This is a genomic window from Bacillus sp. Xin1, assembly GCF_013314535.1.
In the GTDB taxonomy this organism is placed as follows: domain Bacteria; phylum Bacillota; class Bacilli; order Bacillales; family Bacillaceae_G; genus Bacillus_A.
Window position 1 is genome coordinate 1 of sequence record NZ_JABUAE010000028.1, and the last position, 57,671, is coordinate 57,671.

Genomic DNA, 57,671 nt, shown 5'->3' on the forward strand with positions numbered 1-57,671 from the left:
AAAAAAAGACATCATCTTTCAATATGAAAGATGATGTCTTTTTTATTGTTATAAAACATATATAATGTTGAAACGGTTATGTATATTTTAAAAATACATACACTTTTCAATTCATCAGTTAGGAAGTGATTGGTGATGAGCAATCCGTGGATTAGTATTAAAGTGGCGGATGAACTTTTTTCTAAACATAAAAAAACTTTAAAGAGCAAGAAAAAACATAAATTGATTGAAGAAAATGTGAAAGAGGATCTAACGATAAAAGAGCATATGGAAGCAGACAAATTAATTGAAGAGGGGATGAAAGAGGAAAAATTATCTGAAGAGCATAAGGAAGTAAATAAATCTCCAAATGAATTAAAAATAGGAAGTGCAGGACGTTCCATAACCGTGAAAAAAACGTTTTCTACTGATGCTGAAGTATCTAATTTTTTAAATCTACCTACTATTACTACCAATCCGTGGATTAGTAATAAAATGGAGGATAAACTTTTTACTAAACACAAAAAAACTCTAAAGAAAAAGGAAGCAGATAAATCGATTGAAGAGAGCGTAGAAGAGGAGAAATCAGCGGAAAGGGGTAAGGAAGCAGATAAATCGATTGAAGAGAGCGTAGAAGAGGAGAAATCAGCGGAAAGGGGTAAGGAAGCAGATAAATCGATTGAAGAGAGCGTAGAAGGGGAGAAATCAGCGGAAGGAGACAAGGAAGCAGATGAACCGATTGAACAGAGCGTAGAAGAGGAGAAATCGGCGGAAGAGAAAAAGGAAGCGGATAACTCTGCCTCTGAATTGAAAAATGGAAGTGCAGCACGTTCTATAATTGTAAAAACCCCATTTTCTACTGTTGCTGAAGTATCTGATTTTTTAAACCTACCTATTTTAAGTAGTAAAGATGAAGAAGTATTTATATTTCAAAATGAAACGGAGAAAATGCTTAATGAATTAGAGGCAAAGATGTTAGCTACAGTACATCATTATCATGAAGAGCCATATTGTTATTTCATTTCTTCAAAGCTTTTTGAAAATAGGGTGCTTTTAGAAGTTATAAACTTGGAAGATATAAGCGATTTTGGGGATAGTTATATAAAACAATCATTTTGGACTCCTATGCACAACATGGTATCAAAAGAGAAAAAAGATAGCATATCTAATAATTATATAACGACGAGACTGCCGATAGAAATAGGAAAGTATAAAACTGAGATTGGTTTGAAAGAAAAAGTGATATTTCAAGAAAAAGTCACAGGAATTAAAGGGATTTCGCAGGAGGTTATTTTGACGGATAGTAAACTTTTTTCACCAGAAGCTAAAAATGTAAAGCAGAATCCTGTAACAGTTGAAAAAGGCATTTTACTTGTGGATGGTTATATTTTGCAGCGTATTGAGTATATCGTAGCATGCTCAAATGAGAAAAGTATGTCTCAAAAAAAAGTGTATCAGTTAATGCAAAACATGATCTTAGAGTTAGTCGTTCAAATATTACAAGAACAAGAAGTACAAATAGAAATTATATAGTCACTATTGCCATAGTGGATATGAAACATTTTTCTTGACTTTTTATATACAGGCAAGGAAAATGATGAAAAAGGAAGGAGGGGTGATAATGGAAGAGTACGTATTGGATCTTTATAATGTATTATATACAACAGGGTGGCAAGATATTGTTTCATTTCTTGGGATTTTATTTTGTTTAAAAATTGTAATTGTATACATGGAAGAGCAAGGTATGTTCTATTCCTTCTCATCTCTGTCCGATTTAGAGCGGGAACCGTTGCTCAGCTATGCCAATAATAAACGGATGGAACTTCCGTTTATTACATTCTTTATGATTCGGTTTATAACAGCAATTGTGAAGAGAAAGGAAGCGGAAGAAGGAGATTGCGATCTGACTTGTAATGCAGCGTATTGTTTATAAGCTAAATACAAGGAGGAGAATAATATGTGGTTTCGATTTCTTATGATCGGTTTCTTTTCACTAACAGCAATCTCATTAATGGGCTATCAAGTATCAGAGATTTATCAAGCGTATAGTGACATGTTTTTTAACAAAAATTAAACGAATTGCTATTTAAATAATAAAGCGATAAAATCCTTCTTAAGAAGTACGATTAAGAAGGATTTTTTCTTTGTTTAACTTGACGGTGTCAAAGTATTGTCACATTTGCACTGTGAATAATATGTTAAAATAGTGAGGTTAACTATACATATGTAGAAGAGGAAAAGGGAGTGAACAATTTGACGGATCGATTAAATAATCAGAAGAGCTATGCTCCTATTGTGATAACGCTTTCTGTGATCGTCAATGCGATTATTTTATTTTTGTTTTTTGGACCTGTTGGGTACAAGGGAGAAGTACATTTTGATGTAACAATATTGCCGATGTTAAATGCAATTTTTAACAGTTTTACATTTGTTTTTTTATTGGCAGCATTATTTTCTATTATTAAAAAGAATGTAAAGATGCACCGAGGTTTTATCCTTGCGGCATTTACAACAACATTGCTATTTTGTGTTTCCTATTTAACGTATCATTACTTGGCACCAGCGACGCATTTCGGTGGAGAAGGGGTAATTAAATATGTGTACTTCATTATTTTAATTACGCATATTTTCCTTGCAGCAATTATTGTACCACTTGCATTATTCGCACTTGTATATGGTTTTACAAATCAATTGACTCGTCACCGTAAGATTGTACGTTGGACGATGCCAATTTGGTTATATGTAAGCCTTTCAGGTGTTATCGTTTATTTAATGATTTCGCCGTATTATCAATAAAATGATCCTAGCCTTTTTGGCTAGGATTTTTTTGTTAAGGCAAATATTTTTGTGAAATGAAAAAAATATGTTATACAAAAGTATAGTAACTTTTATAGTGGAAGGATGGATAGGGAATTATGCAAAATTTTGTGTTTCGTAATCCGACAAAGCTTATTTTTGGCCAAGGACAATTAGAGCAATTAAAGACGGAGATCCCCCAGTATGGTAAAAAGGTTCTTCTCGTATATGGTGGGGGGAGTATTAAACGAAATGGTATATATGATAATGTAATCGCTATCTTAAAAGAAATTGATGCAGAAATTTTTGAGTTAACAGGTGTTGAGCCAAACCCGCGTTTATCTACTGTAAACAAGGGGATTCAAATCTGCAAAGAAAACGATATTCAATTTATTTTAGCTGTCGGTGGTGGAAGTGTTATCGATTGTACGAAAGCAATTGCTGCCGGTAGTAAATACGATGGTGATGTATGGGATATTGTGACAAAGAAAGCATTTGCAAATGAAGCTTTACCATTTGGTACAGTACTAACTCTTGCAGCAACAGGTTCTGAGATGAATGCAGGTTCTGTTATTACAAATTGGGAAACGAATGAAAAGTATGGATGGGGTAGTCCTGTTACTTTCCCACAGTTTTCTATTTTAGATCCGACTCATACAGCTTCTGTTCCGCGAAACCAAACGATCTACGGTATGGTTGATATTATGTCGCATGTGTTAGAACAATACTTTCATCAAGGTATAAATACAGAACTACAAGACCGTTACTGTGAATCTATTTTAAAAACGGTAATTGAAACAGCTCCAAAACTTTTAAATGATTTAGAAAGCTATGAGCATCGAGAAACGATTTTATATTGCGGGACAATGGCGCTAAATGGTATTTTAGCAATGGGCGTCCGCGGTGATTGGGCAACGCATAATATTGAGCACGCTGTTTCAGCTGTGTATGATATTCCGCACGGTGGTGGCTTAGCGATTTTATTCCCGAATTGGATGAAGCATGTTTTAGATGAACGTGTAGACCGCTTTAAACAATTTGCGGTGCGTGTATTTCATGTAGAAACAGATGGAAAAACGGATAAGGAAATTGCCTTAGAAGGTATTAAAGCTTTGAGAGACTTTTGGACATCTATTGAAGCGCCATCCCGTTTAGCTGACTATGAAATTGGAGAAGAGAAAATTGGTGTAATGGCTGAAAAAGCGATGGTATATGGTGAATTCGGTCATTTTAAGAAATTAAATAAAGAAGATGTAATAGCGATTTATAGAGCCTCATTATAAAGAATAAAAGTAATTTAAAAAGCCTTCTTGATATGTATCAAGAAGGCTTTTTGAGTGTTATTGAATGTTTTGTGGTTATATTTGAATGAATTTGGATGTTTTTGATTGATTTTTGGATTCTGTTTCATTATACTGTAATCAAAGAAGAGGTGAGTGATATGTTAACTCCTGAACGTCATCAGCTAATTTTACAGCTTGTGAAAGAGAGAAAAGTAGTAAAATTACAACAATTAACAGAAGAAACTGGAAGTTCAGAATCAACGATCCGTCGTGATTTAGCGCAATTAGAAAAAGAGCGTTTATTAAAAAGAGTACATGGCGGTGCTGCTATATTAACTGGAAAAGGTGAAGAGCCTACAATGGTTGAAAAATCAGCCAAAAACATTCAAGTGAAAAAGAAAATCGCTAAACATGCTGCGTCTTTTGTGGAAAAAGGTGATTGCGTTTATTTAGATGCAGGAAGTACAACATTTGAAATGATTCCGTATTTAATAGAGAGAGAAGTTACCGTTGTGACAAATGGGCTTATGCATATTGAATCGCTAGTCGAAAATAATATTCGTGCTTATTTACTTGGCGGGATGATGAAGAGTCGAACAAAAGCATTAATTGGTGCAATGGCACAAGAAAGCATGCAGCAGTACCGATTTGATAAGTGTTTCTTAGGGGCGAATGGTGTGCATGAACAGCTAGGATATACAACACCTGACCCGGAAGAAGCGTTGCTGAAAAAAATGGCGTTAACACTAGCAAATGAAGGCTATTTTTTAATAGATGAAAGCAAATTTTCTGAAGTTGCATTTGCGAAAATTGCAGGTATTGAAGAAGCGACAATTATTACAAATGTATTAGAAGAAGAGCAAGAAGAATATAAACGAAAAACAAATGTAATTGAGGTTGATAAACGATGATTTATACAGTTACTTTAAATCCATCGATTGATTATGTGGTTCAAGCAGAGAATTTTACGATTGGAACTGTCAATCGAGCGAAAGAAGATATGAAATTTCCAGGTGGGAAAGGGATTAATGTATCCCGTGTGCTTCATCGACTTGGAAGAGAGAATACAGCACTTGGTTTTATAGGTGGATTTACAGGTGGATTTATTGAAGATATTTTGAAGGGTGAAGGTGTTAAGACCGATTTTGTTCATGTAGATGGAGACTCGCGTATTAACGTAAAAATAAAAGGACATGAAGAAACAGAACTGAACGGGAAAGGACCGGTTATTACAGATGAACAAATGAGGCAGTTGCTGAAAAAAATGGAGAAGATGCAAGCTGGTGATTATCTTGTATTAGCCGGTAGTATTCCTGCATCGATTCCAAAAACATTTTATGAAACAATGGCTAATTTTGGAGCAGAACGTCATATTCAGGTCATTGTTGATGCGAGTGGAAGTGCACTTCAGCATGTAATTCAAAATAAACCATTTTTAATAAAACCGAATCATCATGAATTTGGAGAATTATTTGCAGAAAAGCTTTCTACAGTAGAAGAAATGGTTCCATATGGCAGAAAGTTAATTGAACAAGGTGTGCAGAATGTAATTGTTTCTATGGCAGGAGATGGAGCTTTGCTATTTACTAATGAAGGAGTATACGAGGCAACTGTGCCAAACGGAACGGTTATCAACTCTGTTGGAGCGGGAGATTCTCTTGTTGCAGGTTTTGTAGGGATATATGAAAAAACAAAAGATGTTGAAGAAGCATTTCGTTATGGGGTAGCAACAGGAAGCGCGACAGCTTTTTCGGCTGATTTATGTACGAAAGATAAAGTAGAGGAATTATTATCGCAAGTAATGATTACAAAGCGGTAGGGGGAACAGAATATGAAAATTACAGAGCTTTTAAAAAGAGATACAGTTATCATGGATTTGACAGCTTCAGCAAAAGAAGCTGTCATCGATGAATTAGTAGAGAAATTAGAAAAGGCAGGAAGGTTAAATAACCAAGCGGAATTTAAAGAGGCTATTTTAAAGCGTGAAATGCAGAGTACAACTGGAATTGGCGAAGGAATTGCTATTCCACATGCAAAAACAAAAGCGGTTAAACAACCAGCTATTTGTTTTGGTCGTAGTGTAAGCGGTGTCAACTATGAATCGCTTGATGGGCAACCAGCTCATTTATTCTTTATGATTGCGGCGAGTGAAGGGGCGAACAATACGCACTTAGAAACGCTATCTCGCTTATCTACTCTATTAATGGAGGAAGGGTTTCGTAAACAACTGTTAGAAGCAACAAATGAAGAGGAGCTTCTTCGTTTGTTTGATGAAAAAGAAAATGAAAACGAGCAAACAGATGAACTTAGTGAAGTAACAAAACCTGAAGGAAATGAACCATATGTATTAGCAGTAACGGCTTGTCCGACTGGTATCGCTCACACATATATGGCGGCGGATAGTTTGAAGGCTAAAGCCGCAGAGTTAGGAATTACGATTAAGGTGGAAACAAACGGATCTACTGGTGTGAAAAATGGTTTAACGAAAGAGGATATCGAGCGTGCAACAGCTATTATCGTTGCGGCAGATAAGCAAGTAGAAATGAATCGTTTCTCTGGAAAACACGTGATTCAAGTACCTGTTGCAGATGGTATCCGAAAGTCAGAACAACTTATTCAGCGTGCTGTAGATCGAGATGCTCCCATTTTTAAAGGTGTAAAAGAAAGTGAAAAAGCAGAGGGAGCAGAGAAAGAAAAAGGATTTGGTATATATAAGCATTTAATGAATGGTGTTAGTAACATGCTACCTTTCGTTGTCGGTGGAGGTATTTTAATTGCGCTGGCCTTTTTCTTCGGTGGAATTGATACGAAAGGTCCGATTGCAGAAACGTTAATGTCAATTGGAGGTAAAGGAGCATTTCAATTCCTTGTTCCGATATTAGCTGGATTTATTGCAAGTTCTATTGCGGATCGACCAGGATTTATGCCTGGTATTGTCGGTGGATTTTTAGCGGCGCAAGCAAATGCTGGATTTTTAGGTGGATTAATTGCTGGTTTCTTAGCTGGTTATATTGTACTTGGTTTAAAGAAAGTGTTGGCAAGTTTACCAGCGCAATTAGAAGGGATTAAACCCGTTTTATTATATCCAGTACTAGGTTTGTTACTTACAGGTGTATTAATGTTGAAAGTTGTAAACCCTCCTGTTGTCGCTTTAAATGAGGCGTTAACGAGTTGGTTAAATGGTTTAGGCGGTGCAAATGCTATATTATTAGGGCTTATTTTAGGTGGCATGATGGCAGTTGATATGGGTGGCCCTATTAATAAAGCAGCATTTACATTTGGGATTGCTGCAATTGAGGCTGGAAACTTTGGTGTGCATTCAGCTGTTATGGCTGGTGGAATGGTACCACCACTTGCGATTGCTTTTGCAACTACATTTTTCAAATCAAAATTTACAGAAGCAGAGCGTAAATCAGGTATTACAAACTATATTATGGGAGCGTCATTTATTACAGAAGGAGCAATCCCATTTGCAGCAGCTGATCCAATCCGTGTAATTGTAAGTTGTGTTATCGGTTCGAGTCTTGCTGGTGCGTTATCAATGTTGTTTGGAATTACATTGCCAGCCCCGCACGGTGGAATATTTGTTATATTATTAGTGAATAAACCAATTTTATATATTCTTTCTATATTAATAGGTTCTGTAGTATCAGCTCTTATGTTAGGTGTATGGAAAAAGAAAAATTCATAAAAACTAAAAATGACAGCTGCCATACTAGGTAGATGTCATTTTTGGTTTTTAGCATACGTTATGTATGTGGTTTATTACATAAAATAACATAACGTAATGAAGAATTGTAATGTTTTGCTGTTTTTTTGTAACAAGATGGTAATACTGTTACTTTTATTGCAAAAAAAACATATGTATTTGAAAGGGGAAAATGATAAAAGCTCTTAAAAATACGTATAGAACACTATTTTCTTTTATTCTACTTTATATTACAAAGCATTAATGGTTGATTACGAATCGTTTGTAATTGTGTGTTTTTCCTAATTTCGAAAAAAACTGTTGCTATAATGAGGACACGAAAACAAAGCGAATGGAGGCTATTCATGAAAAAATTAATTGGTATAGCAGCAGCAGCGGTTTTTGGTCTTGGGATTTTCACTACTTCTGCACAAGCAGAAACTGTTGTAACAACAGAGGTATTAAATGTACGCGAGAACCCAACTACTGAATCAAAAATTGTAGGGAAATTATTAAATGGTCATAAATTAGAGGTTACAAATACAGAAAACGGATGGTCACAAATCAAATTAAATGGTAAAGACGTATTCGTAAGTGCAGAATTTACAAAAAACATCTATTATGTAACAGCAAACGTATTAAACGTACGTGCTGAAGCGAACACAAACTCAGAAATTCTTGGTACGCTTAAGAAAGACGATATGATTGAAACAACAAGCCAAGTACAAAATGAGTGGTTGCAATTCGAATATAACGGGAAAACGGCTTACGTTCATCTTCCTTATTTAACAGGTACAGCACCTATTATTGAAAAACAAGAAACGCCTGCACCTGCCAAAGCTGAAGCACCTGCCAAAGCAGAGGCAAAAGCTCCAGCGGCACAAGAAAAACCAGCTGCTAAGCCAGCTACTCAAGTAAAAGCGGCAGAAACAAATGCTCCTTCTGGTGGTCGTGAACTAACAGTTGTAGCGACAGCATATACAGCTCATCCGAGCGAAAATGGTACATATGGCGGTCGAGTATTAACTGCAATGGGTCACGACCTAACAGCAAATCCAAACATGAAGATGATTGCTGTTGACCCGAAAGTGATTCCATTAGGATCAAAAGTATGGGTAGAAGGATATGGAGAAGCAATCGCTGGTGACACTGGCGGTGCAATTAAAGGTAACCGTATCGACGTTCTAGTTGGCACTGACGCAGTTGCTAACAAATGGGGGCGTAAAACTGTTAAAGTGAAAGTTTTAAAATAATGTTATTGTTGCTAAAAAAATAAATCCAGTTTACAAACGTTGAGTGCTGGTTTTTCAGGCTGTTAGGAATTTCCTAACAGCCGTTTTTGTGATTTTAAAATGGATATACAGTTCGTCCTGTAATAATCTTATAAGCACTACAGAATTGAGTTTGTGCATATTGTTTAGTTGATTCGTCTAAAGTTTGGTAATTTAATAATGTATGAAAGGAACGTAGTAAGCAGTTTAAAGCGAAATATAATTCTTCTTGTGAGCAGTTCTTTTCTTTTACTGCTGTTGCTAAAATGAGTTCTTCTGTTAATGTTGAAAAATTAATAGCGGCTTGTCCGATTTTCATTATATCCTCTCCGATCTTATTTTTTATCATATATATGTCTCGTTGGACAAACTATGTCAATTTTATTTTACTGTTTGTGGGTGGCAAGGAACGCACCTCAAGATTCAGAGAGAGGCGTGAAATATAAAACTCTATAAAATGTTGATTATAGTTAGGAATGATAATCGGTGAGGGAAGGAAGATGTTCCTATTGATTATGGGATTGTCGTTTTTATTTTTGAATTTCATTTACCGTATTGAAAGAACTTGCATTATGACTATCAAAATTGGTAAGATTGGATATAATGATCAGATGGATAAGATTACATAAAGAGAGTTGAAGTATATGGGAGAACTGCAACGTGAAAAAGTTGCTGTCATCATCGGGCCGACTGCGGTAGGAAAGACGAAATTAAGCATTGATCTTGCGAAAGCTTTAAATGGTGAAATCATTAGCGGAGACTCGATGCAAATTTATCGTACGATGGATATCGGGACAGCTAAGGTAACAAAAGAAGAAACGGAAGGGATTCCGCATTACATGATCGATATTAAAAATCCGGAAGATTCATTTTCTGTGGCGGAATTTCAAGAGCTTGTTCGAGGACATATTCGAGAGATTACAGAACGTGGAAAATTACCGATTATTGTTGGGGGTACCGGCCTTTATATACAAGCAGTTTTATATGACTATCAGTTTACAGATAAAGCTGGAGACTCTGTATATCGAGAGAAATTGGAAAAACTAGCGACAGAACATGGTGTAGAATGTGTACATAAGAAACTGCAAGGGGTTGATCCAGAAAGTGCGAATCGAATACATGCAAATAATGTAAGACGTGTTATCCGTGCTTTGGAAATTTTTCATACGACAGGTCAGAAAATGAGTGATCAACTTGAAGGACAGGAAAATGAGTTGCTATATGATGTTTCATTAATTGGCTTGACGATGGATCGTGAAATGTTATATGATCGCATCAACTTGCGTGTCGATCTTATGGTCGAACAAGGTTTGTTGCAAGAGGTAAAGGCCTTGTATGAAAGTGGTGTTCGGGACTGTCAATCGATCCAAGCAATTGGTTATAAAGAATTATATAGTTATTTTGAAGGTCGTGTTTCGCTGGAAGAAGCGATAGCTCAATTGAAAACAAATTCACGACGCTATGCAAAACGTCAATTAACATGGTTCCGTAATAAAATGGATGTCGCGTGGTTTGATGTGACCGAAGGTGAAAAAACAGCAGAAATTTTGCGGTACATAGAAGGAAAGCTATAATTAAAGTCGAATAATAAGTAAGTAGAGAAAAAGAGGAGGATTCGACATGAAGCAATCAATCAATATTCAAGATCAGTTTTTAAATCAACTCCGTAAAGAAAATACGTTTGTGACGCTGTACTTATTAAATGGTTTCCAGCTTCGTGGATTGATTAAAGGTTTTGATAACTTTACAGTTTTATTGGAAACAGAAGGTAAGCAACAGCTTATTTATAAACATGCTATTTCTACATTTGTTCCACAAAAAAATGTTTCAATTGAACTAGAGTAACAAGGAAATGTACACAATAAAAAAGAGCGAGGGATTCGCTCTTTTTTATTTATGTGCTTTTAAACATCCTCTAATGAATACGGAATATAGTGAGTCTAACAGTGGTATCACCTGTAGCGGGAATAGTGATTGTATTAGTAGTAGATTGAATAGCAATTGTAGTTCGTGCTTTTAAAGTTTCGATGCTTGAAAATGTAATTGAGCTCCCAATTGCGTTTGCTGAAAAGTTATCTGAAGGTATATTGCCATTAATGGAAATACCAAAGCCAAAGGGAGCTGATCCTGAAAATATTGTTGAAGCTGAAAAGTCAATGATATAAACACCATCTTCAAGGATTGTGATTGTATCTGTTGCATTGAAATGCATGTTATTTATGCTTGATGTAAGGTTAAACTGTATGTTTTGATTAGGTTCTATAACTTGTGGAAGTGTACTTTTTAGTACAGCTGTAGTTACCGGAAAGCTAAACCCCTGAAGTCCTCGCTCGCCTTGAGGTCCTCGCTCGCCCTGAGGTCCTTGTTCACCTTGAGGTCCTTGTTCGCCTTGAGGTCCTTGTTCGCCTTGAGGTCCTTGTTCGCCTTGAGGTCCACGTTCGCCTTGAGGTCCTCGCTCGCCCTGAGGTCCTTGTTCACCTTGAGGTCCTTGTTCGCCTTGAGGTCCTTGTTCGCCTTGAGGTCCTTGTTCACCTTGAAGCCCTTGTTCTCCCTGAGGTCCTTGTTCGCCTTGAGGTCCTTGTTCACCTTGAAGCCCTTGTTCTCCCTGAGGTCCACGTTCGCCTTGAGGTCCTTGTTCACCTTGAAGCCCTTGTTCTCCCTGAGGTCCACGTTCACCTTGAGGTCCTTGTTCACCTTGAAGCCCTTGTTCGCCTTGAAGCCCTTGCTCGCCTCGAGGTCCTTGTTCGCCTTGAGGTCCACGCTCGCCCTGAGGTCCTTGTTCGCCTTGAGGTCCACGCTCGCCCTGAGGTCCTTGTTCGCCTTGAGGTCCACGCTCGCCTTGAGGTCCTTGTTCGCCTTGAGGTCCACGTTCGCCTTGAAGCCCTTGTTCTCCCTGAGGTCCTTGCTCACCTTGAGGTCCTTGCTCACCTTGAGGTCCTTGTTCACCTTGAAGCCCTTGTTCTCCCTGAGGTCCTTGCTCACCTTGAGGTCCACGTTCACCTTGAAGCCCTTGTTCGCCTTGAAGCCCTTGCTCGCCTCGAGGTCCTTGTTCACCTTGAAGCCCTTGTTCTCCCTGAGGTCCTTGTTCGCCTTGAGGTCCTTGTTCGCCTTGAAGCCCTTGTTCGCCTTGAGGTCCTTGCTCCCCCTGAGGTCCTTGTTCGCCCTGAGGTCCACGTTTGCCTTGGGGTCCTTGCTCGCCTCGAGGTCCTTGTTCACCTTGAAGCCCTTGTTCGCCCTGAGGTCCTTGTTCGCCCTGAGGTCCACGTTCGCCTTGAGGTCCTTGTTCACCCTGGGGTCCTTGCTCCCCCTGAGAGCCACGTTCGCCTTGAGGTCCTTGTTCGCCTTGAGGTCCTTGTTCGCCTTGAGGTCCTTGTTCGCCTTGAGGTCCTTGTTCACCTTGAGGCCCTTGCCCACCCTGAGGTCCTTGTTCGCCTTGAGGTCCTTGTTCGCCTTGAGGTCCTTGCTCCCCCTGAGGTCCTTGTTCGCCTTGAGGTCCTTGCTCCCCCTGAGAGCCACGTTCGCCTTGGGGTCCTTGCTCCCCCTGAGGTCCAGTTTCGCCTTGAGGTCCTTGTTCGCCTTGAGGTCCTTGTTCGCCTTGAGGTCCTTGCTCCCCCTGAGGTCCAGTTTCGCCTTGAGGTCCTTGTTCGCCTTGAGGTCCTTGTTCGCCTTGAGGTCCTTGTTCGCCTTGAGGTCCTTGTTCGCCTTGGGGTCCTTGTTCGCCTTGAGGTCCTTGTTCGCCTTGAGGCCCTTGCTCCCCCTGAGAGCCACGTTCGCCTTGAGGTCCACGCTCTCCCAGAGGTCCACGCTCGCCTTGAGGCCCAATCATTCCAACTGGTGCAATTTGTAGTAAGGTAATTTGTAATTTCTTTATTTGTTCGATGATTTTTTGGGACACCTGATGATTAAGTCTAAATAACTTAGTGATGTACAGTGAAAAGTTGAGTAAGTTTTGTAATTCAATATAAGTTGCATTTGCTACAAAAGGTTCATTATCTAAAATCGTAATTGAATTTTCGACAATTGCAATGCCAGTTTCTCGTTGTGTAAGTGATAAGTTTAAACGTTCCAGTAATCCTTTTATTATTTCTAATAGGTTAGTGAGTTCTTTTTTATTAGAATGTGTTGGATTAGAAAATACAGTCGGAATAATATCGGTTAGATCGCTTAAGGTATCAGAAAAAAGATTCACGTATAATTCAGGGATAGGGGTATAATGAACAGCTGGAATACGGCGAGGTTGTGTTGGGAAATAAGGTTTTGAAGTCTTTTTCGAATTATCGTTAGAGTGAGACATTAAAATGCTCCTTTCTAATGGAGATAGTTAAAAACCTACCATAGTAGATGCAAGTTAAATGTAAAAAGGAATAGGGAAACGGGCTGTTTATATAAAAATAGTAAAAACGCCTATTTAGGAGGCGTTTTCTTTTTGTTTTGCATATTGATAATACCTTTTCAAGGAAATTTTTGATTTAAAACCAACACGTTTTATAATTTCTTGTTCTGGGATGTGTTGTTCAATTAATCGTAAAATAAAGGTATTTCGAAAATGTTGACTGGAAATTCCTTTTCGTAAATTTGCTCTAGCTACCTCAAGGCGAATCATTTTTTGGACTGCTATTTCTGTTAGTGCTTTTGGAGCATCATTTTCGTACACCCACCGATATGTATTACGATTGAAATCGAATGCTACAAACAATGGGTCATCACTATGGTATTTGGGGCGAACTGGCTCAGGAATTGTTTTATAATAATTATATAGTTGTTTTTTGTCTTCGTCAGTTAATTGAATGGTTCTTTCAACCCCTGCTACTGCTGGAATGGAAATTGTATTCGTTTCAAAATGAACGTGATGCATATTTAATGATACAAGTTCTTGTAGGGATAAGCCGTAATCGATGAGTAAATTAACAATAGAGATATTACGATCCATTAGTAATGGACGGACAGGGCGTTGTTTCTCTGATAATCCCTCTAATGAGGTTAGAGTATGTTTTAAGCGTTTTTCATCATCTTTTGAAATGAAGTCCTCATCACGTAACGCACGATTAGGCTGGATGATGAGTTCCATGTCTTTTAATGGGTTTGGGAGATTTAAAAACTGGTATAGTCTATTTAAGACAATAAATACACGGTGCATTGTTTTTTCAGAGTAATGTCGTTTCTTTTTTAAGTCGGAAAAATAATCTTCGTAGTCTTTTGTACAAAGTGTATCCCATATATTACTAGAGGAAAGTTTTTTGTTTTTTTCTAACCAATGCCCGAAATCTTCAATGTCATAGACATAACGTTTGATTGTTGAAGGTTTTCGGCCTTGATTTAATAAAAAAGAAGAAAAAGCTTGTATTGTATCATGAAGTTCCCGTGTTTCCATATTCCCACCACCCTGTTTTTTCTTATATTATAGCAAATTTTTCTGAAAATAGTTATTTGTAGGGGAAGTGGAAATATTAATAATATTATTTGGTTAGTTGATAAAAAGAGGTGATTGGATGGAACAATCGATGCGAAAGAAAAATAATAATCAAATTAATATCGTGTTAAATCACCGAAAAAAAGTTTCAGTACCTGCTTCAGAAAACAAATCCGTAATTTCACAGGAAACGTCTACGAAGCATGAGATGCTACAGCGAATCGAAGAGGAAATGGGTAAACTTGTTGGAATGGAAGATATAAAAAAAATAATAAAAGAAATTTATGCATGGATTTATGTGAATAAGAAAAGACAAGAAATTGGTTTGAAATCAGAAAAGCAAGTGCTTCATATGTTATTTAAGGGAAATCCGGGAACAGGAAAAACAACTGTTGCAAGAATGATCGGGAAATTATTATTTGAAATGAACATTTTATCAAAAGGGCATTTGGTCGAGGCGGAACGCGCGGATCTCGTGGGAGAATATATTGGGCATACAGCACAAAAAACAAGAGATTTAATAAAAAAAGCTATGGGTGGAATATTGTTTATTGATGAGGCATATTCCCTAGCGCGTGGTGGAGAGAAAGACTTTGGAAAAGAAGCGATTGATACGCTTGTCAAACATATGGAAGATAAGCAACATGGGTTTGTTTTGATTTTAGCTGGATATTCAAGAGAGATGAATCATTTCCTTTCTTTAAATCCAGGTTTACAATCGCGCTTCCCGTTTATTATTGAGTTTGCGGATTATACAGTGAATCAGTTGCTCGAAATTGGAAAGAGAATGTATGACGAGCGAGAATATCAGTTATCAAAAGAGGCGGAGTGGAAATTCCGGGATCATTTACATGCGGTGAAGTATTCGTCACAAATTGCATCGTTTAGTAATGGGCGTTATGTCCGGAATATTGTTGAGAAATCCATTCGAACACAAGCGATGCGCTTATTGCAAGAGGATGCATACGATAAGTATGATTTAATTGGGATATCAAGTGGTGATTTAACGCTAGAAGAAGAGACGCACAGTTCATAAACTGTGCGTTTAATTTGTGTGGAAAAATGCATCATGCTTTATTTTGTATTTTTTGTTTTTGCTCGTTGCTCTAATTTGCTTTTTGGACTTGTATCAGCTACATCTGATGCAAGTCCTTGTGGATTAACGCTACTACTTTGTCCGCGATTGCGGTTATTATTTCCTTTTGCCATTTCTTATCACCTCTATTCTTCTTTAGCTTTTTGTTGATATGCCCTATGATATCGCTCCATCTTTTTACTTTTTTCATGGGCAGATTTTGGGTCGAAATGAATTTGATTGACTGAGCTTTTTTGAGCTCCTTTGTTTACGTGGTTGGTCATTATGTTCACCTCTCTTTAAAATTTAGTATGGACACTATGGGCGGAAAAACACGTTAGAAAAGAAAAAACCCTTTACGATCTGTAAAGGGATGAAGTTACTATTTATGAATGGAACGCTCTTTACTATCTAAGCGTCTGTGTGGCAAATGCCATCTGTAATGAATAGAAATCATACGGAAGCAAACAATCAAAATGAATAAAGTATATAAAGCCCAATCGCTAACAACGATTTTGGCACCGATTAAAAATCCTGCTAAAATCGTCCAAAATGCATATACTTCTGCACGAAGGACGAGAGGTTTTCGACGTGCTAATAAATCGCGAATGATACCGCCGCCAATCCCTGTTAAAACGGATGCGACAATTGTAGCGCTAATAGGTAAATTGAGTTTTTGTGCGTAAAGAGCTCCTTGTATCGCGAATGCTGATAAGCCGATAGCATCCGTGATGTTTTCCCACCGTTTCCAATGTGTAATGAGTTTATTTGGAAATAGAAAGATAATCGTCATTGATAAGAGTGCGATTTGAAATAACATGTCCTGTTGCCAAAACGCGACGATTGGATAACCGATTAATAAGTTACGAAGGGCACCTCCCCCAAATGCAGTTGCCATTCCTAAAATATATACCCCGAAAATATCGTAATCTTCTTCCATTGCGACAATAGCTCCGCTGAGTGCGAAGGCAATTGTACCAATGATGCTAAAAATCTCCCATGCCATGAATTTTCTCCCCCGCTAACTAGATGAAATATGCTTCCTCTGTTATTATATTAGAAGGTTTAAATTTCGAAAAGGATGAGTGAACATATTTGATGGAAGAAAAAGAAAAAGTCATATTAGTTGGCTGTCAATTGCCGCAAGATGATGATGAACGGTTTATGCATTCCATGAAAGAGCTTGCGTCGCTTGCGAAGACAGCTCGTGCGGAAGTTTTGGTATCTACAACGCAAAAACGACCGAAATTTCATCCTGCTACATACATAGGTAAGGGGAAATTAGAAGAACTTGCAGCGCTGACGGAAGAACTAGAACCGGCCGTTATTATATTTAATAATGAGTTAACGCCTAGTCAAATTCGTAATTTATCTTCTGTATTAGATGCAAGGGTGATTGATCGAACACAACTGATATTGGATATTTTTGCTCAGCGTGCAAAATCAAGAGAAGGTAAGCTTCAGGTGGAATTAGCTCAACTGCAATACACAATGCCGCGTCTTATGGGACAGGGACTAGCGCTATCACGTCTTGGAGGTGGGATTGGTACGAGAGGTCCTGGTGAAACAAAGTTAGAAACGGATCGTCGTCATATTCGTTCTCGTATTGATGAAATTAAGAAACAGCTAGCGGGTGTTGTGGAGCACCGGAAAAGGTATCGTCAGCGCCGTAAGGGTAATCAAGTATTTCAAGTTGCATTAATTGGTTATACAAATGCTGGGAAATCGACGTTGTTTAACAGACTAACAGAAGCGGATACGTTTGAAGAAAATTTACTGTTTGCAACGTTAGACCCAACGACAAGAAAGATGCAATTGCCATGCGGATATACTGTATTGCTAACTGATACGGTAGGGTTTATTCAAGATTTGCCAACATCATTGGTTGCAGCGTTTCGTTCTACGCTAGAAGAAGCGGGGGAAGCGGATGTGATTTTGCACGTCGTTGATTCTGCAGATCCGAATTATGTAGGGCATGAACAGACTGTGAAACAATTACTACAAGACCTTAAAATCGATCATATTCCAATTATTACGGTTTACAATAAAAAAGATCAATTACATCAGAATTTTATTCCGTTTCCAAATAGTGATTTTCTTATGACAAGTGCTTTTGAGGAAGTAGATTTATTACACTTGAAAGAATCAGTAGAAATGAAGATGATGGAAGAGATGGAATCGTATAGGGTTATGATTCCTCCAAACGAAGGTAGATTACTAACGCTTTTAAAAACAGAAACGGTGTTAACCGGGATGGAATTCAAAGAAAATGAGTTTTTGTATGAATGTACAGGTTATATATTTGCTCACTCACCATTAAATGGACAATTAAAGAGATTTTTAGTGTAAAAAGGAGAAGAGAATAAAAATGTTTGATCGTTTGAAAAATGGAGATAGAATCGCTCCTATTGTAAAAGAAGTAGAAGAACAAATTACAGGTGTACATAAACGCATTGATGCAGTAATTGAAAGTAATCAATTTCGCGTATTAGAAAGTTTTCGTGAGCATAAAATTAGTGATTCACACTTTATCCCAACGACAGGGTATGGTTATGATGATATCGGTCGTGACACATTAGAAAAGGTGTATGCTGATGTATTTGGAGCAGAGGCAGGACTTGTTCGTCCGCAAATTATTTCGGGTACACATGCGATTTCAACAGCTTTATTTGGTATTTTACGACCTGATGACGAGTTGTTATATATAACAGGGAAACCGTATGACACGTTAGAAGAGATTGTCGGTGTGCGTGGTAAAGGTGTTGGTTCTTTTAAAGAATATAACATTGGTTATAACGCTGTACCGTTAACAGCAGAAGGGCGAGTTGACTTTAAAGCTGTAGAAGCGGCAATTCATGAAAATACGAAAATGATTGGCATTCAGCGTTCGAAAGGGTATGCAACACGTCCGTCATTTACCATTTCAGAGATTAAAGAGATGATCTCGTTTGTTAAAGAAATCAAACCGGATGTTGTTGTATTTGTAGACAACTGTTATGGTGAATTTGTGGAAGAGTTAGAACCGTGTCATGTTGGAGCGGATTTAATGGCGGGATCTCTCATTAAAAACCCGGGTGGTGGAATTGTAAAAACAGGTGGTTATATTGTTGGGAAAGAACAATATGTAGAAGCTTGTGCGTATCGTTTAACTTCTCCCGGGATTGGAGCGGAAGCTGGGGCATCATTGTACAGCTTGCAAGAAATGTATCAAGGTTTCTTCTTGGCGCCTCATGTTGCTGGTCAAGCGTTAAAAGGAGCCGTTTTTACAGCTGCATTTTTAGAGAAATTAGGCATGAATACATCACCAACTTGGGATGCTGCACGAACAGATTTAATTCAGTCTGTTCAATTTGATGACAAAGAGCGTATGGTTGCGTTTTGTCAAGCGATTCAATATGCGTCTCCGATCAATTCACACTTTACACCGTATCCAAACTATATGCCGGGTTATGAAGATGATGTCATCATGGCTGCGGGTACTTTTATTCAAGGTGCAAGTATTGAGCTAACAGCAGATGGTCCGATTCGTCCGCCATATGTTGCTTATGTACAAGGTGGATTAACGTATTCTCATGTGAAGATTGCGATTTGTTCCGCAATTGATGCATTAATTGAAAAAAATCTATTAACAATTTCGTAAGGGAAAGCTGTCGATTTCGACAGCTTTTTTTGCATAGAAGAATGTATTTGTGCCATTTTAAAAAAGAATGAAAAAATTTATAAAAAAATCATGTAAGAAAAGCTGACATCTGTTGACATCAAACATAACATGGTATAAAATGAGAAACAGTTAAGGCGAAGGAGGAACTGAAACAATGAAAGAAGATAGACGTTCTGCCCCGCTGTTTCCAATTGGTATTGTAATGGATTTAACACAGCTATCTGCTCGTCAAATTCGCTATTATGAAGAGCACAATTTAATCTTCCCAACCCGTACAAAGGGAAATCGTAGATTGTTTTCATTTAATGATGTAGATAAGTTGTTAGAAATTAAAGATTTGTTAGATCAAGGCTTAAATATGGCTGGCATTAAACAAGTATTGCAAATGAAAGAAAATCAAACAGAAGCAGTGAAAGTAAAAGAAGAAACAAAAGAAATTTCAAAATCCGAGCTTCGTAAAATTCTTCGTGATGAACTGCAACATACAGGCAGATTTAATCGAACTTCATTACGACAAGGTGATATTTCAAGGTTTTTTCACTAGGGATAACTGATTCTGAAGGTGTTTAGAGGGACTAAGGAGGAAATTATAATGGCAAAGTACACAAAAGAAGATATTTTCCGTTTAGCGAAAGAAGAGAATGTAAAGTATATCCGTTTACAATTTACGGATCTTTTAGGGATTATTAAAAATGTAGAGATTCCAGTTAGTCAATTAACAAAAGCTCTAGATAACAAAATGATGTTTGATGGATCTTCAATTGAAGGGTTTGTTCGTATTGAAGAGTCTGATATGTACCTATATCCAGACTTAGATACTTGGGTAGTATTCCCTTGGACTGCTGAAAAAGGTAAAGTAGCTCGTTTAATTTGCGATATCTACAATGCTGATGGCACTCCGTTTGAAGGTGACCCACGTAATAACTTAAAACGTATGTTAAAAGAAATGGAAGCGCTAGGATTTAATGAATTCAACCTTGGACCAGAGCCAGAGTTCTTCTTATTCAAAGTTGATGAAAAAGGAAATCCAACATTAGAACTAAACGATAACGGTGGATACTTCGACCTTGCGCCGATGGATCTAGGGGAAAACTGTCGTCGTGATATCGTTCTTGAACTTGAAGAGATGGGCTTTGAAATTGAAGCATCTCACCATGAAGTTGCACCAGGACAGCACGAAATTGATTTCAAATATGCAAATGCACTTCGTTCATGTGATGATATTCAAACATTTAAGCTTGTTGTTAAAACAATTGCTCGTAAACACGGCTTACATGCAACGTTTATGCCAAAACCATTATTTGGAGTGAACGGTTCTGGTATGCACTGTAACTTATCATTATTTAAAAATGGAGAAAACGTATTCTACGATCAAAATGGTGAGTTACAACTAAGTGACGATGCTCGCCACTTCATCGCGGGTATCCTAAAACATGCGCCGGCATTTACAGCTGTAGCTAACCCAACTGTAAACTCTTATAAACGTTTAGTACCTGGATACGAAGCGCCTTGTTACGTAGCATGGTCTGCACAAAACCGTAGTCCGTTAGTGCGTATTCCAGCATCTCGCGGTATCAGTACACGTGTAGAAGTACGTAGTGTTGACCCGGCTGCGAACCCATATTTAGTAATGGCAACATTATTAGCAGCAGGTCTTGACGGAATTAAAAATAAATTAACTCCGCCAGCTGCAGTGGATCGTAACATCTATGTAATGACTAAAGAAGAGCGTGAAGAAGCAGGTATTGTTGACTTACCAGCAACATTGGCGCAAGCATTAGTTACACTACAATCTGATGAAGTTGTATGTGGCGCATTAGGCGAACATTTACTTGAGCACTTCATTGAAGCGAAAGAAATTGAGTGGGATATGTTCCGCACGCAAGTTCACCAATGGGAACGCGATCAATATATGAGTCTTTATTAAGAATTTGAGGCCTGGATACTACGGTATCGGGTCTTTTTTTTATGTGGGCACTTTGTTAAAGGGTGTTTATTTTATAAACTGCCCGGTAATTACCCGAAAGATGCCCGATTATAGAAATCACCTTACTCAATTAAATGAACGTATCAAATTCATTAGATTTGGGCGGAGAGGATGCTTTTTTCATGAGTTTTTCCCATAATTGTACGGACTTTCTCCATTCCGATGTAGAAGGATTTTTTTGATAAATAACATTTTCATAACTAAGAGTGAGTTTTTGCATATCAGTCGAATTGTAAAGGTTATCTACATGAATTGCATATTCCCTCAATGTTTGACTCTCATTACGAGGGATTCCGGTTCTTTCCAGTTGTTTTAAAAGTGCATCGTAGGCTTTAAAATAAATAACATCTCCTTTTCGGTATTTATAGAAGGGGATGATAAAAAACGCGAACCACTTTATTCTAGTAGTAAAGAGGATATAACCAATTATGCTCATTGATATGATACAGAGGAATAGGTATCCCCATGAAACACCTCGTTTGGAATCGATAATCTTTTTGTTAGATGAAACTTCTGTATCCTCTATTAAATTTTTTTGTTTTGTTTCTTCGTTTCGTTGTGGAATTTGTTCATTGTTAGGTATCGTTGCATTATTTTGTGAAGTCGAAGCTGAAGTAGAAGTATCGTGTGTAAAGTTATACGGGTTGCTGAATCCCTTTGTTGGTTCGAATGGAACCCATCCGTATCCCGGGAAGTATACTTCCAACCAAGAATGTGCATTCTTATTCGTAATTGTGTAAATGTTTTCATATCCTGAATTTGTTGATTTGTTTTCGAGAGTGCCTCCTGTATAACCTTTTATCCAGCGTGCAGGAATCCCGATAGAGCGAAGTAAAACAATCATAGACGTTGAAAAATTATTACAGTATCCACTTTTTGTCTCAAAAATAAACTGATCGACATAATCTTGATTTTTTTCAGGAGTTTTAACATGTTCTGTTTCGTATATAAAAGAGGTATCCGCGAAATAATTTTCGATTGCCAATACTTGATCATATTGATTGGTTTTATCTTTCGTAAGATGTATCGCTAAGTCTTTTATCCTTTTTGGTAATGAGCTAGGTAGCTGTGTATATTTTGCTATGAAATAAGGGTTTGCTTCTAAAGCCTTAGCTGCTTTTACAGCTTTTAAGTTTTCAATAGAAAAATGAGGAGTTTCATAAGTCACCTTATATTTATTTAAGGTAGTGGAAGAACTATCTTTTATCAAATCGATTTTTTCCGAAAAGGGGTCTGCGTTGAAGGATACATTGGAAGTAGCCGCTACCGATACTAACCCTGCGGGATAAATAAGATAAGGGAAATCTTTTTGCGTAGTAATAATCGCTTCGGCAGTTTCTGTTTTTGTATACCTCTCATACCAATTCACTACGTTGTTTTTATACTTAAAAGAAACTTTTGGGGGAGTTTCGGAAATTTCCCAACCCTTTCCGGTATAAAAGTCCTTTGTTTCCACTCTCCAATATTGACTGTTTTGCACTTGTGCAGTGAAAATGATTGTGTCGTCCCACTTAAAAGAGCCGCCTAAATGAGAGTCGTCCATATCGTAACCGGATGTGCTGATTTCTGTCACTCTATTCGCTGAAGGTGAATCCAATTTTAAGAAAGTATCAATATTAGACCATTGAGGTCCCAGTTTAGGAGCGAAATATCCAACGGTTATCGTAAGCATAATAGATAAAGCAATCGGTACGAGTAACTTTGGGACAAATTTAGTCTGCTTTTGCAAGTTCTCAGATTTTTTTATGTGTTCGGCATGGAGAAGGCTGAGCATGAAAAAGCCAGTTATAATTGTACGAATGATTGCGCTACTCATGTCATATAAGTCAGATATATCAAAAATCGTGATATAAATAATGGTTAATATAAGGAATAAGAGTCCGCGTTGTTGACGAATAATCCAATACAGGATGAGAAAGCAAAAAAACCAAAGCACGAGAAAGAATAAGAAGGTCTGAAAAGCCTTAGAAAGATTCCACCAGTTCGCTTGAAAGAGTAGAGTGATATTATGAATAAAATCAGACGAGAATTCTATCAACCAGGTAGGGTTAATAAAAGCTCCTTTATAATCCACCCAATGAAGCATAAATAAGATGACTACAATCTTTATAGAAATTTGGAATCGTACTTGAAAAAAAGAGAGAGCGAAGCAAATTCCTATAAATCCTATAAAGAAATTTAGTCTTACCATGTCTGTAACCTTTACAAGTGGTTGTAACCATTCTAATAAAATGAGAAAACCAAATACGTGCATTAGGAAACTGCTAATATTGCGTTTATTATTTGAAGGTAATGTTGTCATTCGTTCACCTCAAAAATACATTTGCGTAATGATTTTCATAAACCGCTTTCACAAATATTTTTCGTTTTCTTAGTGTTTCGATTATGTGTAGTTCTCGATTTGAGAATTGATGTGCTTTTTCTTTGATGACAAATATCATCAGCCTGCTGTTTTTTATTGCTATACTTTCAGCAATTTCTTGAATATCGGGAGAAAGATTACTTGTTATAAGTATGAATGTTACTGGTTGATAGATTTTCTTTAATTCTACTTCTACAGTTTGAGAGAGCGAGAACGTACTGTCTGCTTTTACTTTTGCTAAGTGACAGAAAATTTGTTGTACTTGTGTCTCTCCATGAGATAAAGGGAGAACGGTTTGTTCTTTTTCAGTGGATACGAATGATGCTTGTGAATCCTGTTTTAAAATAGACCTCACGAGAGAAGCTGTAAATGTAACGACTAATTCGAATAGGGGAGATTGAGTTCTGTCCATAAAAATTACAGTATCATGACCTCGTTGTTGTTCAAACTCTTTCGTCATAATATTATTTTTTCGAGCAGTTGCCTTCCAATTGATCCATGAAAAGCGGTCACCGGGTTTGTAGTCTCTGACACTAGCGGAGACTGTTGCATCTCTTGTTACATTCACATTTGAGGAGAGTGCTCCTTGTTCGAAATAGTTTTCCACTTGTCTATAGGCTATATCTACATATTGAGGATAGACTAAAAAACTCTCGGGAACTGAAAAGGTTATCTCTTTTTCGATTATTCCGAATACATCACCAGTTTTTACACGCACGCTCGAAAAGGTGTGTTCTCCTCTAGGAATTGCGTCGATTATATATTCGTATGAAATATTTCGTTTGAACCCTGGAAATAATATCACTTTTGCATTTTTTGATTGTTTACGATTATTGAATTCCATGGGGAGTACCTCTTCTATAATTAAATACAGTAAGGGAAAGGGGATTTTCCGCTTTATTGTAATAGTGCCTAAGAATTGCTGTCCGGCCGTGTACTCCTTTTGATTTGTTATGCGTCTTACCTCAGCGTTCCAAAGGGCACAAAAGGGCAACAATAATGAATAAAGACCGAAAGGAATAAAGCTGTAAAATAGAAACCAACTTACGAATTCCCCTTGTAACATGGTATATATAAATGTTGAAGCAATGAATAAAACAATCAACGATAGCTTTCCGACGTTATGAACTGTTCGTAACAGCTGTTTCATCAGAAGTTTTTTTTCTTTTGAGCCGGAACTGGAGTCCGGGCGAGAATTTTTGTAATGACGCTTTCTGGTGTTACCCCTTCAAATTTCGCTTCTATTTTTAAAATAAGTCTATGGGACAAAACATAGGGAGCTAAAAACTTAACATCATCTGGAATGACATAATCCCTGCCATTTATGAGCGCATATGCCTGCGAAGTTTTCATCAAAGCAATGGAACCACGCGGACTAGCACCTAGCTGAACAGAGTTATAAGAGCGGGTTTGATTAACGAGTTTTACGATGTAGTGCTTGATGGCTTTGGACGTATATATTTCCCGTACGTTTTGTTGTAAGTGTAGTAATTCTTCTATTGTAATAGCGGCTTGTAAATGAGAAATAGGTTTTGTTTTTTCAGTCCGATTTAAAACTTCAAACTCTTCTTCGGGTGTGGGGTAGCCCATTTTTAGTTTTAGTAAGAAACGGTCAAGCTGAGCTTCAGGTAAAGGATAAGTTCCTTCATGCTCAATTGGATTCTGTGTAGCTATTACAAAAAATGGTTTCGGTAAAGGTCGTGTTATACCATCTACTGTTATATTGCTTTCTTCCATACTTTCAAGCAAGGCTGATTGCGTTTTGGGTGATGTACGGTTAATTTCATCAGCTAGTATGATATTTCCCATAATAGGTCCTGCCATAAATTTAAATTGTAATTCTTTTGGATTATAAATAGAAACACCTGTTACATCTGATGGCAGTAAATCAGGAGTGAATTGAATCCGTTTGAAATCTGCATCGATGGATTTAGCGAGGGCTTGTACCATCATCGTTTTCCCAACACCCGGAACATCTTCTAATAGTACATGACCTTCAGTTAAGAGAGCTGCCAAGGTAAGGGTGATTTCCTTATGTTTTCCGACCATCACTTTTTTAATATTATCAATTATTTTTTCTACAACTGGATGTAAAGAATCGAGTTGTGTCATCGTACTCCTCCCAAATTCATTTTTCTAGTTCATTCAATCTATTGTAAAAATTATGTTTCGTATAAAATAAAGTTTGCTTGACTCGGTTGGTATTGTTAAGGAGTTTCTTTCTATTATTATTTTATATAATTTCTATTTCATTTAAGGAAATCCTACTCGACGTTTTTTTATATTTTGTTTTGGCTCTAGTCGTATGTGCATGAAATTTGTTTCCAGTGTGCAAATATTTTACTAGAAACATAGATTAATAATATTCTAGTGACTTTGGAATTTAACAACTAATTGACAAGTTTAATAAAATTATACTTATTCCAACGTATTATTCAGAAGTATTTTAGGTTTTGGGGTTGAATGTTTCATTTGTAAAATAGGGACAAGCAATTGTATAAGCTGTCCCTAAGAAAAATCGTTGTGAGTAGTGTTTGTATTAGAATTTATTATTTAATGTTCTATTAAATTGGATAAAGGAATTTCCTGTTCATTTTGCGGCTCGCTAAGGGGATAAATTCTAGCTGTTTCATTATTTTCATCCACATTTTGAATATAAATTGGAACTCCATTATAGGTTACATTAGCCATAATCGGTGAAGCTGCAATCTCTTGTGCCCGTTGTTTGTTCATTACGATGACCTCCTTTTGACTTATAGCAGTAATAATGTTTACTTTAAACTACTTAATTATTCTTAATACTCAATAGTAAGCAAATAGGTATTAATTTTGATTTCAACATATAAGTTTATAAATCCTATATTTAGGGACAAGGAGTGAGTAGAATGAACAGGGTAGGGAAAGCTGATTTTGTTTCAGGGTTTGTACCTAATCATAATCATGGATCAGTTGATTATACATCTGTCGATGCGGGCCATGTACATCAATGCTTAGACGTAACCTCTCCACCAATTCAAACGCAGGATGGGCATATACACTATACAGAAGGATATGTAGTATTTGAAGATGGACATACTCATTATTATAAGGCATACTCAGGACCAGCTATTCCGGTTGGAGATGGAATGCATGTTCATTATTACGATTTTTATACAACAGAAGATAATGGACATAAGCATTGTATAAGAGGAGTAGATCAGCCTGCTCCAGGTAATAAATAGATAAAGGAAAGTTAACGTGTCAGCAGAATGTAAGCTTTTTCATTCTATATACTATTTTTAAAAACATTATATACAGAATTCGAGATGTTATTTTTTGTTATAGTAAATATTATTAATTCATATACATAATATAGTATGAATGCTTTTAAGGGCATTAGGGGGGATTTTAATGACTAACGGGCAACAACAACCTATTCCTGGTCACTTTGTCATGGATACACAGCGGGCTATGTTGCTTCCGCCGGAATTGAAAGCTGCACCTTCTGAATCGTTAACAGAACAATTATTTATTGAAAGGTCCTTAACAGAAAATCGATTTTGGTTACGAATTATGAAGGAGCATGCGCTTTTTCTTGCTGACGGGTTTAATCGGAAAGATAAAAATCTAATTCAGCAAGCAGATCAGTTTTTTCAACTTTTTGATCGACATTTACAAAAAGCATTCTCTATTCCTCAAACTGTTCAAGCAGTTAGGCAATTAAATGAAGAAAGTATTCAGCTAGTTTATGCATTTCGTAATTATAAAAGAAACCTTTTAATTTTAATTATTAATTGTAAGGTAAGTGGTTTCAATTTTCCGTTATTAGTAGATCATATTGCACGAGAAGCGGAATATTTTATAAGAACACTTCAGAAATTTAATGAAGGAAAAATGGATCCAATTCAAGATGCGATAATTAGTGAAAATGTATTTTGGCTCAGAATTATGATGGAGCACTCTCGTTTTATTGCCTCGTTGCTTGACCAATCTGAAAGAAATTTAGTTCATACTGCTTCAAAATTTGGTGATGATTTTGAAGTTCTTCTTGGTCAAGCGAGAGATGTTGAATCTATGCTATATCAGAAACAACCAACATATCCGATTATTGGAAAAATGAATAAAGATAGTGAAAATGCTACAGTTGAATTGAGGAATTTCAAAAAAGCTGGATTAGAGCTTATCCAAACATGTCAAATTAAAAGTGTAATTAATCCGTTATTAGCTGACCATGTTGTAAGAGAAGCTGAGCATTTCTTATTTATGATTCATGTGTTGGAAGAAAGGTTGAAGCAAAAACAGGTGCAACAGTCGATGGGATAAGTGCTTTATTGCTATGAACAATATAGGGTGGAAAATGTATTGATCAGAGACTTCCTCTTAATAACATTAAATTTTTGTTATGAGAATACTAATATTTTAGCAAAAAAACGGTAAATCCCTAATGTGGGACGTATCGTTTTTTTTGTTAAATTTTTCTTTGTCTTGGTAGTCAAATTTCATCCATTTTAAATTATGAGAAACTATTATCTTTCTTTTCTATATGGGAATGATAGGATAAAAAGGATGGTGAAATATATGGCAATTGATCGCATTTGTACAATTGGACCAGCTAGTAACAATAAAGATGATTTGACAGAATTAATAAACAGAGCTTTATATTTGATGTGGAAATAAATTGTTATACGGACACTGTAGATCCTGATCGACAAATTATTCAATTTACAAGTGAAACATTAAAAAATAATGTTCCAGAATCTGCATATCTGGGTGAAGAACTAGGAACGTGCATGGCGATTATTCGAAAAGGTATGGATGGCAGTTATACATCTGCTGTTGTAGCGTTAGGGCATAATAATCCATAAAATAATTCATTTTACACGATTTTCCTTATGTAAAAATAAGAGGAGATCGTGTTTTTTATTATTAACGCAAATAATGATGGTGGTCATACAAAATTCCCATAAAATATCCAACAGTACCTTGCAATAAATAATAGTAAATGGTATATTATGGATGGTGTTAGTACCTTGCATTGAATAGTACTAATTGGAAAGGAGGATTATCTTTGAACGTCCAGTTTAAAAAAGGTGTGCTAGAACTATGTGTACTGGCACTTGTCAAACGAAAAGATTGCTACGGTTATGAGCTTGTTCAGCAAATCTCCAATAAATTTTTAATCTCAGAAGGGTCAGTATACCCGTTGTTACGTCGTTTAACAAAAGAGGGTTACTTTCAAACATATTTAAAAGAATCAACAGAAGGACCACCGCGTAAATATTATCAATTAACAAATCAAGGAGAAGAGCAACTCCATTTACTTGTAACGGAGTGGCGTGATTTTGCTAAAGGAGTACAAGAAATTATTGAAGAGGTGTAATGAGATGAATAAAGAACAGTTTCTTCGAGAATTATCGGGACATCTTAGAAAGCTACCAGAAGAAGAGAGAAAAGATATTTTATACGATTATGGGGAACATTTCCAGTTTGGATTAGAGGAAGGGAAGACAGAAGCAGAAATTATACAGGGGCTTGGGTCACCAAAAGCTATTGCAAAGGAGATGTTGGCACTATATCGTTTTGATGAGATGAAAAAAGATCCGTCTGCTTCGAATATAACAAGAGCAGTGATGGCAGCGATTGGTCTTAGTTTATTAAACTTTATTATTGTGTTAGGTCCTCTAGTTGCAATCGTGAGTTTTATATTTTCCCTTTGGGTTGGAGGCGTGGTCTCAGTTGTGGCGCCGCTGCTAGTAGTGATTAAGATATTAACGGGTACATTCTTATGGCTTGATATATTTGTTTCTATTACATTTGTTGGAGTTGGACTATTGTTATGTATAGTTGCTTACTACTGTACAAAATGGTTTAAAAACTTTTGTGTAGGCTATGTCAATTGGAATCTCAAAATGATTAAAGGGGAATAGATGAGATGAAAAAGATATTGTTAGTAGCTGTCGCTTGTATCATCATTGGAGTTATTGGTATATCACAGACATATACAAAAGCAGTTGAGACGGCAGAACGAGGGGATAAAGAAAAGGTTATTAAAAATGAAGCAATCAAAAGTTTGGAAATTGATTTGGATGCTGGAGATGTTACGGTTCAAAAAGGAAATGATTCTTCTTTTTATATAAAAAAATCAGGGAATATTGCAAAACAAAAAGTGAGTATTGATGAACAAGGGGATACGCTAAAGATTCAAGGTAAGGTAAAAAAAGGCCCTTCATTCGATTTTTCATTTTTATCTTTCGGGTTTAAAGCACCAGGGATAATAATCGTTGTTCCGGAACGTTCTTACCAAGATATAAAAGTAAGTTCTTCTGCGGGTGAGATAACAGTAAATGATATAAAAAGTGAACGTGTAGAAGCAACAACACTTGGTGGAGATGTAGAAATGGAGCGTGTGACAGCGAAGAAAGTAGAAGGGTCTTCAAAAGCAGGTGAAGTTAAAATGAAAAAAGTAAGTGGAAAAGTTGTAGCGAAAACAACAAGTGGAGATGTAGATATTGTAGATCATGATCCTAAATATGATTTAGAGGCAAGTTCAACTGCAGGAGAAGTTGATATTCGATTACTTCAGAAGCCTCAAGATGCGACTATAAGTGGGAAAACATTTGCAGGAGAAGTGGAGATTTTCAAAGAAGAAACGAAAAATGTAACATTAGGAAATGGTAGTGTAAAAATTAGCGGAAAAACATCTGCTGGAGACGTTACAATTGAATCGAATTAAAGAATAGACCAGTTTAACTGGTCTATTCTTTAATGTAAATCGCGGTATACACCGATTACTTTTCCGATAACAGAAACCTTATCTAAAAGGATCGGTTCTAAAGAAGAGTTTTCTGGTTGTAAGCGGAAATGATCTTTTTCTTTGTAAAAACGTTTTACAGTTGCTTCGTTATCTTCTGTTAAAGCAACGACGATTTCCCCATTGTATGCAGAATGTTGTTGACGAACAACAACTAAATCTCCATCCAGAATACCAGCTTCAATCATACTATCTCCAGAGATACGTAACATAAATACTTGATCAGCTCCAGCAACAACGCTTGCAGGAAGTGGGAAGTGTTCCTCGACACTTTCAACTGCTGTAATTGGTAAACCGGCTGTAACTTTTCCTACAATTGGGACTTGAACAACTGATTGTGTTTCTGTTTCGATTCTTACTTCTCCTAAAATTTCAATGGCTCTCGGTTTTGTTGGATCACGTCGAATATAACCTTTTTCTTCTAGACGTGATAAATGTCCGTGCACAGTAGAACTAGAAGCAAGGCCAACCGCTTGACCAATTTCACGTACGGAAGGTGGATAACCTTTTTCTTGTACTTTTAGTTTGATGAAGTCGAGAATGTCTTGCTGGCGTTTTGTTAACTTTTCCATGTTTTTTAACACCTCGTTTTCTTTCAATTTTCTTACTTATAAGTATAACATGCGAAAAAACATTCTACAAACATAAGTTCGAACAAAAAGACGATTTGTGATACACTAAAGAAAAAATCGAAATGAGAAAGAGGGTTTTAAAATGAATGCAATCATTTATGCCCGTGTAAGCACAACGAAAGAAGCGCAGGAAACATCATTATCACGCCAAAAAGATGAATTATTGTATTTAGCTGAGCGATATCAAATGAATGTTATAAAGGTGATTGAGGAGAAGGCAAGCGGTTATACAATTGAACGAGATGGTATATTAGAAGTGCTGGACATGATTCGAGACGAAGAAATTGATGTGCTTCTCATTCAAGATGAAACGCGGCTTGGAAGAGGGAATGCAAAGATTGCTTTAATGCACTGTTTACATAAAGAAGAGATCAAAGTGTATACACATACGCATAATGGGGAATTACAGCTTTCTGATTCGGATTCCATGGTTCTGGATATTATTGGTATAGTTGAAGAGTACCAGAGAAAAATTCATAATTTGAAGATTAAACGTGGAATGCAGAGAGCGGTAGAAAGAGGGTTTCGTCCAGAAAAAAACTTAAAAAATCGTCATTTGAGTACAGGACGTGAAAAGAAAGAAGTGCCGATTGAAGAAATTGTACGTCTGCGTCGTAATGAATTGACATTTGAGGAGATTGCTGCAACGCTTCGTGGTTTCGGACATGAGGTATCAAAAGCAACAGTACATCGCAGATACGTGGAATATACGAAGCAATTGCTTGATAAACAAGACTAACTATTGTATGATAATAATCAGTTTTAAGTAGAAAGGGGATTCGAGATGCTAAGTCACGAACTCATTGAACGCATTAATTTCTTAGCGAAAAAAGCAAAAGCTGAAGGATTAACTGAAGAAGAGCAACGTGAGCGCCAATCGCTCCGTGAACAATATTTAAAAGGATTTCGTCAAAATATGTTAAACGAATTAAAAGGCATTAAAGTCGTTAACGAAGAAGGTAAAGATGTTACACCGACGAAATTAAAAGCATTGAAAAAACAAGATAACGCAAAGTTAAATTAAAAGATGGGCGAAGCCCATCTTTTTTGATTTTAATAAAATTGTTTATTTGATAACTTTCCAATTACGGTTGGTTGTCGCTTCAATTGTCCCTCGATCTAATATGTAATTCGCAATGATTTCAGACATATCGGTTGGTATATCTTTTATGATGGGCTTGTTTTGATACATAAAGTAATTCCCACCACCACTAGCGCGATAATTGTTCATGACTACATCATATTCTTGATCAAGTTGAATGGGAGATCTGTTATATTGTAAGGAAACGACTCTTTGACCAACAGGTTTTGAAATGTTTAATATGTATGAAATTCCTTCCCACATATCGTAATTATAATGCTGTGGTTTTGGTGTAGTGTAAGCGGGATTTACAATAATATCTCCCTCGGTATTTAATGTGAAATATTCAGCTGATAGCTCAAGGGCCTCTTTTATATCTTTTCCTGTAATCCTTATGACCTTCAATGTGTTTGGATAAATATAATTTGAAACAATATCTCTCATTGTAATATGTTTTGGAAAGCCAGAAGATTCATTATGAAATAGGCTTGTACAAGAGATATTGACTCCAGCTACTTCCATCTGTACTTTATTTATAAATTCGATAAAAGGATGATCCTGTAAACGTGTTTGCATTGCATCATAAATCAACATATCTCCTATAATGGTACCGATAGGTTGGTCTAACCATTTTTGGGTTTGTTTTTCATAAGTCGATACGAGTGACAGAGCTGTTTCATCTACTGGGATGTCTTGCGCAGATAACAGTTCTGAATGGCATTCCATCAAAATCCATCGATCTTTATTTTGTTCTAGTTTTACATGGACTTTCCCTAATGAATGACCGTTACTGCCGGTTTGCAAAACTGTCACACCATTTACTTTTGTATTTGAAATATAGCGATGTTGGTGTCCAGTTAATAGGATATCGATTCCTTCTATTTCTTGGCACATTGCATATCCTTGATTTTCTCCTGTTAAAATTTCAGTTGGTACCCCCGTTTGTAAGTCACGTTCAAAACCACCATGATATGCTACGATTAGTAAATGTGGTTGTTCCTGTTCACGAATGTAGGAAACCCATTTTTTTGTTGTTTCTAGTGCATCTTCAAATAGTAAATCTTTAATATGATGTGGCTGTTCCCAATTTGGGATGTAATGTGTTGTAACTCCCAAGATAGCGATTTTTATATTAGGATGTATGTGTTTAATGATATAGGGTTTCCCAAAGTAAGGATACTTTGTATGTTTATTTAAAATATTTGCGGATAGATAAGGCATATTCGCGTTTAAAACAGCTTTGTTTAATACATCCATTCCATAGTTGAACTCGTGATTTCCGATAACGGCCGCATCATAGCCAATGTAATTAGCGATAAGTGACATGGGGTTGTTTTTATGCTGTATATATTTAACGTAGTAATAGGTGAATGGTGTTCCTTGTATAAAATCACCGTTATCAATCACAATTACATGTTCATGTTGGTTACGCTCTTGTGTGATCCGGGTTGCGAGTTTGGCTAATCCTATTTCTGCGGTTTCGTTATTTCGATAATGAAGTGGATAAATCGTACCGTGTATATCGCTCGTTAGTAGAATGTTTATATTAACACTGTTGTTCTTATTCAATCTTATCAACCTTCTTTATTGTTATCTTATGATAAATCATTACAAATAATCTAGATTTATTTTTGTTCATATTTATATGAGGAAAGTTTCAGGGAGGGCTAATACCCTATGAGGTGGTAGGGTGTTTCATTTTTATAAGAATTTGTTCTTATATAGTAATAAGAACTTGTTTTGTAGTGAACCCTCCAAAAATATATGAACCAGACCCTGAAATTATTAAAACGTACACAAATATAGATGAAATAAATAATTGGGTTACTATTCGAAAGGAAAAGAAAGAAATTCCGATATATGTAAAAGCGAGACATACAGAAACTGTGTTATTTTGGCTCGTTCCAACTGGTACAGCTACATGGAAAGAACGACAGCTAATTGGATATGATATCGATGGAACAGATGGATGGTCTTTGAAATGGAATATAAGTGAGCAAATATTACACCATCATATAATTGTACAAGTTCTTGGAATTACACCAATAAGTAGTGATTCCATTAATGTTCACAAGGAATATGAATGAAGAGATCAGGGTTCTTAAGCATTATTCTTAGTTATAATGGTTTGTCCAAAGAAAGTGTTTCGGATTATAAAGAAAAATGAAAATATTTTTTAAATTATCGTATGATGGTAGGGGAAGGGAGAGGATCTTATGACTTTACAGCATGAATTTGTATTTGTTTCAAGTGAAAAAGGGGAGTTGAATTCTGAAGATTTTTCTTGGCATGATAGGCGGTTTTTTTATAAAGATGGATCGGTTGTTGAAGATTGTGTGATATTAAGTGATGAAATAGTTTTGTATGTGTCAGATTTTTTGCAGTGGATTCCGACTTGCAATCCTTTTCGGAAAGAAAAAGGATTTGGCCTTCATTATTATGGCATTACAAAAATTGAGAATGAAGGAGCGGAAATAGCGATTGATTTATTTCGCTCATTAGTCAATCTATTTTCATTGGGACCTGAAAAAGTAGAACTCACAGGCTCATTTCAATGGACGGTAGATTGTGATACGGATGGAAAGTATGAACAACTTATTTTTAATCGAGATATTCTCTGTGCAGATTTAAAATCTTTAGTCAAACTACTTCATAAAGTGAAAGAAGGAGAAGGATATCTTTTGCATTTTGGAGTTTAATTTTTTCTAAATAAAGCTGAAATAAAAGAATTAGCAGTTGCTATAAATAAAGAAATAATCGCGATAAGAAATAAGAGGATTGCAATGGTGCTATATAAATAACCTAATCCTTCACTTGTTATCATGACACCTCGATCAAAATACAGTATGCCAAACGTACCAATGGAAAGAATAAGCATGACACCACCTGGGATGTATTTATGGGGGGATTTTAATTTGACTGAAAAATAAATAGAAAGAATTGAAATGAGGGTCATAACAATAACAAAGGTGTAAGAAGCTGCTTCTTCACTCATGATTTCGTCTTCCTCCGTTTCTTATTTAATATATACGATGAAAATTAATATATATTCATTTCTATTATACAATTTGTAAATAATTAGTGAATAGAACGGAGATTAGGAAGGTGGCTAAAAATTTTTAGTGCTTGCGCGTTAAAATGCAGAGAATTCCCTTTATTTTTAATAAAAAAATAAAGAAAAAGTATAACATATTGAATACCCATACATTCCGGAAATTACAGTTTTTTTTTATAAAAAATCGAAAAAACATCAACATATTTGTCGATACATGTTGTATAATCTTGCGTGGGAAGATATCATATAAATGTGTAAAACGTTTACTAATATAAGCGAAGGGAAGAATAGCATGTCACATTCAATCGAACAACTTTCTATCAACACGATTCGCACATTATCCATCGATGCGATTGAAAAAGCAAACTCTGGTCACCCAGGAATGCCAATGGGTGCAGCACCAATGGCTTATACATTATGGACTCAATTTATGAAACATAATCCAAATAACCCAACGTGGTTTAACCGCGATCGTTTCGTATTATCTGCAGGTCATGGTTCAATGTTATTATACAGCCTACTTCATCTGTCTGGTTACGACGTAACAATGGATGACTTAAAGAATTTCCGTCAATGGGGAAGTAAAACTCCAGGACATCCTGAGTATGGTCATACAGCAGGCGTAGATGCAACAACTGGTCCACTGGGACAAGGTATTTCGACAGCTGTTGGTATGGCGATGGCTGAGAGACATTTAGCAGCGAAATATAATCGTGATGCATACAACGTAGTTGATCATTATACATACGCAATTTGCGGTGATGGCGATTTAATGGAAGGCGTTTCTGCTGAAGCATCTTCATTAGCTGCTCACTTAGGATTAGGTCGACTTGTTGTGTTATACGATTCTAATGATATTTCATTAGATGGTGATTTAAATCGTTCATTCTCTGAAAGTGTAGAAGATCGTTATAAAGCATACGGTTGGCAAGTAATCCGTGTTGAGGATGGAAACGATGTTGAAGCAATTGCAAAAGCGATTGAGGAAGCGAAAGCTGACGAAAAACGCCCAACGCTAATCGAAGTAAGAACAACAATTGGTTTCGGTTCTCCAAACAAATCAGGAAAATCTGCTTCACATGGTTCTCCGCTTGGTGTTGATGAAACGAAATTAACAAAAGAAGCATATGCTTGGTCAGCTGAGCAAGACTTCCATGTACCAGAAGAAGTATATGATAACTTCCGTAAAACAGTGCAAGATGCTGGTGAAACAGCACAAGCTGAATGGAATACAATGCTTGGCGAATATGCACAAGCATACCCAGAATTAGCAAATGAATTACAAGCAGCAATGAAAGGCCTTCTTCCAGAAGGTTGGGATAAAAACTTACCAACTTATGAATTAGGATCAAAAGCAGCAACACGTAATTCTTCAGGTGCTGTAATTAACGCGATTGCTGAAGCTGTACCATCATTCTTTGGTGGATCTGCAGACCTTGCTGGTTCTAACAAAACATACATGAATAACGAAAAAGACTTCACAAGAGCTGACTACAGCGGTAAAAATATTTGGTACGGTGTACGTGAGTTCGCAATGGGTGCAGCGATGAACGGTATCGCACTTCATGGCGGCTTAAAAACTTACGGTGGTACGTTCTTCGTATTCTCTGATTACTTACGCCCAGCAATCCGCTTAGCGGCGTTAATGCAATTACCTGTAACATATGTGTTTACACATGACAGTATTGCCGTTGGTGAAGATGGTCCAACACATGAACCAGTTGAGCAGTTAGCGGCGCTTCGTGCAATGCCAAACGTATCGGTTATTCGTCCTGCTGATGGTAACGAGTCTGTTGCAGCTTGGAAATTAGCTTTAGAATCTACAAGTACTCCAACTGCATTAATCTTAACTCGTCAAGATCTTCCAACATTAGAAGGCGCAAAAGACGATACGTATGAAAAGGTTGCAAAAGGTGCATATGTAATTTCTGCAAGCAAAAAAGAAAATGCTGATGTAATCTTACTTGCAACTGGTTCTGAAGTAAGTTTAGCAGTTGAAGCGCAAACAGCATTAGCAGCAGATGGAGTTGACGCAGCTGTTGTCAGCATGCCATCTATGGATCGTTTTGAAGCACAATCTGCTGAATATAAAGAATCTGTATTACCAAAATCAGTAACAAAACGTTTCGCAATTGAAATGGGTGCTACTTTCGGATGGCACCGTTACGTTGGTCTTGAAGGAGATGTACTAGGTATCGATACATTCGGTGCTTCTGCTCCTGGTGAAAAGATCATGGAAGAGTATGGATTTACTGTAGAAAATGTTGTTCGTAAAGTAAAAGAAATGCTTTAATGATTTGTGAAAAATCTCTCCGGCATGGAGAGATTTTTCTATGTAAATGAGTTTATTCGACAGAAAAAGTTTTTTCTTTCTCCGCAGTCAGACAATCATTGCATGTTTTCTTTTATATAATGTAGAGAAAAAGGTTGTCCAGAGCGGGAGGGAAAGCATGAAAACGTATGAATTGTATTTAATTCAAGAAGATATTGCGAAGGCGTACTTTGGTCGAGAGTATTTGTTTTTCGATTTATTTGCTCGATTTTCAGAATCTGGTTCCCTTTCGAAAAAGAAAGTGTTATATAAGCAGATGATGTATATTACGATGCCATTACAAGTAATGAAAATTCACCATAAATTAGAACAAGTTCTACGCAGTTTTGGAAAGTATGATCGAACACATCGTACACACATGCTTTATACTGGGGCAGAATATGGCGAAATAACGGTGAAATCACAATATATTCAAATGAGTACATCTGGAAATGTTTCGATGGAAACGACTTTCTTTGAAGTGCTTAGGAAATGTGAATTAACATTTTTAGCGATGGATTATGAAAATAAAAAGTATGGTTGGCTCAATCCTTTGAAACAAGCACGGACATATGTGTAAAAAAATGTCGAATACAATCTTGTCTTATTGAAAAGGTTTTAGTACACTGTAAGGTAGACAACATGAAGGAGGAAAATATATGTCAATTTGGGTAGTTGTTCTAGTGGGCGTATTAGCACTAGTAGCAGGCGTGGCGTTAGGATTTTTCATCGCCCGCAAATATATGATGAATTACTTACAAAAAAATCCACCAATCAATGAGCAAATGTTAAAAATGATGATGATGCAGATGGGACAAAAACCATCCCAAAAGAAAATCAATCAAATGATGAGCGCAATGAACAAACAACAAATGAAATAAGCGCTAAAGGGGCACTCGATAAGAGTGTCCTTTCCTTTTGGAAAACTTTAGTATTTAAAACTTTTAAAAATTCTGCATTTTTGATAAACTGAAAACATCGCTCATTTCAAGGGAGGGGGATATAATGAAAGTATTTTTTAATTTAGCGTGGTTTTTTAAACAAGAAAAACGGGCGTACATAACGGGGATTATTTTGTTGTTTGGTGTAGCACTTCTTGAACTGGTGGCACCAAAAGTAATTGGAATTGTTGTAGACGAAATTAACAACCAAACGTTAACATCTGAAAAGCTGTTACAGTGGGTTGTTCTTTTAGTGGTTGTCGGGATTACAATGTATATACTACGTTACATATGGCGTATTATGATTTTTGGATCTTCTTTAAAGCTAGCGCGTCAATTACGAAAGAAATTATATGAGCATTTTACAAATATGAGTCCATCTTTTTATCAATCACATCGTACGGGGGACTTAATGGCACATGCAACGAATGATATTCAAGCAATTCAACAAACAGCTGGAGCGGGCGTTTTGACACTTGTGGATTCGTTAGCTGTAGGTGGATGTGTACTCTTGGCTATGGGGTTTACAATTAGTTGGAAATTAACATTAATAAGTTTAATTCCAATGCCAATTGTAGCGATTTCTACTAATTATTATGGTACTTTACTGCACAAACGTTTTCATAAAGCACAGCAAGCGTTTTCTGAAATTAACGATAAAGTACAAGAAAGTATGAGCGGGATGAAAGTAATTCGTTCACTCGGTCAAGAAAAAGAAGATTTACAAGCATTTCGAAAGAAGTCAGAGGATGTTGTACATAAAAATATGTTAGTTGCGCGCATTGATTCATTATTTGATCCAACAATTTCTCTTATTGTTGGTTTTTCATTCCTAATCGCTGTGTGTTATGGCTCGCTATTAGTTGTTCGTGGAGAGCTAACAGTTGGTGACTTAATTACATTTACAACATATTTAGGGACGCTCGTTTGGCCGATGCTTGCATTTGGTTGGCTGTTTAATATTATGGAACGCGGCCGTGCTTCATACGACCGTGTGGAAAAAATATTGTCTCAAACTTCAGATGTTGTGAATAGAGAGGGAGCAGTAAATAAAGAGGCAAGTGGTGATATAACATTTGCGATTGATGCATTTTCTTATAAGAAAGATGAAACCCTCAATTTAGAAGATATTCATTTCACTTTGAAAAAAGGTGAAACATTGGGTATTGTTGGCCGCACAGGTGCAGGGAAAACGACGTTATTAAAATGTTTAATCAGAGAATATGATCATTTTAATGGTTCGCTGCTAGTTGGAGGAAAAGATATTCGTGATATGACGCTTCATGGTATTCGCTCTGCTATTTCGTATGTTCCTCAAGACCATTTTCTTTTTTCAGCAAGTATAGGTGAAAATATTGCATTTGGAAAGGCCGATGCTATATATAAAGAAATTGCATGTGCTGCTAATATAGCTTGTATTCATGATGATATTGTTCAATTTCCAGAAGGGTATGATACAGTAGTAGGCGAACGAGGGGTATCATTATCAGGTGGACAAAAACAAAGGATCTCTATCGCGCGTGCATTACTAACAAATGCTGAAATTTTAATTTTAGACGATTGTTTATCTGCAGTTGATGCAAAGACAGAAGAAACCATTTTAACAGCGTTGAAACGAGAAAGAGAGCAGAAAACAACGATTATTACAGCACACAGATTAAGTGCGATTCAACACGCAAATCTTATTCTTGTTGTTGATGAAGGAAAAATTGTAGAGCGTGGTACACATGAACAGCTAATGGGGCAAGAAGGTTGGTATAAAGAGATGTATGAAAGCCAGCAGTTAGAAGCGTTAGTTGAGAAGGGAGGCATATAATGGCTGAGAAAAAAAGAAGCGATTTATGGAGATTACTTTCTTATATGAAACCATATAAAGGCTTATTGTCATTGGCATTTCTATTTCTAGTTGGTGCAACTGTTACAGAAATGATGGGTCCGTTTTTAATTAAGCAGTTTTTGGATGAACATTTAGTTCCGCATAACTTTGAACAATCAGCACTTGTAACCCTATTTGTTGTATATATAGTTGCTCATTTATTAAAGGTTTTATTTACGTATTTAAATTTATTATATTTCCAAAATATTGCGTTCAAAATTGTGCAAGACATGCGGGTTGAAGTGTATGAACATGTACAAAGGTTGTCACTAAGCTTTTTTGATCGCACGCCAATTGGTACTCTCGTATCTCGTATTACTAATGATACGGAAGCAATTAAAGATTTCTATGTGAGTGTGTTATCAACATTTGTAAAAAATGTGGTGTTCCTAATAGGGATTTTGGTGGCAATGTTTTTACTTGATGTGAAGCTTGCTTTATGTTCTCTTATATTAATCCCAATTATGTTTACAATTATGGCGATGTATCGCCGGAAAAGTTCCGTTTTTTATTTAGAGCTTCGGAATCAATTAAGTATTTTGAATGCGAAGCTCAATGAATCGATTCAAGGGATGAATATTGTGCAAGTATTTCGCCAAGAAAAACGGATGCGAAAAGAATTTGAAGAAGTGAATGATAAGCATTACGGTGCTGGACGCCGTACATTAAAATTAGATGCGTTATTTTTACGTCCAGCAACAGACCTTGTTCATATTATGGCTATCGCTTTAGTGCTTGCATTATTTGGTATTAACGCCTTGAATAGTCCGGTTGAAGTCGGTGTATTATATGCTTTTGTTAACTATATTCATCGCTTTTTCCAACCTGTAAATGAAATGATGATGAAACTCTCCTTTTTCCAGCAAGCGCTGGTTTCTTCGTCTCGTGTCTTTCATTTGATGGATGAAAAAGATTTAGCGCCTGTTCAACAAGGGAATGGAGAACCAAAAGTAGATGAAGGAGAAATTGAATTTAATGATGTTACATTTTCTTACGATGGAAAGCGTGATGTTTTAAAAAATGTATCTTTCCATGTGAAACCTGGGCAAACAGTAGCTTTTGTTGGGCATACTGGAAGCGGGAAAAGTACAATTATGAACTTATTGATGCGTTTTTATGATATTAAGTCGGGTAATATTTTTATAGATGGTGCAAACTTAGAAAAATTTGAAGAGCAGGAAATTCGAAAGAGAATTGGACTTGTACTTCAAGATGCATTCTTGTTTGCTGGAAATGTAAAACAAAACATTCGTATGTATAATGAAAGTATTACTGATGAAGAAGTAGAGGAAGCAGCACGGTTTGTGCAAGCGAATACGTTTATTGAAAAGCTACCAGAACAATATGATACAGAAGTAGTAGAACGTGGAGCTGCATTCTCAAGTGGACAAAGGCAGCTAATTGCTTTTGCGAGAACAATTGCGACAAATCCGAAAGTGTTAGTATTAGATGAAGCAACAGCAAATATTGATACAGAAACGGAAGAAGCAATTCAAACAGCACTGCAGCGCATGAGAAAAGGGAGAACAACAATTTCGATTGCGCACCGCTTATCTACTATTCAAGATTCTGACCAAATCTTTGTAATGCATGATGGTGAAATTGTAGAAAGAGGCACACATCAAGAGTTACTGGGTAAGCAAGGGTTGTATTACAATATGTATTTACTTCAGAATAAAGGAAGCCTTCAGAAAGCCTTGTAGTATTGAGGTTTTGAAGGCCTCTTTTTTTATTTTTTTAAATACCACTATCTCTGTAATTTCTGTTACACCTCACATACTGAATTCGTAGTGATACTCTGTTCGTTCAATATATACACCAAATTCTAAATTATCTCCAACTAATATAAAATCTCCATCATACTGATTATAACTTCTTTTTCTAGTAGTATTTTTAAATTCATATTAATACCGATAAAATCTGTGAGTTTTTGTTGAGAAACATTTGTACTATGGATGAATGAAAGGAATTAAGGCACATAGGAAGAATATCGTTTATAAAGAATAAGGCGATGCGGTCAAACTATCCTACTCATTAATTGAATAAATATGACCCTTAGAAATTTTAGAAGAATATGAGACTTGGAAATTATAGCAGTTATTGTATTGCAATAGTATAGCAACCTATAAACTCTGCGTCATCTTTTAAAAAAAGGAGGGTATTTATTATGCAAGCGTCGTTTAAAAGATGTATGGTATTGATTGCTTCCTTCATTTTACTATTTACTTCTTTTAGTGGAATTGCAACTGCTGAGACGAATATTACGCCAATTTATAGTGGAATGCTTCCACCGAAAGAAGCATTCAATCCAGGAGATTGGTTTTTAGGTGAGAAGCCTTTAAATTATGAAGAAAATAGGCCGCCGATTGTTTTTGTACAAGGAAGAAATGGAAGTGCAGATAGTTGGTATGGAAAAACAGTTTATCACGATGTAAACGACATGTATGATTATGCTTATCGTGCGGGATATCAAACTGTGTTTGTTCAACTATACGATGCAGCTGGAAAGGGGTCTGCTAGTCAGTGGGACAATGGTAAATTGTTGGCTGCAAAGTTAGAAGAGATTTATAATCATTTTGGTAAAAAAGTGAATATTGTGGCTCACAGTAAAGGTGGAATTGATACCCAAGCAGCTCTCATTCAATACGGTGCGAATCGTTTTGTAGGAAAAGTTATTACACTAGCTTCGCCGCATTATGGGTCAAATTTAGCAGACTTATCCTATAGTTGGTGGGCGGGATGGCTGGCTTCATTACTCGGACAAAGAGACGATGGCACGTATTCTTTACAAACAGGTGAAATGGCACAATTTCGTTCTGTAATAGATAACAATCCGAACGCTAAATTAAATCGTTACTATACAGTTGCAGGTACAAGTTGGGGGCCGATTTTCTCAGCTTTATCTTTAGGTGGGTTATATCTTTCCGCGTATGGCTCTAATGATGGTTTAGTAAATGAATGGAGTACAAAATTACCGTATGGAACACATTTGTTTACTGATTCTAGATTTGATCATGATGATATAAGAAAAGGTTCAGCTGTCTTTTCTCGAATTGAATCGTATTTACGTACGTCTACTGCTACATCCGTTCCTTCTTATACTTTAAATTATAATAGGGAATTTGTTGATAATTTAAATACTACATCTAATCAAACCATTTTAGGTGGAGAACTGGAGCCGAATAAATGGATTGATCAAACAATTGCGATAGATGCAAAAACTGAAGGCGTTATCTCTGTGTTAACAGCATCTTCAGAAGTGAAAATACAACTTATTTCTCCGTCGGGCAAAGTATATACGAATGAAGATAGTAAGTCTACGGTAGGAGATGAAACTTCCTATTTTAAGGGTGCGTCCATTCGAACATTTAAAATTAATCAAATGGAAATCGGGGAATGGCATGTTAAAATAATGACATCGCATGAAAAAGATGCTTATATGGTTGTTAGTGAGTACCAACAAGAAGCACCGTTTACTTTGAAAATGCCAGGAAAAATTAAAGCTAATAAGGCTGAATTTCAATTGAAATCATCTACTAAAGAATCCATAAAACAAGAGAACCTTTCTCTCAATGTACGGGTTGTTGATCGAGAAGGGAACTTAGTATCTCAATCGAATCAGCTACAAAAGTTTGATGAAAATACGTTCACAGGCTCTTTGCATCATATTAAAAAATCAGGTGTATATAATGTGACGATTGATATTAAAGGTATTAACCCAGGAGGGAAAGCTTACAATCGTACGATTGTGCGTTCTGTGTATATTGAAAAATAAACTGTATTTGCAAAAACAGTATGTTTTAAGACCCGTTATATGCTGCTATTCTTTTTAAAAAGATGTGGAGATAATGGTAAGAAGACTGTAAATGCTTTGGTCTAAGTACAGCGTAATAAAGGTTTATGAAAAATCTCCTATAGGATGGTATGTTTTTACTTTACAATAGAGGAAGCTTTCGGAAAATCTTGTAATGTTGAGGTTTCGAGGGCTTCTTTTTTATGATTGATTCTCTTTAAGTTATTGACTCCTTCTTTTCTTTCATTTATTACAATGTCATTAAGTATTGTAATCCCTAGAATAATTGGATAACATTTTCCTTCTTCAAATTTATATAGATAAATGGTGGGAAAGTCTGTGAATTATTACACCATTAATGTTTAATGTAATTTCTTCTTCAATTAGTTCGTCAATTCTTTCTACACAGGCTAAATATTTTAGCCCGCATTAACGGACAGTAACACTCTCACCTCAAAATTCAGCAAAAGCAATGTCCAGCTCTAGCGGCTAGAATCTCCGGTCGTTTCGCCCCCTCGGACGAGGCAAAAAGCGCCTCTCTGTCGGGGGCTCTAACGTCCTGCGATTCTGATCGAGCCGCTTCCACTTTTCTAAAGAAGTTAGGAGGGAGATGAACTGTCCGTAAAAGCCCGATTGGTGAGGGCTAATAATCAGTGGGGATGAGGAAAACCCCCCACTGATTAAAGTTTCACTTTATATACTTTACTCTTGTCGTGAATCATCTGAAGGATAACTTGTTCATTTTTTATAGTAAATAAAGTATGCAAAATATATCCAAATTTACAGAGCGTTATTATAATACGTAGTATAATAGATTAAAAATGATAGTAAAAGTTTAGATAATATTTGATTAAGCTATAAAGGAGAAAAAAGATGGAATACATACTTATATGTGTCATTTTAGCATTATTAGCTGGAGTGTTTGTATTGTTTTATAAGAACAAACAACTACAATCAGAGAACCAACAAGTAGAATTTGAAAAGGCAAAGTCAATAGAAAACTATCAAACTGAGATAGCCGCAACTGTAGCAGATTATGAAGAAAAGCAGGAGACATTAAAAAACGTAGAACGTAAAAAGTATAATAATTTAAAAGAGAATGCAGCTAGAGAAGTAGAAAACATGAGAGTGATAAAGAATCAATTAGCGATGCAGCATAGTAAAGAGCGTAGTGAAATGCAACAGAAATATAACAACGAGATACATGTGCTGCAAAATCTAATTACAGAGTTAAGAACGTATTCTAAAAATGGTGAAGAAATGAATACACATGAAATATTACATTATATGAAAAGAGGATTTGTTCAGCAAGGAATCATAAATGAAGATGAATTATATATTATCCCAAATGCATTTCTTCCCAAGGTACATAGTAGAAACGGGAATAAAATGGAGTATGCTCGAGTTGATCATATAGTGCTATCGACAACAGGAATATATGTAATTGAGACTGCCGAGTGGCAAGGAAGAATGATACACGGATTGACGAAAGAAAATGCAGGGGTATATTCATTTATAATCGATGAGATTGGTAAATATCAAAATGAATATGAGAAGGAAGAAACATTTGTTTTTATGAAAAAGGGAGATCCAATGACTCTAATGATAGAAAACTTAGGGAACCCTGTCCATAAAGCAAAACATCTTGCAACAATCTTATATGATTATTTGAAAGGGATTAATCCGCAAGCTCTAAAAGAGGAAGTTAAGCCAATTGTATATTTCGGAAATGAGACAAATGGAAGTGGCAATGAAATGATCGATCTTTCCAATGAAGTATTGCCGAGGTTGAATGATAGAGAACAACTCGTTACGTATTTTAGAAATGAAAGATTGGAAGGAAAAGTACTATATATAGTGCAAGAATTACGAGAAATAAAAGAAATGTTCAAGCGTATGGAGGATGTGCAAGTGTAAAAGAATATGGTAAGGTGGTTTTTATGGGAAAATATAGAGATTCTTTATTGTGGGCAACATTGTATGTGTATGTTTTTTTATATTTGTTTATATATATCGCTTTCATATTCATCATTGGCATGGCGCATTCGTCTTACACGATTGTGAGTGTTTTAGCAGTATCAGTTCCGTTTATTTTTTTATTAGTTCTTCAGCGAATTGTTTTACATTTTTCTAGTAGTAATAATAAGAGGAAATGCAAGGATATTATAATTGTGGGAACAGTATTCTTTAGTATTTGTATCGTACAATTAGGGGTAAATGAGTATAATTCGAAGTTTCATGCAGATAGATGGTTGAAAAATGAACAGAAACGAGTATATATGGTAGATGATCTTCTAGGTAAACATAAACTAATGGGGAAAACTAAGAAAGAGACTATACAATTGTTAGGAAAACCAACTGAAACAAAACGTTTTGAGGAAATGAATCAAATAGTTTATTACCTTGGAGATGAAAGAGGATTTATTCCGATAGATAGTGAATGGCTTATTCTTCAATTTGATAGTGATGATAAGGTGGTAGAGTATAAGGTATATAAAGATTGAAATAAAAAGCAGAAGACCATTATGAGCTAGGGTCTTCTGTTTTTTTTTTTTTTTTTGTTAATTTATGTAAAAATAAGTAAAATGATAGAAGTTCCTGTCTGTACGAATTGGGGAAATTTCGTTATACTTTAAACTAGTTTAGTAATCTAGAAGTTTATTAGCTTACTAAATAACTTTTATTATGTTAGAAAAGGAGGTCAGTTAACACGAAATGATTCAATACATAACGTGTTAAACAATTATCATGAAAAAAGGAATTTATAATGTTTTAGCAATGTCAATTGCACTTCAAGTTGTAATGGTGCCAGCTTCTTCATTTGCAGCTCCAGTAGAAAAAACGGTAGGAGTAGCCACTAATGACCAAGCTTTGAAAAGTATTGAGGAACATATGAAAGAACATATGGATCAAGACATCGAAAGTGAAGTGCAAGGAGAATTTCTTGTACATATTATAAAATCGACTCCTTTATACGATTCTGTTGATTTACAGCATGCAACAGGTGCAGAGCTTTCTGAACAAGTAATTAAAGCTTCGAAACGAAAAGGAAATGCATACTATGTACAAACTTCATCTGGAGCAGGATGGATACATAATAGTGATAATAATGTAGAAATTCGGGACGTTTATGCGTTATCTAATAGGAATCTAGTCATCAATGAAGAAACATTTATATACTCTTCGCCATTTGATGCGTTTAAAGAAGAAACTGTATTGCAGCCTCAAACAATTGTAGCGATTTCACAAGCAGGAGATTGGTTCCAAGTTCAAACAGCCGAAGGAATAAAATGGATTCATTCACCATCTGCAAAATTTGAAGGTACGAAAGCATCTATCCTTTCAAATGAGGCGCCTGTTCGTAAAAAGAGAGAGGCTATCATGTATGCAGCGCCAGGAACATTAAATACAGGGAATATATATGGTGTAACATTTAAAGAATGGATCATTCCAACAGGGAATGAGAATATTCGTCCTGGTTATGCGATGGTCCCGAAATATATTACAATTCATGAGACCGCTAATCCTGATGTGGGTGCAAATGCTCAGAAGCATGGACAATATTTATATAATCAAGCAACATCAACTGTTGAATCCGGAACATCATGGCATTTCACCGTAGATGATAAAGAAATTTATCAGCATCTCCCAGTAAATGAAGTGGGATGGCATGCAGGCACTAAGCAAGGAAATCAGGAATCTATCGGAATTGAAATCGCAGTAAATGAAGATGGGAACTATGATAAAGCGGTTGAAAATGCTCGTAAATTAGCTGCATACTTAATGGGTGAATTAAATATCCCTTTAGAAAATGTGAAAAAACATCAATATTGGTGGGGGAAAAACTGTCCGGCCATTATGATTCAGCGCGGGGATTGGGACGCTTTCTTAAAAGGAACGAAAGCGTATTATGATGCGAATCATAAAGATGATATTACAGGTGGATGGTATGAGAAGGATATTCGTGAATTAGCTGCAAAAGGAATCATGCAAGGAGATGGAAAAGGTTCGTATTGGCCTAACCGTGTTGTAACACGTGGAGAATTTGCGACTCTGATTTCTAGATCATTACAATTACCAAAGGGTAAGTCGACATTTACAGATTTAGGTACAACACATTCATCATTAATAGATGGTATTAATAGCGCAGCTAGTGCTGGAATCATTAATGGACGTGGAAATAATATTTTTGCCCCAAATGATACGATTACGCGTGATGAAGCAGTTATTATGATTGATCGTGCATTAAAATATAAAGGAATTACTGGACCATTAGTATCATTATCATTTACTGATCAAGACTTGGCATATGATAAACAAGCTGTGCAGCGTGTTTATGGATTAGGGATTGTAAAAGGAAATGAAAAGAATGAGTTCTTACCAAAAGGTACAGCAACTCGTGCAGAGTCGGCAGCGTTTTTAAATAGAATGCTACATGTGATAGAGGGAAACTAGTAGGAAATAAAAAGCACTTGCGAGTGCTTTTTTATTTTCAGAAAATTAATCCCGCCATTTGTAGGCAGTAAGACCTCCACCTTAAAATTTAGTAAAAATTAAGAAGTTAGATAGGAAATCAACCGTCCGTAAAAATCTGATTGGTGAGGGATGAAGAAAAAAACCACTGATTAAAGTTTCACTTTATTGGTCAGCGGGATAGAATTTTATAAAAAGAAATGGGATTTTAATGGAAAATAATATATAATTAATTTGTTGAATATAAAGATAATAACAAAAGTGGATATACATATGGAAGATTTACAAACACTTGGTTCATTTTTTTTAGGCCTAGGTACAATGTTCGCAGGATTAGGGGTACTGCTTGCAGGTATTGGTGTGTATACAAAATTTTCACGTGAATCAAAATGATGAAAGCGTCCGTACAGGATGATTTTTTCAATATGCTACAAAAAGGAATCGTATATTCTTTATGGAATAAGGAATGAAAATGGCAGGTGAAGTGTATATATAGATGCATTGGAACAATTTCATAATTTTATATCCCAGTTCCATGACGAAATATTACTGATAAAAGGTAGGGGTATTAAGTAATAAGAATGAAAAGGAGGTAAGACGGTGAAGGAAATACCGACTGAGGTCCTGAGTAAGGAATTGATGGAAAGAGAAGGGGTTATATCTATTACAGTTAAAGAATTTGAGAAAATTGAAGTAGCTGGAGTAGTGGTATCGGGACCAGCTGTGATTTTAATTAATCAAGATTAACTGAGTATAGTACATATGATGAATATAGAAAAATAGTAAAAGCATCCTGTGTGGATGCTTTTTTATTTGCTTAAAAAAAGAAATATATTGGATAATAGAGCTATTGGAGGGAAAGAAAATGGCTATTATTATTACAATGTTTCTAATGGGGGTTTTATTAGGTTTTGTGGGAGCAGGTGGAGCAGGCTTTATTATTGCAGTGCTCACACTCGTATTTCATGTGCCGATTCATACAGCGGTTGCAACATCATTAACAGCAATGGCATTTACAACACTTTCTGGAGTTATAAGTCATTACCGAGAAAGAAATGTTGTCGTGAGAATTGGCTGTGTTGTAGGGGGATGTGGTGCAATTGGATCATATATTGGATCTAAACTTGGTGCTGTGATTCCTGCGCATCTTCTTCATTGGTTTACAGCTGGAATGCTATTTTTATCAGCAATATTCATGTTAATTCGTTTGTTTTTTGTGCAAAATCATAGGGAGTTGTCTGCTAGTTTGTCGGATCGGTTAACGCCATCTGTACTAGGGAAAGGAGCTCTGTTAGGAGTTGTAACTGGGATGTTAGCAGGAGCATTTGGAATTGGTTCAGCACCTTTTATTCAGATAGGGTTAATGGTATTAATTGGTTTATCAATTCGTCAATCTGTAGGGACTACAATGCTTGTTATTTTACCAATTGCAATTGGTGGAGGAATTGGATATACTTCGGCAGGATATTTAGATTCCATGTTATTAATGCAAGTATTAGCTGGAACAATGCTCGGAGCATATATAGGAGCAAAGTTTACAAATTATGCACCTCGTATGATTTTGAAATTTTCGATGATTATGACCCCTATTTTGGCTGGATGTATGTTATTAATAGAATAGAAGACGAACTGCTGAGGGGGAGGGAGAGGTGTGTCTGTTCATTTTCATAAACTGTTATGTGTAAGTTTTGGGATTGCATTACTTATATCTGGAATATATCCAAAAGATCCCTTTACATGGTTTTTAGAGGTCATGCCTGCAGTTATTTTAGTACTCGTTTTAATGATTACATATCGAAGTTTTCGATTTAGAACGTTCACATATGTATGGGTTTTTATTCATATGTTAATATTGCTCATTGGGGGACATTATACATACGCAGAAGTACCACTATTCAATTATTTTCGTGATACTTTTGATTTAGAAAGAAATTACTATGATCGTGTTGGGCATTTTATGCAAGGATTTGTTCCGGCATTATTAACAAAGGAAGTACTTATAAAGGTAGTTGGAATTCAAAAAAAAGGATGGTTAGAACTACTTGTAATATCAGTTTGTTTAGCATTTAGCGCGTTATATGAGTTGCTAGAGTTTACAGTTGCAAAACTAACGGGGAAAGGAGCAGAAGCATTTCTTGGAACGCAAGGAGATGTTTGGGATACACAGTGGGATATGACACTTGCGTTAATTGGAGCAATATTAGCAATAGTAGTTTTCCGTGATAAGAAAACTATATAGTAATTTATTAATATGTTTTACGTATGAATTATGTAAGTAATTCATATTTCCCACATAAAAGGATTTGCTATAATATAATGAGTGTAACGTTCGAGTATTCGACGTATTACTAGTATTATATCCCTATCCCTTTTCTAAAAATGCGAACAAGTTTTGCCCTATTCTATTCAAGTTTAATTGTATAGAAATATATTGTTCGATGCCCATTATGGAACGTACATAATGGGAAATCCCGATCCTTAAAGAGGATGCCCCTAATCTTCATGTGAAAATATGATCGGATAGAGAAAGCTGACCAATGTATATGGTCAGCTTTCTTTTTTGTGTAAAAATAATTCTTCGGTAATTTCTGTTTGTAATAGCAGTGTTTTTCCAAAGCGACGTTTGCATTCATCTCTTACTTTTTGAATGGCAAGTGCATGAGAAGTGGCAGACACGGTGACAGTTGCTTGCCGAGATTTTCGATTTTCTTCACAAAAGACACACTCTACAACATATTTAGAAATCATACTCTCATCCTTCCGCTTGAATTTCTAGGAATGAGTTGTCTTTGAAGTTGATATAATCTTTCGTTACAAATTTAGCATTTTCCTCTATTTTCAAGGAGAAGAATAGGGGAAGAAAGAATATTAGCTATGGGAGGAGAGACACATGAAAAGATGGATTGGAGCGGCAGCTATATGTATGAATGAAAAAAATGAAATTTTGATGGTATTACAAGGAAAGAAAGATGAACCGAAAAGGTGGTCAGTACCAAGTGGTGGACAAGAAGAAGGAGAAACATTAGAAGAGTGTTGTATCCGAGAAGTGTGAGAGGAAACTGGGTATGAGGTAGAAATTATAAATAAAATATATGAAAAAAAGGGCGTAACATATGGTATACCCGTTTATGTACATTATTATCTTGTACAACAAGTAGGAGGTTCTATGAATATTCAAGATCCAGATGGATTAATTTATGAAATAGATTGGAAGGATGTTCATGAATTAAGAGAAATCTCTTTAGCCTTTCCAGAGGATTATGAGTTGTTATTAAGGTATGTAAATGGTATGGACAAAAATAGGGGAACTGTATCTGGGAAAATGAATGAAGGAATGATAAAAAGATAATAGAACAAGCGTCAATGATAAAAGACCGCATATTAATTAAGAGTAATGTGTGGTCTTTTATGTGTAGGGATTATTATTAATAGTATTACAAAGTTTTGCTAATTTTAGTTTCTGTATGAGTGTTATTAGTAGCTTTTTTCTTTATCTTGATGTAATAGTAGGCATAACAAAAGATGATAAATGGTACAGTGCAATAGATTCCTAGTCTTTGCTCTGGGATAAAGATAAGACTTATTAATATAATGCCATACAATCCAAAACCAAGAATTGGTACAAGAGGATAAAGTGGAGTTCTGAATTTTAAGTCTTCTAATTTTCCACCGTCGGCTAAATAATGTTTGCGAAAAAAGAATTGAGAAACACAAATTGACATCCAAACAATGATTGTAATGACTCCGGAAATTGAAATGAGCCATAAGTAAACAGTTTCAGCAGCAACAACACTTGTCAAAAGCGAAAAAGCAGAAATAGATATCGTCATGATTAAAGCGTATAGGGGTATCCCGCGTGATGATAATTTCTTTAAAAAGGCTGGAGCCATATCATTTTTTGATAAGGACCAAAGCATTCGAGTTGCGGCGTATAGCCCTGAATTTGCGACAGAAAGAACAGCAGTAAGAATGACAAAGTTCATAATATCAGCTGCATATGGAATATCTATGTTATCAAAAACAGCAACAAATGGGCTCTTTGTTAATCCCGCTTCTTCCCAAGGAATCAAAGCCACGAGGACAAAGATTGCTAAGACGAAGAAAAACATCGTGCGCCATATAATATTTCTAATAGAACGCGGTAAAGTTTTTGCAGGATTTTCACTTTCACCTGCAGCGATTCCGACAAGTTCTGTACCTTGAAAGGAATAATTAACTGTAACCATTGTTAGTAAGATAGCCGCAATTCCATTTGGGAATAAACCACCGTGATTTACGAAATTTGAAAAAAGCGGGGCTGGTTCGTCGCCTTTTAAATCAATTAAACCGAACATAGCGGCGCCACCAAGAATAATAAAAGCGATTATGGCAGATACTTTAATACTTGAAAACCAAAATTCTGTTTCGGCATAACTACGAGCGGATAATGCATTAATAGTGAATATTGTAACCCCAAAGATTAAACACCAAACCCATACAGGAATATCAGGAAACCAACGTTGCATTGTAATACCGGCAGTTGTAAATTCAAGGCCAGTAGTATTCGCCCAGCTTAGCCAATACAACCATCCAATGGTAAATCCAGTTGCGGGATTTATGAACTTGGTGGCATATTCTTGGAAGGAACCTGAAACTGGCATCGCTACAGCAAGCTCACCAAGATAGCATAACGAAATACATTAATAATCCACCAGCAATAAAGGCAAGTACGGACCCACCTGGTCCGGCTTGGCTTATAATAAAGCCAGATCCGTTAAATAGCCCCGTTCCAATTACACCACCAAGTGCAATCATGAATAAATGTCTACTTTTCATCGTGCGTTTTAATTCATTATTTGTATTGCTTAATTGCGTCATTGTTTTCCTCACTTTCATAATTTGTAGGATGAAGATTGATGTTTTTTCCGCATTGTGGAATGTATTCCGTGATGTAGAATTATGTTCTAATTTTCAGATAATTAAAAAGAAAAGTCAATATTTTTTGTTTGCGTTTCCAAACTATTATTTTTGGTTTTTATTTTTAGAAAATTTAATTGATTTCAGTTTGAATTTTTGCTAAATTGATAGTTAATTAAGGTTACTAACATATTACAAGTAAAGTTGAGGCGAGTTATGGTACAGTCCATTGATCGAGCGCTAAGTATTATTAAGTTATTGAATTCTACAAATGAAAAAGAGTGTTGGGCTATTTCTGATATAGCTGATAAAACACATCTCCCGGTTAGTACGGTACATAGGTTACTTAACTCTCTAATGGAGCATGGATTAGTTACGCAAATTTCAGAAACAAAACAGTACACAACTGGACCGATGTGGATGGAAATAGGATTACGTCAATTAGAGAAGGTAGACTACAGATCTGTTGCAAGAGAAGTGATGAAGCGTTTGGCCTCTGAAGTTGAAGAAAGTGTTTACTTGAACATTCCAAATGGAACACATTCTATCATTATTGAAAGAATTGATAGCCCTTTAAAAATTCGAGTTATCGATAACTTAGGGGAACAGATTCCTCTTTCGATTGGCGCCGCAAATAAAACGATGCTTGCCAATATGAAAACGGATGAAATGGAACGTATTGCAGAACATTTACTTTCTTCTTTACCAGAACAAAAGCAAGTTCTTTTTGATCAAATCGAACAGGTAAGAAATGAAGGATATGCTGTAAGTTATGGTGAAAAAACAGAAGGAACAGCTTCAGTAGCTGCACCTATTATAGGATTTAATCATAAAGTAGTAGGAGCATTAAGTATTGGGTTAATTAGTCATCGTATTAATGATGATCGACTATCTTTTCTTATTAGTAAGGTAAAACAAGCAGCTAGTGAAATATCAATAAAAATCGGCAGAATATCAGAATAATAATTTTGATAGCCTGTCGTCATTTTTTATTCGTATAACGGAAATGAATTTCATAATGTGGAAAAATGGGGGGATTTATATGCTGAAATGGCAATCAAAAGAACAATTGGTTCAATTATTAAGCAATCTTGTTGAAATTCCTAGTATTACTGGCTCGGAAGCTGAAGTTATATTGCCAGACTTTGTTGTGGAACAATTATCTGACTTACACTATTTCAAACAAAATCCGCATCATTTGCAAAAAAATCCGACAGGGGATGGGAGATATTTTGTTACGGCCCTAGTAAAGAAAAATAATAGTACAAGAAATACAGTAATTCTTGTTAGTCACTTCGATGTTGTAGATGTACAAGATTATGGTGTGTGGAAAGCAGATGCATTTGACGCTAAAAAATTAACATCTATGTTTTATTCTCATAAAGATGAACTACCAAATCATGTGCGTGAAGATATAGAACAAGGGGATTGGCTATTTGGTAGAGGAACAATGGATATGAAATGTGGTCTAGCTTTGCAAATGGCGATGATTGAGCAAGCTTGTGAAGGAAGGTTTGATGGGAATGTTCTTTTATTGGCTGTTCCAGATGAAGAAGTAAACTCTGTAGGGATGAGGGCTGCTGTTCCAAAATTGTTAGATTTAGCAAAAGAACATGATTTAGAATATAAAACGGTCCTAAATTCAGAGCCTATGTTTACACAATATCCAGGTGATCAAAATAAGTATATTTATACTGGTTCCATTGGTAAGGTGTTACCTGGTTTTCTTTGTTATGGAAAAGAAACACATGTAGGCGAACCTTTTGCAGGGTTAAATGCGAGTTATATGGCTTCATTATTGACAGCTGAATTAGAATTAAATACGGAACTTTGTGATATTGTAGAAGGTGAGGCGAGTCCTCCACCAACTAACTTGTTACAAAGGGACTTAAAGGAGGATTATTCTGTACAAATTCCTCATCGTGCAGTCACATTATTTAATTTGTTTTTACTAGAAAAAACGATGACAGATGTAATGGCGTTGTTACATCAAAAAGTAACAAAAGTAGCAGAGAAAATCGAAGAGTCGTATGAGAATCGAGCATATCAGTTTTCGAAGTATAATCCATTCATACCGCCTAATCTTAAAGTGAATGTATTAACGTATGAAGAGCTTATCGCTTATGCAATTGAACAACATGGGCAAGAAAAAATAGATAGTATTCAATCTGCTATTATAAAAAATAGAGGAAATAAAGACGATTGTGCAGTAACAATTGATTTGGTTGATAAATTAGCTATTTTATGCAAAGAAAAGGCACCAATGATTATCCTTTTCTTTGCTCCACCGTACTACCCAGCTGTGAGCTCACGCCACAATCCTTTGATTAAAGAAGTAGTTGGGGAGATGGAAAGATACGCTCACTACAATCATGGGATGACATTTAAAAATCAAAATTATTTTGGGGGAATTTCAGATTTGAGTTATGTGGGCTTACAGTACCCAGCAGATTCGATGAATTCACTGGTAGACAATATGCCATTATGGAATAAAGGTTATTCGATTCCACTCCAGGAATTAGAAGAGTTTGATGTTCCAGTATTAAATATGGGACCGGTAGGAAAAGATGCACATCAATGGACGGAGCGACTGGACATAAATTACGCATTTGAAACGCTATTAGATATGTTACCTATATGTATTGGGAAATTACTTGTTCCTAATAAAATTACGCAGTCATAGTTAAGTCTGTATAAGAGAGAAAGAAATTTCAATTGAAATTAAGAAAAGGGTAAAAAAGTAGCGTTATACTACAGTTTCTATCCTTTTTCTTGTAATGATTTATTTTTATTCGAAGCCCCATTGATCGCGATAAAATAAGAGTATAGTGCTATTTAGTGTAACCAAGATAAGAAAAGTGGAACAATGACTAAACTTGCGCCAGCTGTTAGAAGCATAGATAAACTTGCGATTGTACCTTCAACTGGTCCGATTTCAAATGCTTTTGAAGTGCCAGTTCCATTTGCGCTAGTACCTAGCATAATCCCTTTCGCGATGGCTGTTTTAATACGGCATATGCGAATGAGAGAAGGACCTAAGAGTGCTCCTGTTAATGCTGTTAGTACAACAAATACAGCTGTTAATTGAGACATACCACCAATCATTTCTGATATTGCCATCGCAATTGGTGTTGTTACGATGTGTGGTGCCAAGCTATGTTCCAGCGATGAATCAATTTGAAAGGCATTTGCTAGTAAAGCTGAGGTAATAACGGATAAAAAAGAGCCAACAATAACATTAATTAGAATGGCACTTGCATGTTTTTTTAACAGATCAAAGTATTTATAAATTGGCCATGCAAAAGCAACTGTTGCTGGCTTTAATAACTCAGTTAGCCAGTGACCACCTGAATCGTATGTTTCATAAGAGGTGTCTAATCCGAGTAATAATGCAATTAAAACAATTGGACAAACGAGAAGAGGAGAAAGTATACTCCAGTTCCAGCGTTGGTACAGTTTTTTAGATATCCAATATGTGAATAGTGTTAATGATAAACATAAAAAGGCAATCATTGTGTTGATCCTTTCCGCTTTAATAGCAATTCTGTTAAAAGACCAGTTACAAGTGTTACGCAAAGAGTACTAATCATGATAATTAAAATGAGATCGATACCATATTGTGATAGCGTATCTTTGTAGCGTATAACAGCGACAGCAGAAGGAATAAAAAATAAAATAAGTTCTTTTAATAAAAAGTCTGATCCGTCTTGAATCCATTCTTTTTTCACTAGGTTAAATTTTAATGAAATTAATAATAAGAAAATACCAATAATACTTCCTGGAATAGGGAGGTGTGCCTGTTTTGCAATCCATTCACCTGTCCAAGCAAAACAAAATAATAGTAAAATTTGTCCGCTTAATTTCCACCATTTCATACAGTAACACCTCTTTCGTTTTTTACATAAAAATTGTAAAAAGAATTAACAATTTCTACTATACGTTCTTTCGAAATATTTGTCTAATATATAAATTATATGTTATTAATTTATTATACATATTAATGGAAAAGGGTGTCCAAAATGGAATTACGGCATTTGCAATATTTTGTTGTGGTGGCAGAAGAGCTACACTTTGGGCGAGCAGCTGCTCGTTTACAAATGACACAGCCACCACTTAGTCAACAAATTCAGCAATTAGAAAAAGAAATGGGAGTTACGTTATTTTCAAGAACGAAGCGGAAAGTTGAGCTGACAGAAGCTGGAGAAATGTTTTTTAAAGAAGTAAAAAAGGCATTTGATCAGATTGATAAAGCAGTTGAGGTGGCACAAAGTGCGCAAAGGGGAGAAGTTGGTTCGCTTTCAATTGGATTCG

56 protein-coding genes and 4 pseudogenes (1 of these 60 running past the window's edge) are annotated in these 57,671 nt (G+C 36.1%); 41 read left to right on the forward strand and 19 right to left on the reverse strand.

The features are described from left to right. Positions 1-135: 135 nt before the first annotated feature. The 8 genes from HRG09_RS20070 to HRG09_RS20105 all read left to right on the forward strand — a co-directional run bounded on the left by HRG09_RS20070 (position 136) and on the right by HRG09_RS20105 (position 8,999). Positions 136-1,512 carry a BC_2427 family protein gene (locus HRG09_RS20070; RefSeq protein ID WP_254610133.1) on the forward strand — a complete coding sequence of 459 codons (1,377 nt, stop codon included), beginning with the start codon at positions 136-138 and terminating at the stop codon, positions 1,510-1,512. A gap of 88 nt (positions 1,513-1,600) precedes the next feature. After that, the gene (locus HRG09_RS20075; protein WP_254610134.1) at positions 1,601-1,912 is read left to right on the forward strand and encodes a hypothetical protein; all 312 of its coding nucleotides are present in this window, start codon (positions 1,601-1,603) and stop codon (positions 1,910-1,912) included. A gap of 320 nt (positions 1,913-2,232) precedes the next feature. Beyond that, positions 2,233-2,775 carry a DUF420 domain-containing protein gene (locus tag HRG09_RS20080; RefSeq protein ID WP_174102682.1) on the forward strand — a complete coding sequence of 181 codons (543 nt, stop codon included), beginning with the start codon at positions 2,233-2,235 and terminating at the stop codon, positions 2,773-2,775. A gap of 119 nt (positions 2,776-2,894) precedes the next feature. Further along, a complete protein-coding gene (locus tag HRG09_RS20085; protein WP_174102634.1) occupies positions 2,895-4,058 on the forward strand; it encodes an iron-containing alcohol dehydrogenase in 1,164 nt (387 codons plus the stop codon). 158 nt (positions 4,059-4,216) lie between these two features. Next, positions 4,217-4,969: a DeoR/GlpR family DNA-binding transcription regulator gene (locus HRG09_RS20090; RefSeq protein ID WP_302480771.1), complete on the forward strand. Its 753-nt coding sequence runs from the start codon at positions 4,217-4,219 to the stop codon at positions 4,967-4,969. Further along, positions 4,966-5,877 carry a 1-phosphofructokinase gene (gene pfkB / locus HRG09_RS20095; protein ID WP_174102636.1) on the forward strand — a complete coding sequence of 304 codons (912 nt, stop codon included), beginning with the start codon at positions 4,966-4,968 and terminating at the stop codon, positions 5,875-5,877. Before HRG09_RS20090 ends, pfkB begins: the two co-directional genes overlap by 4 nt. A gap of 12 nt (positions 5,878-5,889) precedes the next feature. Beyond that, positions 5,890-7,749: a PTS fructose transporter subunit IIABC gene (locus HRG09_RS20100; protein ID WP_174102637.1), complete on the forward strand. Its 1,860-nt coding sequence runs from the start codon at positions 5,890-5,892 to the stop codon at positions 7,747-7,749. 362 nt (positions 7,750-8,111) lie between these two features. Then, positions 8,112-8,999: a cell wall-binding protein EntA gene (locus tag HRG09_RS20105; RefSeq protein ID WP_174102638.1), complete on the forward strand. Its 888-nt coding sequence runs from the start codon at positions 8,112-8,114 to the stop codon at positions 8,997-8,999. A 94-nt stretch (positions 9,000-9,093) separates the two neighbouring features. Here HRG09_RS20105 and HRG09_RS20110 read toward each other — a convergent pair whose 3' ends face one another. Then, positions 9,094-9,330, reverse strand: coding sequence for a hypothetical protein (locus HRG09_RS20110; RefSeq protein WP_174102683.1), 237 nt, complete (start codon positions 9,328-9,330; stop codon positions 9,094-9,096). A 331-nt stretch (positions 9,331-9,661) separates the two neighbouring features. On the opposite strand from HRG09_RS20110, the gene miaA reads away from it, so the two are divergent. Both miaA and hfq read left to right on the forward strand, forming a co-directional pair. Continuing rightward, entirely contained in the window at positions 9,662-10,591 is a 930-nt protein-coding gene (miaA, locus tag HRG09_RS20115) for a tRNA (adenosine(37)-N6)-dimethylallyltransferase MiaA (RefSeq protein WP_174102639.1), read from the forward strand. 46 nt (positions 10,592-10,637) lie between these two features. Then, positions 10,638-10,862: an RNA chaperone Hfq gene (hfq, locus tag HRG09_RS20120; RefSeq protein ID WP_000813896.1), complete on the forward strand. Its 225-nt coding sequence runs from the start codon at positions 10,638-10,640 to the stop codon at positions 10,860-10,862. Between the two features lie 70 nt (positions 10,863-10,932). Here the strand turns inward: hfq and HRG09_RS29830 are convergent, their stop codons facing one another. The 4 genes and pseudogenes from HRG09_RS29830 to HRG09_RS20130 form a co-directional block, all read right to left on the reverse strand. Continuing rightward, a complete protein-coding gene (locus tag HRG09_RS29830; protein ID WP_309232272.1) occupies positions 10,933-11,280 on the reverse strand; it encodes a Gly-Xaa-Xaa repeat protein in 348 nt (115 codons plus the stop codon). Between the two features lie 35 nt (positions 11,281-11,315). Beyond that, positions 11,316-12,839 carry a hypothetical protein gene (locus HRG09_RS29545; RefSeq protein ID WP_309232266.1) on the reverse strand — a complete coding sequence of 508 codons (1,524 nt, stop codon included), beginning with the start codon at positions 12,837-12,839 and terminating at the stop codon, positions 11,316-11,318. Positions 12,840-12,870: 31 nt separating this feature from the next. Further along, positions 12,871-13,311 (reverse strand): annotated as a pseudogene (locus HRG09_RS29550) (collagen-like repeat preface domain-containing protein); the annotation flags it as partial. A gap of 114 nt (positions 13,312-13,425) precedes the next feature. Beyond that, the gene (locus HRG09_RS20130; protein ID WP_174102640.1) at positions 13,426-14,388 is read right to left on the reverse strand and encodes a tyrosine-type recombinase/integrase; all 963 of its coding nucleotides are present in this window, start codon (positions 14,386-14,388) and stop codon (positions 13,426-13,428) included. 118 nt (positions 14,389-14,506) lie between these two features. Between HRG09_RS20130 and spoVK the strand changes: the two genes are divergently transcribed. Continuing rightward, complete coding sequence (gene spoVK, locus HRG09_RS20135) at positions 14,507-15,463, forward strand: stage V sporulation protein K (RefSeq protein ID WP_174102641.1); 957 nt, start codon at positions 14,507-14,509, stop codon at positions 15,461-15,463. Between the two features lie 38 nt (positions 15,464-15,501). Here the strand turns inward: spoVK and HRG09_RS29405 are convergent, their stop codons facing one another. Beyond that, positions 15,502-15,636 (reverse strand): hypothetical protein, encoded by a 135-nt coding sequence (locus HRG09_RS29405; protein WP_001051869.1) that lies wholly within the window; start codon positions 15,634-15,636, stop codon positions 15,502-15,504. A gap of 248 nt (positions 15,637-15,884) precedes the next feature. After that, positions 15,885-16,508 carry a trimeric intracellular cation channel family protein gene (locus tag HRG09_RS20140; RefSeq protein ID WP_174102642.1) on the reverse strand — a complete coding sequence of 208 codons (624 nt, stop codon included), beginning with the start codon at positions 16,506-16,508 and terminating at the stop codon, positions 15,885-15,887. 92 nt (positions 16,509-16,600) lie between these two features. On the opposite strand from HRG09_RS20140, the gene hflX reads away from it, so the two are divergent. The 4 genes from hflX to glnA all read left to right on the forward strand — a co-directional run bounded on the left by hflX (position 16,601) and on the right by glnA (position 21,090). Next, entirely contained in the window at positions 16,601-17,851 is a 1,251-nt protein-coding gene (hflX, locus tag HRG09_RS20145) for a GTPase HflX (RefSeq protein ID WP_174102685.1), read from the forward strand. 19 nt (positions 17,852-17,870) lie between these two features. Further along, the gene (locus HRG09_RS20150) at positions 17,871-19,142 is read left to right on the forward strand and encodes a methionine gamma-lyase family protein (RefSeq protein ID WP_174102643.1); all 1,272 of its coding nucleotides are present in this window, start codon (positions 17,871-17,873) and stop codon (positions 19,140-19,142) included. A 175-nt stretch (positions 19,143-19,317) separates the two neighbouring features. Then, a complete protein-coding gene (gene glnR, locus HRG09_RS20155; RefSeq protein ID WP_002014475.1) occupies positions 19,318-19,707 on the forward strand; it encodes a transcriptional repressor GlnR in 390 nt (129 codons plus the stop codon). A 48-nt stretch (positions 19,708-19,755) separates the two neighbouring features. Continuing rightward, positions 19,756-21,090: a type I glutamate--ammonia ligase gene (gene glnA, locus HRG09_RS20160; protein ID WP_174102644.1), complete on the forward strand. Its 1,335-nt coding sequence runs from the start codon at positions 19,756-19,758 to the stop codon at positions 21,088-21,090. Between the two features lie 130 nt (positions 21,091-21,220). Here the strand turns inward: glnA and HRG09_RS20165 are convergent, their stop codons facing one another. The 4 genes from HRG09_RS20165 to HRG09_RS20180 form a co-directional block, all read right to left on the reverse strand. Next, positions 21,221-23,452: a DUF4129 domain-containing transglutaminase family protein gene (locus HRG09_RS20165; protein ID WP_174102645.1), complete on the reverse strand. Its 2,232-nt coding sequence runs from the start codon at positions 23,450-23,452 to the stop codon at positions 21,221-21,223. A gap of 4 nt (positions 23,453-23,456) precedes the next feature. Continuing rightward, positions 23,457-24,662, reverse strand: coding sequence for a DUF58 domain-containing protein (locus tag HRG09_RS20170; RefSeq protein ID WP_174102646.1), 1,206 nt, complete (start codon positions 24,660-24,662; stop codon positions 23,457-23,459). Beyond that, positions 24,662-25,624: an AAA family ATPase gene (locus HRG09_RS20175; protein WP_174102647.1), complete on the reverse strand. Its 963-nt coding sequence runs from the start codon at positions 25,622-25,624 to the stop codon at positions 24,662-24,664. Before HRG09_RS20175 ends, HRG09_RS20170 begins: the two co-directional genes overlap by 1 nt. A gap of 441 nt (positions 25,625-26,065) precedes the next feature. After that, positions 26,066-26,245 (reverse strand): small acid-soluble spore protein H, encoded by a 180-nt coding sequence (locus tag HRG09_RS20180; protein WP_174102648.1) that lies wholly within the window; start codon positions 26,243-26,245, stop codon positions 26,066-26,068. 152 nt (positions 26,246-26,397) lie between these two features. On the opposite strand from HRG09_RS20180, the gene HRG09_RS20185 reads away from it, so the two are divergent. The 6 genes from HRG09_RS20185 to HRG09_RS20210 all read left to right on the forward strand — a co-directional run bounded on the left by HRG09_RS20185 (position 26,398) and on the right by HRG09_RS20210 (position 30,224). Further along, on the forward strand, positions 26,398-26,733 hold the full coding sequence (locus HRG09_RS20185) for a YmaF family protein (protein WP_174102649.1): 336 nt from the start codon (positions 26,398-26,400) through the stop codon (positions 26,731-26,733). A 169-nt stretch (positions 26,734-26,902) separates the two neighbouring features. Then, a complete protein-coding gene (locus tag HRG09_RS20190; RefSeq protein ID WP_174102650.1) occupies positions 26,903-27,814 on the forward strand; it encodes a DUF2935 domain-containing protein in 912 nt (303 codons plus the stop codon). A 344-nt stretch (positions 27,815-28,158) separates the two neighbouring features. Continuing rightward, a complete protein-coding gene (locus tag HRG09_RS20195) occupies positions 28,159-28,356 on the forward strand; it encodes a hypothetical protein (protein WP_174102651.1) in 198 nt (65 codons plus the stop codon). Positions 28,357-28,559: 203 nt separating this feature from the next. Further along, positions 28,560-28,871, forward strand: a complete 312-nt coding sequence (locus tag HRG09_RS20200; protein WP_017151382.1) for a PadR family transcriptional regulator — start codon at positions 28,560-28,562, stop codon at positions 28,869-28,871. 4 nt (positions 28,872-28,875) lie between these two features. After that, on the forward strand, positions 28,876-29,418 hold the full coding sequence (locus HRG09_RS20205) for a DUF1700 domain-containing protein (RefSeq protein WP_174102652.1): 543 nt from the start codon (positions 28,876-28,878) through the stop codon (positions 29,416-29,418). A gap of 5 nt (positions 29,419-29,423) precedes the next feature. After that, positions 29,424-30,224, forward strand: a complete 801-nt coding sequence (locus HRG09_RS20210; RefSeq protein ID WP_174102653.1) for a DUF4097 family beta strand repeat-containing protein — start codon at positions 29,424-29,426, stop codon at positions 30,222-30,224. Positions 30,225-30,253: 29 nt separating this feature from the next. On the opposite strand, the gene lexA is transcribed toward HRG09_RS20210, so the two are convergent. Then, positions 30,254-30,874 (reverse strand): transcriptional repressor LexA, encoded by a 621-nt coding sequence (lexA, locus tag HRG09_RS20215; RefSeq protein WP_174102654.1) that lies wholly within the window; start codon positions 30,872-30,874, stop codon positions 30,254-30,256. A gap of 142 nt (positions 30,875-31,016) precedes the next feature. Here lexA and HRG09_RS20220 point away from each other — a divergent pair, with 142 nt between their 5' ends. Beyond that, the gene (locus tag HRG09_RS20220) at positions 31,017-31,673 is read left to right on the forward strand and encodes a YneB family resolvase-like protein (RefSeq protein ID WP_174102655.1); all 657 of its coding nucleotides are present in this window, start codon (positions 31,017-31,019) and stop codon (positions 31,671-31,673) included. 45 nt (positions 31,674-31,718) lie between these two features. Then, positions 31,719-31,958 carry a DUF896 domain-containing protein gene (locus HRG09_RS20225; RefSeq protein ID WP_042979223.1) on the forward strand — a complete coding sequence of 80 codons (240 nt, stop codon included), beginning with the start codon at positions 31,719-31,721 and terminating at the stop codon, positions 31,956-31,958. 42 nt (positions 31,959-32,000) lie between these two features. On the opposite strand, the gene HRG09_RS20230 is transcribed toward HRG09_RS20225, so the two are convergent. Next, complete coding sequence (locus HRG09_RS20230; protein ID WP_174102656.1) at positions 32,001-33,584, reverse strand: bifunctional metallophosphatase/5'-nucleotidase; 1,584 nt, start codon at positions 33,582-33,584, stop codon at positions 32,001-32,003. Between the two features lie 176 nt (positions 33,585-33,760). Between HRG09_RS20230 and HRG09_RS20235 the strand changes: the two genes are divergently transcribed. Both HRG09_RS20235 and HRG09_RS20240 read left to right on the forward strand, forming a co-directional pair. Further along, complete coding sequence (locus HRG09_RS20235) at positions 33,761-34,102, forward strand: hypothetical protein (RefSeq protein ID WP_174102657.1); 342 nt, start codon at positions 33,761-33,763, stop codon at positions 34,100-34,102. Positions 34,103-34,231: 129 nt separating this feature from the next. After that, positions 34,232-34,714, forward strand: a complete 483-nt coding sequence (locus HRG09_RS20240; RefSeq protein ID WP_174102658.1) for a coproporphyrinogen III oxidase — start codon at positions 34,232-34,234, stop codon at positions 34,712-34,714. Here HRG09_RS20240 and HRG09_RS20245 read toward each other — a convergent pair. Next, complete coding sequence (locus HRG09_RS20245; protein WP_174102659.1) at positions 34,711-35,010, reverse strand: hypothetical protein; 300 nt, start codon at positions 35,008-35,010, stop codon at positions 34,711-34,713. The two genes, HRG09_RS20240 and HRG09_RS20245, sit on opposite strands and share 4 nt — an antisense overlap. A 352-nt stretch (positions 35,011-35,362) precedes the next feature. Here HRG09_RS20245 and tkt point away from each other — a divergent pair, with 352 nt between their 5' ends. The 5 genes from tkt to HRG09_RS20270 all read left to right on the forward strand — a co-directional run bounded on the left by tkt (position 35,363) and on the right by HRG09_RS20270 (position 41,901). Further along, positions 35,363-37,363, forward strand: coding sequence for a transketolase (tkt, locus tag HRG09_RS20250; protein WP_174102660.1), 2,001 nt, complete (start codon positions 35,363-35,365; stop codon positions 37,361-37,363). Between the two features lie 157 nt (positions 37,364-37,520). Continuing rightward, positions 37,521-37,961, forward strand: a complete 441-nt coding sequence (gene sirA / locus HRG09_RS20255) for a sporulation inhibitor of replication protein SirA (RefSeq protein WP_174102661.1) — start codon at positions 37,521-37,523, stop codon at positions 37,959-37,961. A 79-nt stretch (positions 37,962-38,040) separates the two neighbouring features. Further along, positions 38,041-38,262 carry a YneF family protein gene (locus tag HRG09_RS20260; RefSeq protein WP_003199214.1) on the forward strand — a complete coding sequence of 74 codons (222 nt, stop codon included), beginning with the start codon at positions 38,041-38,043 and terminating at the stop codon, positions 38,260-38,262. A gap of 124 nt (positions 38,263-38,386) precedes the next feature. Continuing rightward, a complete protein-coding gene (locus HRG09_RS20265; RefSeq protein WP_174102662.1) occupies positions 38,387-40,138 on the forward strand; it encodes an ABC transporter transmembrane domain-containing protein in 1,752 nt (583 codons plus the stop codon). Beyond that, positions 40,138-41,901 (forward strand): ABC transporter ATP-binding protein, encoded by a 1,764-nt coding sequence (locus tag HRG09_RS20270; protein ID WP_174102663.1) that lies wholly within the window; start codon positions 40,138-40,140, stop codon positions 41,899-41,901. The genes HRG09_RS20265 and HRG09_RS20270 overlap by 1 nt, the downstream gene beginning before the upstream one ends. 69 nt (positions 41,902-41,970) lie before the next feature. Here HRG09_RS20270 and HRG09_RS29835 read toward each other — a convergent pair. Continuing rightward, positions 41,971-42,057, reverse strand: a pseudogene (locus HRG09_RS29835) (YxiF family protein); the annotation flags it as partial. A gap of 308 nt (positions 42,058-42,365) precedes the next feature. Between HRG09_RS29835 and HRG09_RS20275 the strand changes: the two are divergent. The 7 genes from HRG09_RS20275 (at position 42,366) to HRG09_RS20305 (ending at position 50,703) form a co-directional block, all read left to right on the forward strand. Further along, positions 42,366-43,973 (forward strand): lipase family alpha/beta hydrolase, encoded by a 1,608-nt coding sequence (locus HRG09_RS20275; protein WP_174102664.1) that lies wholly within the window; start codon positions 42,366-42,368, stop codon positions 43,971-43,973. A gap of 891 nt (positions 43,974-44,864) precedes the next feature. Next, entirely contained in the window at positions 44,865-45,908 is a 1,044-nt protein-coding gene (locus HRG09_RS20280) for a nuclease-related domain-containing protein (protein ID WP_174102665.1), read from the forward strand. 23 nt (positions 45,909-45,931) lie between these two features. Further along, a complete protein-coding gene (locus HRG09_RS20285) occupies positions 45,932-46,495 on the forward strand; it encodes a hypothetical protein (protein ID WP_174102666.1) in 564 nt (187 codons plus the stop codon). Positions 46,496-46,739: 244 nt separating this feature from the next. Next, positions 46,740-48,446 (forward strand): S-layer homology domain-containing protein, encoded by a 1,707-nt coding sequence (locus HRG09_RS20290; RefSeq protein ID WP_174102667.1) that lies wholly within the window; start codon positions 46,740-46,742, stop codon positions 48,444-48,446. Between the two features lie 618 nt (positions 48,447-49,064). Then, positions 49,065-49,211 carry a BC1881 family protein gene (locus HRG09_RS20295; RefSeq protein WP_174102668.1) on the forward strand — a complete coding sequence of 49 codons (147 nt, stop codon included), beginning with the start codon at positions 49,065-49,067 and terminating at the stop codon, positions 49,209-49,211. Between the two features lie 118 nt (positions 49,212-49,329). Next, positions 49,330-50,085, forward strand: coding sequence for a sulfite exporter TauE/SafE family protein (locus tag HRG09_RS20300; RefSeq protein ID WP_174102669.1), 756 nt, complete (start codon positions 49,330-49,332; stop codon positions 50,083-50,085). A gap of 30 nt (positions 50,086-50,115) precedes the next feature. Beyond that, on the forward strand, positions 50,116-50,703 hold the full coding sequence (locus tag HRG09_RS20305) for a DUF2238 domain-containing protein (protein WP_174102670.1): 588 nt from the start codon (positions 50,116-50,118) through the stop codon (positions 50,701-50,703). A gap of 308 nt (positions 50,704-51,011) precedes the next feature. On the opposite strand, the gene HRG09_RS20310 is transcribed toward HRG09_RS20305, so the two are convergent. After that, positions 51,012-51,212, reverse strand: a complete 201-nt coding sequence (locus HRG09_RS20310) for a DUF3903 domain-containing protein (protein ID WP_017151403.1) — start codon at positions 51,210-51,212, stop codon at positions 51,012-51,014. Between the two features lie 142 nt (positions 51,213-51,354). Here HRG09_RS20310 and HRG09_RS29085 point away from each other — a divergent pair. Beyond that, a pseudogene (locus tag HRG09_RS29085) lies at positions 51,355-51,813 on the forward strand (NUDIX hydrolase). Between the two features lie 85 nt (positions 51,814-51,898). Here the strand turns inward: HRG09_RS29085 and HRG09_RS20325 are convergent. After that, positions 51,899-53,321: pseudogene (locus HRG09_RS20325) on the reverse strand (amino acid permease). Between the two features lie 255 nt (positions 53,322-53,576). Between HRG09_RS20325 and HRG09_RS20330 the strand changes: the two are divergent. Together HRG09_RS20330 and HRG09_RS20335 are read left to right on the forward strand one after the other, a co-directional pair. Next, positions 53,577-54,323, forward strand: a complete 747-nt coding sequence (locus HRG09_RS20330) for an IclR family transcriptional regulator (protein ID WP_174102673.1) — start codon at positions 53,577-53,579, stop codon at positions 54,321-54,323. A 79-nt stretch (positions 54,324-54,402) separates the two neighbouring features. After that, the gene (locus tag HRG09_RS20335; protein ID WP_174102674.1) at positions 54,403-56,043 is read left to right on the forward strand and encodes a M20/M25/M40 family metallo-hydrolase; all 1,641 of its coding nucleotides are present in this window, start codon (positions 54,403-54,405) and stop codon (positions 56,041-56,043) included. 152 nt (positions 56,044-56,195) lie between these two features. On the opposite strand, the gene HRG09_RS20340 is transcribed toward HRG09_RS20335, so the two are convergent. After that, complete coding sequence (locus tag HRG09_RS20340; RefSeq protein WP_174102675.1) at positions 56,196-56,873, reverse strand: LrgB family protein; 678 nt, start codon at positions 56,871-56,873, stop codon at positions 56,196-56,198. Continuing rightward, on the reverse strand, positions 56,870-57,235 hold the full coding sequence (locus HRG09_RS20345) for a CidA/LrgA family holin-like protein (RefSeq protein ID WP_174102676.1): 366 nt from the start codon (positions 57,233-57,235) through the stop codon (positions 56,870-56,872). Before HRG09_RS20345 ends, HRG09_RS20340 begins: the two co-directional genes overlap by 4 nt. Positions 57,236-57,379: 144 nt before the next feature. On the opposite strand from HRG09_RS20345, the gene alsR reads away from it, so the two are divergent. Then, on the forward strand, positions 57,380-57,671 hold the beginning of the coding sequence (gene alsR, locus HRG09_RS20350) for an acetoin biosynthesis transcriptional regulator AlsR (RefSeq protein WP_174102677.1). 611 nt of this gene lie beyond the right edge of the window; 292 of the gene's 903 nt are visible here — the first part of the coding sequence; it begins with the start codon at positions 57,380-57,382; its stop codon lies beyond the right edge, outside the window.

Bases quoted from the DNA above. Each gene is read 5' to 3' on its own strand.
- HRG09_RS20070 (WP_254610133.1), top strand. From the start codon at position 136: ATGAGCAATCCGTGGATTAGTATTAAAGTGGCGGATGAACTTTTTTCT.
- HRG09_RS20075 (WP_254610134.1), top strand. From the start codon at position 1,601: ATGGAAGAGTACGTATTGGATCTTTATAATGTATTATATACAACAGGG.
- HRG09_RS20085 (WP_174102634.1), top strand. From the start codon at position 2,895: ATGCAAAATTTTGTGTTTCGTAATCCGACAAAGCTTATTTTTGGCCAA.
- HRG09_RS20090 (WP_302480771.1), top strand. From the start codon at position 4,217: ATGTTAACTCCTGAACGTCATCAGCTAATTTTACAGCTTGTGAAAGAG.
- pfkB (WP_174102636.1), top strand. From the start codon at position 4,966: ATGATTTATACAGTTACTTTAAATCCATCGATTGATTATGTGGTTCAA.
- HRG09_RS20100 (WP_174102637.1), top strand. From the start codon at position 5,890: ATGAAAATTACAGAGCTTTTAAAAAGAGATACAGTTATCATGGATTTG.
- HRG09_RS20105 (WP_174102638.1), top strand. From the start codon at position 8,112: ATGAAAAAATTAATTGGTATAGCAGCAGCAGCGGTTTTTGGTCTTGGG.
- miaA (WP_174102639.1), top strand. From the start codon at position 9,662: ATGGGAGAACTGCAACGTGAAAAAGTTGCTGTCATCATCGGGCCGACT.
- hfq (WP_000813896.1), top strand. From the start codon at position 10,638: ATGAAGCAATCAATCAATATTCAAGATCAGTTTTTAAATCAACTCCGT.
- HRG09_RS20130 (WP_174102640.1), bottom strand. From the start codon at position 14,388: ATGGAAACACGGGAACTTCATGATACAATACAAGCTTTTTCTTCTTTT.
- spoVK (WP_174102641.1), top strand. From the start codon at position 14,507: ATGGAACAATCGATGCGAAAGAAAAATAATAATCAAATTAATATCGTG.
- HRG09_RS29405 (WP_001051869.1), bottom strand. From the start codon at position 15,636: ATGGCAAAAGGAAATAATAACCGCAATCGCGGACAAAGTAGTAGCGTT.
- HRG09_RS20140 (WP_174102642.1), bottom strand. From the start codon at position 16,508: ATGGCATGGGAGATTTTTAGCATCATTGGTACAATTGCCTTCGCACTC.
- hflX (WP_174102685.1), top strand. From the start codon at position 16,601: ATGGAAGAAAAAGAAAAAGTCATATTAGTTGGCTGTCAATTGCCGCAA.
- HRG09_RS20150 (WP_174102643.1), top strand. From the start codon at position 17,871: ATGTTTGATCGTTTGAAAAATGGAGATAGAATCGCTCCTATTGTAAAA.
- glnR (WP_002014475.1), top strand. From the start codon at position 19,318: ATGAAAGAAGATAGACGTTCTGCCCCGCTGTTTCCAATTGGTATTGTA.
- glnA (WP_174102644.1), top strand. From the start codon at position 19,756: ATGGCAAAGTACACAAAAGAAGATATTTTCCGTTTAGCGAAAGAAGAG.
- HRG09_RS20165 (WP_174102645.1), bottom strand. From the start codon at position 23,452: ATGACAACATTACCTTCAAATAATAAACGCAATATTAGCAGTTTCCTA.
- HRG09_RS20170 (WP_174102646.1), bottom strand. From the start codon at position 24,662: ATGAAACAGCTGTTACGAACAGTTCATAACGTCGGAAAGCTATCGTTG.
- HRG09_RS20175 (WP_174102647.1), bottom strand. From the start codon at position 25,624: ATGACACAACTCGATTCTTTACATCCAGTTGTAGAAAAAATAATTGAT.
- HRG09_RS20180 (WP_174102648.1), bottom strand. From the start codon at position 26,245: ATGAACAAACAACGGGCACAAGAGATTGCAGCTTCACCGATTATGGCT.
- HRG09_RS20185 (WP_174102649.1), top strand. From the start codon at position 26,398: ATGAACAGGGTAGGGAAAGCTGATTTTGTTTCAGGGTTTGTACCTAAT.
- HRG09_RS20190 (WP_174102650.1), top strand. From the start codon at position 26,903: ATGACTAACGGGCAACAACAACCTATTCCTGGTCACTTTGTCATGGAT.
- HRG09_RS20205 (WP_174102652.1), top strand. From the start codon at position 28,876: ATGAATAAAGAACAGTTTCTTCGAGAATTATCGGGACATCTTAGAAAG.
- HRG09_RS20210 (WP_174102653.1), top strand. From the start codon at position 29,424: ATGAAAAAGATATTGTTAGTAGCTGTCGCTTGTATCATCATTGGAGTT.
- lexA (WP_174102654.1), bottom strand. From the start codon at position 30,874: ATGGAAAAGTTAACAAAACGCCAGCAAGACATTCTCGACTTCATCAAA.
- HRG09_RS20220 (WP_174102655.1), top strand. From the start codon at position 31,017: ATGAATGCAATCATTTATGCCCGTGTAAGCACAACGAAAGAAGCGCAG.
- HRG09_RS20225 (WP_042979223.1), top strand. From the start codon at position 31,719: ATGCTAAGTCACGAACTCATTGAACGCATTAATTTCTTAGCGAAAAAA.
- HRG09_RS20240 (WP_174102658.1), top strand. From the start codon at position 34,232: ATGACTTTACAGCATGAATTTGTATTTGTTTCAAGTGAAAAAGGGGAG.
- HRG09_RS20245 (WP_174102659.1), bottom strand. From the start codon at position 35,010: ATGAGTGAAGAAGCAGCTTCTTACACCTTTGTTATTGTTATGACCCTC.
- tkt (WP_174102660.1), top strand. From the start codon at position 35,363: ATGTCACATTCAATCGAACAACTTTCTATCAACACGATTCGCACATTA.
- sirA (WP_174102661.1), top strand. From the start codon at position 37,521: ATGAAAACGTATGAATTGTATTTAATTCAAGAAGATATTGCGAAGGCG.
- HRG09_RS20260 (WP_003199214.1), top strand. From the start codon at position 38,041: ATGTCAATTTGGGTAGTTGTTCTAGTGGGCGTATTAGCACTAGTAGCA.
- HRG09_RS20265 (WP_174102662.1), top strand. From the start codon at position 38,387: ATGAAAGTATTTTTTAATTTAGCGTGGTTTTTTAAACAAGAAAAACGG.
- HRG09_RS20270 (WP_174102663.1), top strand. From the start codon at position 40,138: ATGGCTGAGAAAAAAAGAAGCGATTTATGGAGATTACTTTCTTATATG.
- HRG09_RS20275 (WP_174102664.1), top strand. From the start codon at position 42,366: ATGCAAGCGTCGTTTAAAAGATGTATGGTATTGATTGCTTCCTTCATT.
- HRG09_RS20280 (WP_174102665.1), top strand. From the start codon at position 44,865: ATGGAATACATACTTATATGTGTCATTTTAGCATTATTAGCTGGAGTG.
- HRG09_RS20285 (WP_174102666.1), top strand. From the start codon at position 45,932: ATGGGAAAATATAGAGATTCTTTATTGTGGGCAACATTGTATGTGTAT.
- HRG09_RS20290 (WP_174102667.1), top strand. From the start codon at position 46,740: ATGAAAAAAGGAATTTATAATGTTTTAGCAATGTCAATTGCACTTCAA.
- HRG09_RS20300 (WP_174102669.1), top strand. From the start codon at position 49,330: ATGGCTATTATTATTACAATGTTTCTAATGGGGGTTTTATTAGGTTTT.
- HRG09_RS20310 (WP_017151403.1), bottom strand. From the start codon at position 51,212: ATGATTTCTAAATATGTTGTAGAGTGTGTCTTTTGTGAAGAAAATCGA.
- HRG09_RS20330 (WP_174102673.1), top strand. From the start codon at position 53,577: ATGGTACAGTCCATTGATCGAGCGCTAAGTATTATTAAGTTATTGAAT.
- HRG09_RS20335 (WP_174102674.1), top strand. From the start codon at position 54,403: ATGCTGAAATGGCAATCAAAAGAACAATTGGTTCAATTATTAAGCAAT.
- HRG09_RS20340 (WP_174102675.1), bottom strand. From the start codon at position 56,873: ATGATTGCCTTTTTATGTTTATCATTAACACTATTCACATATTGGATA.
- HRG09_RS20345 (WP_174102676.1), bottom strand. From the start codon at position 57,235: ATGAAATGGTGGAAATTAAGCGGACAAATTTTACTATTATTTTGTTTT.